This is a genomic window from Streptomyces sp. NPDC005266, from assembly GCF_040607655.1.
Lineage (GTDB): Bacteria > Actinomycetota > Actinomycetes > Streptomycetales > Streptomycetaceae > Streptomyces.
Genome location: NZ_JBEXHC010000003.1, coordinates 221,653 through 275,749, shown reverse-complemented (window position 1 = coordinate 275,749; position 54,097 = coordinate 221,653). Strand labels below are relative to the sequence as shown.

Genomic DNA, 54,097 nt, shown 5'->3' with positions numbered 1-54,097 from the left:
TCCGGCCCACAAGTGGAGGCTCCGCGCTCCCACCTCCCGACCCCCGGTCGGCAGGTCATCGGTCAGGCTGCGCCCCGCGGTGATATCGCGGCGGTGCTCCCGGTCAGTGAGTGGAGCCCCGCCTGTGTACCGCGCGGGGCGTTTTTGCGTTCCGGTGCGGTGGTCTCAACACTTAAGAGACGTTACGCGGCAGTCCGCCAGGCGGTCGCGTGATGCAACCGAGGAGGATCCATCAGCGCCGAGCCCCGCATCAACGACCGGATTCGCGTCCCCGAGGTGCGACTCGTCGGTCCCAGTGGCGAGCAGGTCGGCATCGTGCCGCTTGCCAAGGCCCTGGAGCTTGCGCAGGAGTACGACCTCGACCTGGTCGAGGTGGCGGCGAACGCCCGTCCGCCGGTCTGCAAGCTCATGGACTACGGAAAGTTCAAGTACGAGTCGGCCATGAAGGCCCGTGAGGCGCGCAAGAACCAGGCGCACACGGTCATCAAGGAGATGAAGCTCCGGCCGAAGATCGACCCGCACGACTATGACACCAAGAAGGGTCACGTCGTCCGGTTCCTCAAGCAGGGCGACAAGGTCAAGATCACGATCATGTTCCGTGGCCGTGAGCAGTCCCGGCCCGAGCTCGGTTTCCGGCTGTTGCAGCGGCTCGCCGAGGACGTCCAGGACCTGGGCTTCGTGGAGTCCAACCCGAAGCAGGACGGCCGAAACATGATCATGGTTCTCGGTCCGCACAAGAAGAAGACCGAGGCGATGGCCGAAGCCCGTGAGGCGCAGGCCGCCCGCAAGGCGGAGCGCCAGCACGGCACCAGCCCCGCGGAGGAGCCTGCCGAGGAGCCCGCCGAGGCGTGATTGAGAGGCGCGAGCCTCGACCGCCCACCCCGGGGCCGAACGGCTCCGGACACCAACAGAAATACATGACGCTTCCGAACGCCGGATGGCGGCCACGCCGCGCCCGGTCGCCGGAAGCGCCCCGACGAGGAGAGACGGCGACATGCCGAAGAACAAGACGCACAGCGGTGCCAGCAAGCGATTCAAGCTCACCGGCTCCGGCAAGGTGATGCGCCAGCGCGCCGGTCGCCGCCACCTTCTCGAGCACAAGCCGTCCACGCTGACGCGCCGCCTGGCCGGTAAGACCGAGGTGGCCCCCGCCGACGCCAAGAAGATCAAGAAGCTTCTCGGCAAGTGACGCCCCGCCCCGCTCCGGCGGGGCGTGCGCCGGGCCGACCGGGACCTATTCGTTTCCGGGCCGCGTGAGTCAGCCGCGGCCCCGTACAAGGAGTTAAACAAGTGGCACGCGTCAAGCGGGCAGTCAACGCCCACAAGAAGCGCCGGGCGATCCTCGAGCAGGCCAGCGGATACCGGGGCCAGCGCTCCCGCCTGTACCGCAAGGCCAAGGAGCAGGTCACCCACTCTCTGGTCTACAACTACAACGACCGCAAGAAGCGCAAGGGCGACTTCCGCCAGCTGTGGATCCAGCGCATCAACGCCGCTGCCCGCGCCAACGGAATGACGTACAACCGCTTCATCCAGGGTCTGAAGGCCGCCAACATCGAGGTGGACCGCAAGATCCTGGCCGACCTCGCGGTCAACGACGCCAACGCGTTCGCCGCGCTGGTCGAGGCGGCCCAGAAGGCGCTGCCGAGCGACGTCAACGCCCCGAAGGCCGCCTGACCACGGCGACAGCCTTCACCGGCTCATGGACCCGCAGGTGAGCGATCACCTGCGGGTCCGTGCGTGTGCAGCCCGCCCCGACACGAGAAAGCCCACCTCATGGCGACCCCCGAGCTGACGTCCCTGCGATCGCCGCGCGTCACGGCGGCCAGACGGCTCGCCAAGCGCAGCTTCCGCGGGAAGGAGAGGCGGTTCATCGTCGAGGGGCCGCAGGCCGTACGGGAGGCGATCGAGCATCTCGTCGAGGTGTACGCCACCCCCGAGGCCGCCGAGCGCCACGCGGAGATCGTCGCCGCCGCCGGCGCCGCCGGGATTCCCGTCCTCACCGCGTCCGACGAGGTCGTCGCGGAGATGTCCGACACCGTCACCCCGCAGGGCATCGTCGGGCTGTGCCGCTTCCTGGACTCGCCCTTCGAGGAGATCCTGCGCGCCCGTCCCCGGCTCGTCGCCGTCCTCGCCCATGTCCGCGACCCCGGGAACGCGGGGACGGTCCTGAGGTGTGCGGACGCCGCCGGGGCGGACGCCGTCGTCCTCACCGACGCCTCCGTTGACCTCTACAACCCCAAGGCCGTGCGCGCCTCCGTCGGCTCGCTGTTCCATCTCCCGGTGGCCGTGGGGGTGCCCGTCGAGCGCGCGGTGAGCGGGCTGCGGGGGGTCGGGGCGCGGGTACTGGCCGCGGACGGGGCGGGGGAGCGGGACCTGGACTCCGAGCTCGACGACGGGGTGCTCGGCGCACCCACCGCCTGGATCTTCGGCAATGAGGCATGGGGGCTGCCGGAGGCTACCCGCGCACTCGCGGACGAGGTGGTGCGCGTTCCGATTCACGGCAGGGCCGAGAGCCTCAACCTCGCCACGGCCGCCGCCGTGTGCCTCTATGCCTCCGCTCGTGCGCAGCGTGCTCCCGCAGGGTGCCGCTCCGTCACATCGACCTAGTAGGGTTGCTCCCTCCGGGGGACTGAAGAGGGGGTGTGGGGATGGACGTCAGGACCTCCGGCGCCAGGGCGGCCGATGCCCATGCGTCCGGTGGGGGGCTGCCCGGCGCGGCCGGCGAGGTGATGGCCGCGCTCGGTCTGCGCCCCGACGATCTGCCCGACGGGCTGGTGGTGGCCGATGAGACCGGCCGCGTCACCTGCTTCAACGCCGCGGCGGGCCGCATCACCGCCACCGACCCCTTGGACGCGATCGGCCGCCGGCTCGAGGTGGCCCTCCCGTTAGAAGACCTGGACGGGCGGCGCTGGTGGGCGCTGACCGATCCCTACGGCGGGCTGGCCACCCGGGTCGGCCAGCCCGAGCGGAATCTGCTGCTGCCCGGCGGCCGTGAGGTGCTGGTCTCGGCCCGCTACGTACGCGAGCGGCCCACCGGGCCGGTGTGCCGGCTGGTGGTCTCGCTGCGCGGCACAGAGGCCCGCCGCCGCACCGAGCGCAGCCACGCCGAGCTGATCGCGACCGTGGCGCATGAGCTGCGCTCCCCGCTGACGTCCGTCAAGGGCTTCACGGCAACCCTGCTCGCGAAATGGGAGCGGTTCACCGACGATCAGAAGCGGCTGATGCTGGAGACCGTCGACGCCGACGCCAACCGGGTCACCCGGCTGATCGCCGAGCTGCTGGACATCTCCCGGATCGACTCCGGCCGCCTCGAGGTGCGCCGCCAGCCGGTCGACATCGCCGCCGCCGTCCGCCGCCATGTGCAGGCGCTCACCGCCGCCGGGCACACCGCCGAGCGCTTCCTGATCAGGGTCAGGGGGCCGCTGCCCGGGCTGTGGGCCGATCCGGACAAGATCGATCAGGTGCTGGGCAACCTCCTGGAAAACGCGGTGCGCCACGGCGAGGGAACGGTCACCATTGAGGTGGCACCCGCGGTGGCCAGGCCCGCCGCGGACGGCCCCGTAGTCGAAAGGACCGCCATCACCGTGAGCGATGAGGGCCCCGGTATCCCGGAGGAGTCGATGAGCCGCGTCTTCACCCGATTCTGGCGGGGCAGCAAGCGCGGCGGCACCGGCCTGGGCCTGTACATCGTCAAGGGCATCGTCGAGGCACACGGCGGGACGATCACCGTCGGCCGGGCCCGCGGCGGCGGCGCCGAGTTCCGATTTAGCCTGCCCGTGGGCACCCCGGCCTATCTGGTCTGAGCGCCCCACGGGCTTCCCGCGGAACAGCAGACCCCCCGCGCCCCTTAGACTCGGGCTTTGGCACCTTTGGCGTCCCTTGTGGTCCCCAGTGGTCGCAGAGTCGAGCGGGGTCGCGCAGCCAGCGGTACCTCCCAGCGGTAGCTGGGGGACAATCGGAAGCACGGGAAGAGATGTCGGCACCCAATAAGTCGTACGACCCTGTCGAGGTCGAGGCACTGAAACCGGCGGAGATCGCCCGGATGCGGGACGAGGCGCTGGACGCCATCGCCGCCGCGGGTGACCTCGAGGCGCTGCGCGAGGTGAAGGTCGCCCACACCGGCGACCGCTCGCCGCTGGCGCTCGCCAACCGCGAGATCGGCGCCCTGCCGCCGCACGCCAAGGCGGACGCGGGCAAGCGCGTCGGCCAGGCCCGAGGCCAGGTCAACCAGGCGCTGAAGGTCCGGCAGGAGGAGCTCGAGGCCGAGCGCGACGCCCGGGTCCTGGTCGAGGAGGCGGAGGACGTCACCCTGCCCTACGACCGCACCCCGGCCGGCGCCCGCCACCCCATCACCACGCTCTCCGAGCGCATCGAGGACGTCTTCGTCGCCATGGGCTACGAGGTCGCCGAGGGCCCGGAGGTCGAGGCCGAGTGGTTCAACTTCGACGCGCTGAACTTCCCGCCCGACCACCCCGCCCGCGAGATGCAGGACACCTTCTTCGTCCAGGGCGCGAAGGGTGACAAGGACGACGAGCCCTCCGGAGTGGTGCTGCGCACCCACACCTCGCCGGTGCAGGTCCGGTCGATGATCGACCGGAAGCCGCCCATCTATGTGATCTGCCCGGGCCGCACCTTCCGCACCGATGAGCTGGACGCCACCCACACCCCCGTCTTCCACCAGGTCGAGCTGCTGGCCATTGACGAGGGCCTGACCATGGCCGACCTCAAGGGCACGCTCGACCACATGGTGCGGGCGCTCTTCGGCGAGGGGATGTCCACCCGGCTGCGGCCGAACTTCTTCCCGTTCACCGAGCCGTCCGCCGAGATGGACATGCAGTGCTACGTGTGCCGCGGCGAGTCCGTCGGCAACCCGGACCGGCCCTGCCGCACCTGCTCCAGCGAGGGCTGGATCGAGCTGGGCGGCTGCGGCATGGTCAACCCGCGGGTGCTGGTCGCCGCCGGCATCGACCCGGAGAAGTACAGCGGGTTCGCCTTCGGCTTCGGCATCGAGCGGATGCTGATGTTCCGGCACAACGTGGAAGACATGCGAGACATGGTCGAGGGTGACGTGCGCTTCACCCGGCCCTTCGGGATGGAGATCTGATGCGGGTCCCGCTTTCTTGGCTGCGGGAGTACGTCGACCTGCCCGCCGGTGAGACCGGCCGTGACGTACAGGCCAAACTCGTCGACGCCGGGCTCGAGGTCGAGACCGTCGAGCAGCTCGGCGCCGATCTCAAGGGCCCTTTGGTCGTCGGCCAGGTGCTGGCCATCGAGGAGCTGGAGGGGTTCAAGAAGCCCATCCGCTACTGCCAGGTGGACGTCGGTCAGGCCAACGGCACGGGCGAGCCGCAGAACATCGTCTGCGGCGCCCGGAACTTCCAGGTGGGCGACAAGGTCGTCGTCGTGCTGCCCGGCGCCGAGCTGCCCGGCGGCTTCGCGATCTCCGCGCGCAAGACGTACGGCAAGACCTCCGAGGGCATGATCTGCTCCGCGAGCGAGCTGGGCATGTCCGACGACCACGACGGCATCATCGTGCTGCCGCCGGAGTACGAGCCGGGCACCGACGCCATCGAGCTGCTCGAACTCGTGGACGAGGTCCTCGACATCGCCGTCACCCCCGACCGGGGCTACTGCCTGTCGATGCGCGGCATCGCCCGAGAGACCGCCATCGCCTACGAGCTGCCGCTGCGCGACCCGGCCCTGATCGACGTGCCCGCGCCCAACAGCCACGGCTACCCGGTCAAGGTCGCCGACCCGACCGGCTGCGACCGCTTCACCGCCCGTACGGTCACCGGTCTCGACCCCGAGGCTCACTCCCCGATCTGGCTGCGGCGCCGGCTCCAGAAGGCCGGGATGCGCCCGGTCTCGCTCGCCGTCGACATCACCAACTATGTGATGCTCGAACTCGGCCAGCCGCTGCACGCCTACGACCGCACGCGGGTCAACGGCGCGATCGGCGTGCGCCGCGCCGAGCCGGGCGAGAAGCTCACCACCCTCGACGGCACCCAGCGCGTCCTCGACGCCGAGGACCTCGTCATCACCGACGAGAGCGGGCCGATCGGCCTCGCCGGCGTCATGGGCGGCGCCAACACCGAGATCGCGGACGCCACGGCCGACCCCGAGACCGGCCAGGTCCAGGGCACCACCGAGGTCGTCATCGAGGCCGCCCACTTCTCGCCCGTCTCGATCGCCCGTACCGCCCGGCGCCACAAGCTGTCCTCCGAGGCGTCCCGGCGGTTCGAGCGCGGCGTCGACCCGGAGGCCACCTCGGCCGCCGCGCAGCGCACCGTCGACCTGCTGGTGCTGCTCGCCGGCGGCACCGCCGAGGCGGGCGTCACCGAGGTGGTCTCGCCCAGCGCACCGCACACCATCACGCTGCCCGCCGACCACCCCGACAAGGTCGCGGGTGTCACCTACGGCCGCGAGACCGTGGTGCGGCGGCTCCAGCAGATCGGCTGCGACGTCTACGGCGCCGACGACCTCACCGTCACCGTGCCCAGCTGGCGGCCCGACCTCACCGACCCCAACGACCTCGCCGAGGAGGTCATCCGGCTCGAAGGGTACGAGAACCTCCCCTCGACCCTGCCGCACCCGCCCGCCGGACGCGGGCTGACCGAGCGTCAGCGGCTGCACCGGCGGGTCGGCCGCGCGCTGGCCGGCGCCGGCTATGTCGAGGCGCTCAACTACCCGTTCATCGGCGAGGAGGTCCTCGACCAGTTCGGCCTGGCCGCCGACGACGGGCGGCGCGACCTGGTCCGCCTCGTCAACCCGCTCTCCGACACCGAGCCCGCGCTCCGCACGACGATGCTGCCCGGACTGCTCGCCGCGCTGCGCCGCAACGTCGGCCGCGGCGAGCACGACATCGCCCTCTACGAGACCGGCCTGGTCTTCCGCGCCACCGGCGACGAGCCCCCGGCCGCACTCCTCCCCGTCGACCACCGGCCGTCGGACGAGGAGATCGCCGCGCTCAACGCCTCCCTCCCGCGCCAGCCGCGCCGCGCCGCCGTCGTCCTCGCCGGCGACCGCGAGCAGGCCGGCTGGTGGGGCAAGGGCACCCCGGTGAGCTGGGCCGACGCCGTCGAGGCGGGCCGCACCGTGGCCCGCGAGGCGGGCGTCGAACTCATCGTCCGCCAGGACCAGCAGGCCCCCTGGCACCCCGGCCGCTGCGCCGCGCTGCTGGCCGTCGTCGACGGCGAGGAAATCCTCGTCGGCAACGCCGGTGAACTCCACCCGCGCGTCACCAAGGCCCTCGGCCTCCCCGAGCGCACCTGCGCCATGGAGATCGAGCTCGACCATCTCGAGCGCGCGGGCACCGGCGTCGTCCAGGCCCCCCACGTCTCCACCTTCCCGGTGGCCACCCAGGACGTGGCCCTCGTCGTCGACACCTCGGTCGCCGCGGCCGACGTCGAGGCGGCACTGCGGGAGGGCGCCGGCGCGCTGCTGGAGTCCCTCCGCCTGTTCGACGTCTTCACCGGACAACAGCTCGGTGAGGGCAAGAAGTCGCTGGCCTACGCGCTGCGCTTCCGCGCCCCCGACCGCACCCTGACCGCCGAGGAGATCGCGGCCTCCCGCGACGCCGCGGTGGCGGTGGCGGCCGAGCGCACGGGCGCGGTGCTCCGCGGAGCCTGACGGCGACCGACTCGCGTCGGTCGCCGTAACGAGCCGATGGGCGCACCCCGGTCCCGGGGTGCGCCCATCGGCGCTTCCGCGCCCCGCAGCGGAGCGCAAAAGCGCCGAGCGCGCCCCCGCCGCATCGCCGGGTCCTGGTCTCAGCGATGTGCCCGCCGCTCGGCCGGACGGCCCCCGGGCGCCCGCGCTGGCCCGCGTCGTGGCGGCTCTGCCGTGGGGCGCGCGGTCGGCCGGTTCTGGTCTCAGTGATGTGCCCGCCGCTCGGCCGGACGGCCCCCGGGCGCCCGCGCTGGCCCGCGTCGTGGCGGCTCTGCCGTGGCGCGCGCGGTCGGCCGGTTCTGGTTCCAGTGATGTGCCCGCCGCTCGGCCGGACGGCCCCCGGGCGCCCCGCGCCCGCCCGCGTCGCGGCGGGCTGGCCCGTGCGGCCGCCCGGGCCGCGTGGGACGCGGGCGGGTGCGACCGTCCGCGTCGGCTCCCTCGCCGTTCTGGGGAGTATCCGTCGGTGGGGTTCCCGGGCGGCCCGGGGGTGCGCGCCGAGCGGCGCGTACCCCCGGGGGTCGGCGCGGCCCCACGATGGTGCGCCCCGGGCTCACCATCCCGGGCACCGGTGAGCGGCACACAGCCGATACCGCGTCCGGCCCGCGGCGTGGTGTTCGGGGGCCGGGCAGGGGGTGGTCACACGATCAGGTGAGATCCGGAAGGCGACTGGTCCTTTTGGCAGCCGCTGTCGCGAGAATCGTCACGGTCGCACGGCTCAGGTCAGGACCGACACCGGGCCTCGCCGGCCGCCTCATTGGGCTGCGAATGGGGGCGACGCATGATCGGGACCAGGGCGGTGGGCGGTGCACCGGCAGGGGTGGCGGATTGGCCGTGCGGGGGGCGGCGGCGGTTTGTGCTCGTTCGCACGGCTCAGGTCAGGACCGACACCGGGCCTCGCCGGCCGCCTCATTGGGCTGCGAGTGGGGGCGACGCATGATCGGGACCAGGGTGGTGGGCGGTGCACCGGCAGGGGTGGCGGATTCGCCGTGCGGGCGGCGGCGGCGGCGGTTTGTGCTCGTGTTTGCCTGTCTGTGGGTGGCCGGTGTCGTTGTGTGGGAGCTGTACTGCCCGCATGGGCCCCGGCTGGTGCAGGTTCTGGCCGCCGTTCCCGCCTTCGCGTACGCCATCAGCGGCCGCAGGCTCTGCATGCTGCTGGGCGGGGTGAGCGCGCTGTTCGCGCTCGTACCGTTGAGCCTCCTGGCCCCGGCGAGCCCGTCGGACGCCCTGTCCACCCGGCTCGGGGCGTGCGGGGCCATCCTCAGCGTCGTCGCGGCGGGGTATCTGACGACGGGCCGGCGGTCCCGGCTGGTGCGCGAGCTGAGGCGGGCCCAGGAGGTGGCCGCCGCCGCGCAGGACGCGGTGTTGCGGCCGCTGCCGTCCCGGCTGGCCGGTATCGAGCTGGCGGGCGGCCATCTGTCGGCGAGCCGGGGCGCCGCGGTGGGCGGCGATCTGTACGAGGCGCTGGCCACCGCCCACGGCGTCCGGGTGATCATCGGGGACGCGCGCGGGCACGGGCTCGCCGCGATCGGCACCGTCGCCACCGTGCTGGGCAGCTTCCGCGAGGCGGCTCATGAGGAGGCCGAACTCGCCGATGTGCTGCGGCGGTTGGACCGGGCCCTGCAGCGCCGTCTGCGGGAGCGCGCCGGGGGCGAGTATCCGGTGGAGAGCCCGGAGGCCGAGGAGTTCGTGACGGTGCTGCTGCTGGAGGTGGGCCGGGACGGCGAGGTCACGGCGCTCAACTGCGGTCACCCGTGGCCGTATCGGCTGTCCGAGCAGCCCGTGGGCCCGGCCATGGCCCGGCAGACGGCGCCCGGCGAGGTGCTGCCGCCGCTCGGCCTCTTCCCGCTCCCGGCCGAGCTGCCCATCGCCCGCTGCCGCGACCTGCGGGCCGGGGACGCGCTGGTGCTGCACACCGATGGCGCCGAGGACGCGCGCGACGCGCGCGGCACGTTCTTTCCGCTGCGCCGCGCCCTCGGTGAGGCCGCGGGCCCCGGCCCGATCGTGCCGGCGGCGGTGGTCGAGGGGGTGCGCACGGCGGTGCTGCGGCACACCGGCGGCCGGCTCGCGGACGACATCGCCCTGGTCGCGCTCCGCAATGACCGCAGCCTGTTGTCCGCCCACGCGGCCCTCGGCGTCCGGGCCGGCGATGCCCGCCCCTGCTGAGCCAGGACGAGGGGCGCCCCGCACGCGTCCGCTTCGCACCCCGTGCGAATTCCCCTCCACTACGCTGAGCGCACCGAGGGCATCGGGAGGGCGTCATGGAGCCCAACACACTGCTCGATTCCGTGCTCGACGAGGCCGGGATCTCCCACGCGGGGCTGGCCGCGCACATCAACGAGGCGGGCCGGGCTCGCGGGATGAAGCTGCGGTACGAACACACGGCGGTGGCCCGCTGGCTGAAGGGCCAGCGGCCGCGCGGCCAGGTGCCGGATCTCATCTGCGAGGTGCTCGGCGAGCGGCTGCATCGCGCGCTCACCCTGGACGACATCGGTCTGGGCACCCCCGGCAGCCCCCGCGCGCCCGCCACCCCCCTCTCCGGCTTCGTCGAGCGCGCGACCGCACTGTGGCGCTCCGACGAACAGCAGCGCCCGCATGTCGTCGGCGCCCCGGCGGTCACCGGCACGCCCGCTGTCATCCCGGTGTGGGAGTGGGAGAACCCGCCGGAGGACTCCGATGTCTCACGCCATGGCCTGACCCGCGTGAGCATGACCGACATCGAGATGCTGCGCGCCGCCCGCGCCCACTACGAGCAGATGTACCGCAAGGCCGGCGGCATCGCGACCAGAGCCCGGGTCGTCGGCTTCCTCAACGCCGAGACCGCGCCGCTGCTGCGCGGCAGTTACGCCGACGACACCGGCCGTCAGCTGCACCGGGCGATCGGCGGCCTGGTGGCGATCGCCGGGATCTGCGCGTACGACTCGAACGCGCACGGTCTGGCCCAGCGCTACTTCCACCAGGCGCTGCGCCTCGCCAAGGCCAGCGGCGACCGGGGCCTGGGGGCTTATGTCATAGCGCTGCTCGTCACCCAGTCGCTGTTCCTGAAGGAATGCCGGCAGGCGGTGGCCTTCGCCGAGTCGGCACTGCGCGCCGCGGGCGCCCAGATCACCCCCGCGCTCGCCGCCGATCTGTACGCCATGCAGGCCAAGGCCTACGCCCGGCTCGGCGACGGGACCGGGGCGCTGTCCTGCATCCGGCGCGCGGAGACCGCGGCCGAGCGGATCCAGCCGGGTCAGGAGCCCGACGAGACGGGTTACGTCCAGCCGGGGCTGGTGAACATCCAGGTGGCCGAGGCGCTGCTGAGCCTCGGCGACCTCGGCGGCGCCCGGGAGCACGCCACCGCCGCCGTCGGCACACCCGCGCACGACCGGGGCCGGGTGCACCGGCTCGCCATGCTGACCCATATCGAACTGCGCCAGGGGGACGCGGACAGGGCGGGTGCCACCGCGGTGGAGATGACCGAGCGGGCCCGCGGCATGGAGTCCCAGCGGTTACGCGATCGGTTGCGCGCGGTACGGGAGCACCTGGCGACCAGCGGATCCGCGGCGACATCCGCGGCCGCCGAGCTCATCGACGGGGCACTGCGCGTTCCTCTCTGAGCGCGGTCCGCACCCTCGTCAGCGGTTGGCCGAGGATTGCCATCTGTCCGACGGAAGGTGGCTGACCAGTGCGATGGAAGAACCTCAGGGAGCAGACCGTGTACGAGAACCGATGGTTCCGGGTCAATCTCGCGGATGTCAGACTCCCGGACGGCCGTCATCTGGACCACTATCTGATACGGCTCCGTCCGGTGGCCGTGGCCACGGTCGTCAACGCGGCGAACGAGGTGCTCCTGTTGTGGCGGCACCGCTTCATCACCGACAACTGGGGCTGGGAGCTGGCGGCGGGCGTCGTCGAGGACGGTGAGGACATCGCGCAGGCCGCGGCGCGTGAGATGGAGGAGGAGACCGGCTGGCGCCCGGGCCCGCTGCGCCATCTGCTCTCGGTCGAGCCGTCCAACGGGCTGACGGACGCGCGGCACCACATCTACTGGGCCGAGGAGGCCGATTACGTCGGGCCCCCGGAGGACGACTTCGAATCGGACCGCCGCGAATGGGTTCCGCTCAAGCTGGTGCCCGACTTGGTGGCCCGCGGTGAGGTGCCCGCGGCGAACATGGCGGCCGCGCTGCTTCTGCTCCACCACATACGTCTCGGCTGAGCCGCGAGGAGCGCGAGGACCGCGCGGTCACGCGAGAGAGCGGCCGCGCGGCCCTCACGGCCCTCCTGGGCCCGGCGCTGAGCGGTTACGGCGAAGTCAAGTGCTGATCCTTCTCGGCGTCCAAGCCCTCGGCCAGGCCGAACGGCGAGGGATCAGCGGCGAACTTCACCGCATCCGCTTAGCGCCCCGCCGCCTGCCACACCGCGAGCACCAGCGCGGAGATGCCCGTCAGGGCGGCGATGGAGGGCAGCGGCCAGCGTCCGTGCTCCAGGACGCGTATCCGGCCCGCCAGTTGGCCGGCCTCCTCCTCCGACTGTTCCCCCCGGTGGTCGAGCAGGGCGAGCCGGCCGTCGACGCGGGCGAAGCCCACATCGACGGTCCGGCGGAGTTCCGCGAGCTCCACGGCTAACGCGGCTTGCTCGGGCTCGGTGGTCACGGGTTGATCCCCTTCCGGATGTACGTCCGTGCATTGGTCACGGATCGAGTCAACCGCGTCCGGGGGCGGCGCGGGAGAGTGTGTGGGGATGGTGTGTGAGTCACCGGCGCACACCCCGTGCGAAGGGCTACGCGCACCGGTGGTCACCGTTCCGTTTCCCGTTCCGCTTCCCGCGGGTTCGAACCGATGCCGGGCACTGAGGGGACGCATGGGGGTGGGAGACCGTCCCACCGGGCACTGGCACTGAGGCGACGCATGGGGGTGGGAGACCGTCCCGCCGGTCACTGAGGGGACGCATGGGGGTGGGAGACCGTCCCGCCGGTCACTGGGTGGTGGTCACAGGCAGCCGGTCGCCGGGCGCGCGGGCCCGCAGGCGGCGCAGCATCCGCGCGTCGTCGAACCCCACGTCGCGGGCCGCGGCCTCCACCGTCGCGCCATGGCTGATCAGATGCTCGGCGCGTTCCAGGCGGAGCGTCTGCTGGTAGCGCAGCGGGGTGAGTCCGCTGGTGGCACGGGTGAACAGCCGGGTGAGGGTGCGTTCGCTGACGCCCGCGCCGGCGGCCAGGTACGCCAGCGACAGCGGCTCGGCGAACCGTGCGTCGATGAGGTCCTGGACGCGGTGGACGCTGTCGTCCAGATGCGAACGATGCCGCAACATGGCGCTGGCCTGCGGCTCATGGCCGTTGCGGCGGGCGTAGACGACCATGTTCCGGGCCACCTGGGCGGCGAGCGCCGGGCCGTGCCGGACGGCCAGCAGATGCAGTGCCAGATCGATCCCACTGGCGATGCCCGCCGAGGTCACCACTCCGTCGTCGGTCGTGAACAGCACATCCCGTACCACTGTCGCCCGGGGATATCGGGTCGCCAGTTCGTCCTGGAGCTCATGGTGGGTGGTGCACCGGCGCCCGTCCAACAGCCCGGCCAGGCCCAGCGTCCGCGCCCCGGAGCACACGCTGGCGACGGTGCCCCCGGCCGCGTGATGCGCGCGCAGCCGCTCCAGCCCCTCGGGGCCCAGCTCCGGCCCGCCGTCCAGCGTGGGCTCCGGCCCGCCGTCCAGCGTGGACGTCCGCCGGCCCGGCACCACGATCAGGTCCTCGGGGCCCGTGTCGGGCCATCGGGTCTGCGCGGTCAGCGTCACCCCCTGGGCGCTGGGGATGTGCTCCCGCTCGCCGACATAGCCGAGCCGGTACGGCTGCCCGAGGTCCGCCGCGGTGCTGAAGACCTGGGCCGGTCCGGCCAGATCGAGCAGGTGGACCCCGGGCAGCAGGACGAAGACGACTCGGCTCACGCCGCGGACGCTCCCGCTTCCGCCTCCAGCTCGGCCACCGTCGCGATCCGGGCGAACCGGTCGCGCAGGACCGCCTCCGTACGCTCGATGATCGCCTCGGCGCTGAGCTCGCCGATCGCGCTCGTCGTGGTGGCGTCGGTGGCGAAGACGACCCGGTACCCGAGGTCGCTGCCGACCCGGGTGGTGGTCTCCACGCACTGCTCGGTGCGGATGCCGCAGACCACCAGCTCGCGCACGCCCGCCGCGGTCAGGAGCTGGTGGAGAGAGGTGGTGGTGAAGGCGTTGTGAGAGGTCTTGTGCAGTACCGGCTCACCGGCCGTCGGCTGCTCCAGCTCCTCCAGCAGCCGCACGTGCCCCTGAGCCGGATCGAAGACGCTCCCACTGCCGGGCTCGGTGTGCAGCACCCAGATCACCCGGTCGCCCTCGGCACGGGCGAGGCGGACCAGCCGATTGACCGCGTCCGCGATCTTGGGATTGGCGATCTGGTCCCACGAGGGGCGGGCGCGGAAGGATTCCTGGACATCGACGACGATCAGTGCTCGATTCATGTGACCCAGTCTGACCTGGGCCGGCATCAAGCGGACAGGCACGATCGGGGCTGGTACCGGAACGATCCGGTCAGCTGCTGAGGGATCAGTACTGGTAGAAGCCGGAGCCCGTCTTACGGCCCAGCCGGCCCGCGTCCACCATGCGCAGCAGCAGCGGCGGAGCGGCGTACAGCGGCTCCTTGTACTCGGAGTACATCGAGTCGGCGATCGCCGCGATCGTGTCCAGACCGATCAGGTCGGACAGCTTGAGCGGGCCCATCGGGTGGGCGCAGCCCAGCTCCATGCCGTTGTCGATGTCCTCGCGGCTGGCGATGCCGGATTCGAACATCCGGATCGCGGAGAGCAGATACGGGATCAGCAGCGCGTTGACCACGAACCCGGAGCGGTCCTGGGCGCGGATGGCGTGCTTGCCGAGGACGTCATGGACCAGCGCCTCGGTGCGCTTGATGGTCTCGTCGCTGGTGGTGAGGGCCGGGATCAGCTCGGCCAGCGCCTGCACCGGGGCCGGGTTGAAGAAGTGGATGCCGATCACATGGTCGGGGCGCGAGGTGGCGACGGCCAGCTTGACCAGGGGGATGGAGGAGGTGTTGGAGGCGAGGATCGCGTCCGGACGGGTCACCACCTGGTCGAGCACCTGGAAGATCTCGGTCTTGACCTGCTCGTTCTCGACCACCGCCTCGATCACGAGGTCGCGGTCGGCGAATTCCCCCAGGTCGGTGGTGAAGCTCAGCCGCTCCAGCGTCTCGTCCCGCTCCTTCTCGGTGATCTTGCCGCGTTCGGCGGCCTTCCCGAGGGAGTTGGTCAGGCGGGTACGTCCTATCTCCAGGGCCTCGCCCGTGGTCTCCGCGACCATGACGTCCAGGCCGGCGCGGGCGCACACCTCCGCGATGCCCGCGCCCATCTGGCCGCAGCCCACCACTCCGACGCGTTCGATGTCGGTCACATCGTGCCTTTCGCTGATCCACCAGTCGGCTGAGTCGTCCCCCTGTCGCCCCTGACGTTACCTTCCCGGTCATGGGCGGGTGGCGGGCCGGGGGGCGATTCGCCGGCCCGGCCCGCCACCATCTGTCACCACGGAATCCCGCTACGTCACGGCCGGATGGCCGCCTGAGAAGAGTGAAGTCATGGGCCGGCCATTGCCGCCCGCGCCCAAGGGCCCCATCATCGGCGTGAGTTGGCACGAGGGCGAGGAGTGGGCATGGGTCGGATCACGCGCAGAAGCCTGACGGTCGCGACCGCCGGGGTGCTGGCCGCCGCCGTCACAGCGGGCGAGGCGAGGGCGGACGGGCGGGGCGGGGAGCGCCGGCCCCGGTTCCGCGGAATGTGGCTGGCCTCCGTCGCCAACCGCGACTGGCCCTCCAGACCCGGTCTCACCGCCGCGGAGCAGCGCGCCGAGCTGCTCGCCTTCCTCGACACGGCGGTCGAGCGCCGGCTCAACGCGGTGATCTTCCAGGTGCGGCCGACCGCCGACGCGCTGTGGCCGTCACCGTACGAGCCGTGGTCGGAGTACCTCACCGGGGTCCAGGGCCGGGACCCGGGCTGGGATCCGCTGGGCACCGCCGTACGCGAGGCGCATCGGCGCGGGCTGGAACTGCACGCCTGGTTCAACCCGTACCGGATCGCCAACCACACCGACCTCTCGAGACTGCTCCCCACCCACCCCGCGCGCGTGCACCCCGAGTGGGTCGTGCCGTACGGCGGGAAGCTCTACTACAACCCCGGGCTGCCCGAGGTCCGCCGCTTCGTCCAGGACGCGATGCTGGACGCGGTCGGGCGCTATGACATCGACGCCGTCCACTGGGACGACTACTTCTACCCCTACCCGGTGGCCGGCCAGGTCTTCGACGACGACGCCGCCTACGAGCGCCACGGCGCGGGCTTCCCGGACCGGGCCGCCTGGCGGCGGGACAACATCGACCGGCTGGTGCACGAGACGGCCGGCCGCATCAAGCGGCTGAAGCGGGGCGTGCGGTTCGGCATCAGCCCCTTCGCGGTGTGGCGCAACGGGGCGACCGATCCGCTCGGCTCCGACACCCGGGCGGGGGTGCAGACCTACGACGATCTGTACGCGGACACGCGCGGCTGGGTGCGGCGGGGGTGGATCGACTACATCGTCCCGCAGGTCTACTGGAACATCGGCTTCGCCGCCGCCGACTACGCCAAGCTGGTGCCCTGGTGGGCCGAGGTGGTGCGCGGCACCGGCGTGCGCCTCTACATCGGCGAGGCCCTCTACAAGGCGGGCGACCCGGCGCAGCCCGCACCCTGGCAGGACCCGGCGGAGCTGTCCCGGCATCTCACCTTCGACCGGGACTATCCGCAGGTCCGGGGCAACGTCTACTTCTCCGCGAAGGAAGTGGCCGCCGACCGCAACGGCGCCATGGCGCGTGTGGTCGCCGACCACTACCCGTGTCGGGTGCGTCCGCCCCGCTGAGCCGGGCCTTCGGCGGCGTTACTGCCGGGGTCCGGAGGCCAGATGACGGACGACGGAATCGGGCCCGGGGGAGAACAGGCACTCATGGCCGTCGTCCTCGTAGCGGATGCGGTAGGGCGGTTCGCCGTGGTCCCCGAGCACTTCGATGATCTCTGCGATCCGGTCGTGTATGCCGACAACCCTGCCGTGCACCAGCAGCTTGTCGCCTATGGTCGCCTCCATCTGCGTGACCTCCTGTCCGCCGGAGGGCAATGCGATCCCTGAAGGCCAGTCTATGGCTGCTTATCCCGGTTTGCGCGGGCCGGAAGGCGCAAACCGGCACGCCGATTACGGAACCCGGGCCCGCTGCGTCACCCCGATGCACACCAGGACCGCGACGGCGGCGAGCGGGGCCGCGGGGGTCAGCTCCTCGCCGAGCAGCAGCACCGACCACACCAGCGTGAGCAGCGGCTGCGCCAGTTGGAGCTGGCTGGCCCTGGCCACGCCGATGGCGGCCATCCCGCGGTACCAGATCACCAGCCCCACGAACTGCGAGCCCACCGCCAGCCACAGCAGCCCGGTGACGGCCTGCGCGCCGAGGTGTACGGGCTCGGTGAGCAGCGCCAGCGCGGCGCCCGGCACCGACAGCGGCAGACAGCCCACCAGGGCCCATCCGACCACCTGCCAGCCCGGCATATGGCCGGCCAGCCGGCCGCCCTCCGTATAGCCCGCCGCGCACACCAGTAGCGCGCCGAAGAGATACAGATCGCCGGTGGTCGGCGCGCCGCCGCTCTGCTGCACCGCGAAACCGATCACGACGGCGGCCCCGGCCAGCGCCGCGGACCAGAACAGGCGAGAGGGCCGCGCCCCCGTGCGTACGGCGGAGAAGGCGGCCGTGGTGAGCGGCAGCAGGCCGACCACCACGGCCGCGTGCGAGGTGGTGGAGGTCTGCAGGGCGAGCGTGGTCAGCAGCGGAAAGCCCACGACGACCCCCGCCGCGACCACCAGCAGACCGGTCCAGTGGCGGCGCTCGGGGAGCGGTGCACGCAGTGCGGCCAGCGCGCCTCCCGCGACCAGTGCGGCGAGCACCACCCGGCACGCGGTCACCGACCAGGGGCCAAGGCCCTCCAGCGCCCAGGCGGTGGCGGGGAAGGTGAGGGAGAAAGCGGCCACGCCGAGCGCGGCGAGAACCGTCCCGATCCGGGCGGGACGCGGTGGCGGCGCGCCGGGCGGGGCGGCGCCGAGTGGCGAGGTGCGGGGCGGTGCGGCGGGACCGGGGGGTGCGGCGCCGAGTGGCGAGGTGCCGGGCGGTGCGGCGGGACCGGGCGGGGCGGCGCCGAGTGGCGAGGTGCGGGGCGGTGCGGCGGGACCGGGGGGTGCGGCGGGGCCGGGCTGGGGCTCGGTGCTCACCGCTATCGTGCCGCGTTCAGTAGCGCTATCCTCTGCTCTCATGCATGAGCGTAGCAGTGTGGCCGAGCTCGCCAATATGCTGCGGGGCGAACTGAACCGCTACTCGCCAGGAGAGAAGCTGCCGTCCAGCCGTGCCCTGATCGAGCGCTATCGGGTGAGCCCGGTGACCGTCTCCCGGGCGCTCGCCACCCTCGCCGCCGAGGGGCTCGTCGTCACCCGCCCCGGCGCCGGCGCCTTCCGCGCTGCCCGGCGGCGGGCCGAGGAGCCGCGGCCCGGCGACACCTCCTGGCAGGAGGTCGCCCTGAGCGTCGAGTCCGCCGGTGACTCGGTCCCACGCACCGTCGACGCATCCGGTGTGCTGGCCACGCTCGCCGCCCCGCCGCCCGGCGCCCTGGAGTTCAACGGCGGCTATCTCCACCCCTCGCTCCAGCCCGAGCGGGCGCTGGCCGCCGCCCTGGCCCGGGCCGGCCGTCGGCCCGGGGCGTGGGACCGCCCGCCCGTGGAGGGGCTTGCCGAGCTGCGCGCCTGGTTCGCCCGCGAGATCGGCGGCCGGGCCGGTGCCCTGGCAGCTTCCGATGTCCTGGTCACCGCCGGCGGCCAGTCCGCGCTCACCTGTGCGCTGCGCGGCCTGGCGGCGCCCGGCGCGGCCGTCCTCGTCGAGTCCCCGACCTACCCCGGCATGCTCGCCGCCGCCCGCGCCTCCGGGCTCAGGCCCGTCCCGGTCCCGGTGGACGCCGACGGGGTCCGCACCGATCTGCTTGCCGAGGCGCTGCGGGCGAGCGGCGCCCGGGTCTTCGTCTGCCAGCCGCTCTTCCAGAACCCGACCGGTGCGGTGCTCTCCGCCGAGCGGCGGCGCGAGATGATCCGGATCGCCCGCGAGGCGGGCGCGTTCGTGGTGGAGGACGACTTCGCGCGCCGGCTCGTCCACGAGGACGCGCCGCCGCTGCCCGCGACCCTCGCCGCCGACGACCCCGACGGGGTGGTCGTCCACGTCTGCTCGCTCACCAAGGCCGCCTCGCCCAGCCTGCGGGTGGGCGCGCTCGCCGCCCGCGGCCCCGCGCTGGAGCGGCTGCGCGCGATCCAGGTCGTCGACAGCTTCTTCGTGCCCCGCCCGCTGCAGGAGGCCGCGCTGGAACTCGTCGGCGCGCCCTCCTGGACCCGCCATCTGCGCACCGTCGCCGCCGAGTTGCGGACCCGCCGTGAGGCGCTCGTCACCGCGATCCGGCGAGACCTCCCCGGCCTCGCCCTGTCCCATGTCCCGCCCGGCGGCTATCAGCTGTGGCTCCGGCTGCCGCAGGGCGCCGACGAGGCAGCGCTGGCCTCCGCCGCACTGCGCGCCGGGGTCGCCGTCGCCCCCGGCCGTCCGTACTTCTGCGCCGAGCCGCCCGCGCCGCACGTCCGGCTGAGCTTCGCGTCCGTGGCGGGCACCGGCGAACTGGCCGAGGGCGTACGCCGGCTCCGTACCGCGTGCGACGACGTGCTCGGCTGAGGCGGGAGTCCCCGCCGGAAATCCCGTCGCGGTGCTCGGAGTACCACTGGTAGGAAGAGCCCATGCTCGACGGCTATGAGATCTCCACGGACCCGGCGCGGCTCGACCCGGCCCGCATCCACCACTGGCTGTCCACCGACGCCTACTGGGCACTCGGCCGCCCCCGCGAGCAGCAGGACCGCGCGATCGCCGGCTCGCTCAACTTCGGCGGGTACGACACCGCTTCGGGCGCCCAGGTGGCGTACGCGCGCGTCATCACCGACCACGCCACCTTCGCCTGGCTCTGCGATGTCTACGTGGACCGGTCCGCACGCGGCAAGGGGCTGGGCACCGCGCTGGTCACGGCCGTCCGTGACCACCTCGCGCCCCACGGACTGCGCCGCATCCTGCTGGCCACCCATGACGCCCACGGGGTCTACGACAAGGTCGGTTTCGAGCCGCTCGACGAGCCGGCGCACTGGATGCAGCTGATCTTCGCCCGGCAACAGGCCGCCGAAGCGCAGCCGTGAACCGTACGATGCGCGAATGACGTTTCGGCTGACGCTGGTCGCCGCCGCCCGAAGCTCATCCCGGCTCGGAGAGCGCTTCGGCGACGACCGGCCGCTGGATCCGGAGGGACGGCTCGCGGCAGAGCGGGCCGCGCCGATGCTGGTGCCGCTCGCCGCCGCGGAACTGCGCTACTGCTCGCCCTCGCCCCGCAGCCGCGAGACCGGGGACGCCCTCGGCTTCACTCCGCTCGTCCAACTCGCCCTGCGCGACTGCGACATGGGCCGCTGGTCGGGCCGTACGTTCGCGGATGTGATGGCCCGCGAGCCGCATGCGGTCGACGCCTGGCTCGCCGATCCCCGCTCGGCGCCGCACGGCGGCGAGTCGCTGCACATGTTCATCACCCGGGTGGGCGGCTGGCTGGACACCCGGCCGGCCGAGGACCATGGCAAGGTGGTCGCCGTCGCAGAACCCTGGGTAATCCGCGCGGCGATCATGTACGCGATCAAGGCCCCGCCGCACTGCTTCTGGAACGTCGACATCCACCCCCTCTCCACGGTCACCCTGACCGGCCGCGCGAGCCAGTGGCGGCTGCGGGTGGAGGGTGCCTACTAAGCGGTTACGGCGAAGTCAGGTGCTGATCCTTCTCGGCGTCCAAGCCCTCGGCCAGGCCGAACGGCGAGGGATCAGCGGCGAACTTCACCGCATCCGCTTAGCAGTCCTCGGTCAGCTCGTCGGCCAGCAGATCCATCAGCAGGCTGTCGTGCCAGGTGCCGTCCGGCCCGCGCTCGTAGGACCGCATGATTCCCACGGGCCGGAAGCCGACCTTGCGGTAGCAGCGGATGGCGGCGGCGTTGTCGGCGGCCGGGTCGATCACGACGCGGTGGTAGCCGTGGTCGTGGATCAGATGCCGGGCCAGGGTGCGGACGGCGTCCGTGCCCAGCCCCCGGCCGTGCAGCTCCGCGTCCAGATAGATATCGATACCGCAGTGCCGGTAGTCCGGGTCCGCCTCGGCCGACCACTGGATCATCCCGGCCACAGCGCCCTCGTGCACGATGGTCAGCTTCTCGGAGTCGGGCTCCGCCAGGTCCTCGGTCACCGCCGCCACCAGGTCGTGACCGCCCCGCCGCCGCGCGTACACCTCGGGCTTCTTGCGGATGGCGGCCAGGGCCGGGATGTCGGAGGGGTCGGTGGGGCGCAGCACCACGTACCGGCCCCGCAATGTCGTCCGCATGAACGGGCACGATCCCAGGAAAGCGGGGCCGGATACCAGGACTTTTCGGGGCGGCGCGGGACGGCGGACCGGCGCCGGGGCCCGAGCCCGCGGTGTGACGCAGATGCGGCGGGTTTCTTCCGAGGCCCCTTTCGAGAGGGGCCCGAATACGAGATATCTTGATGTCGAGCAATGTTGCAGACGTGGAGCGGAGCACCCGGTGACTGACTCGACCATCATCTATACGCACACCGACGAGGCCCCGGCCCTCGCGACGTATTCCTTCCTGCCTGTGGTCGAGGCGTACGCCTCGACGGCCGGGGTCACCGTGGAGAGCCGTGACATCTCGCTGGCGGGGCGGATCATCGCGAGCTTCCCCGAGCGCCTCGAGGAGGGCCAGCGGATCGATGACGCGCTCGCCGAGCTCGGTGAGCTGGCCAGGACCCCCGAGGCCAACATCATCAAGCTGCCGAACATCTCGGCGTCGATTCCGCAGCTGAAGGCCGCGATCGCCGAGCTCCAGCAGCAGGGCTACGCGCTGCCGGACTACCCGGACGACCCGAAGACCGACGAGGAGCGGGACATCCGCGCCCGTTACGACAAGGTCAAGGGCTCCGCCGTCAACCCGGTGCTGCGCGAGGGCAACTCCGACCGCCGCGCCCCCGCCTCGGTGAAGAACTACGCCAAGGCCCACCCGCACCGCATGGGCGCCTGGTCGTCCGACTCGAAGACCAATGTCACGCACATGGACACCGACGACTTCCGCTCCACCGAGAAGTCCGTGGTGATCCCCGAGGCCGGTTCGCTCCGTATCGAGCTGGCGGGCGACGACGGCTCCACCACCGTGCTGCGCGAGTCGGTGCCGGTGCTCGCGGGCGAGGTCGTGGACGCGTCCGTGATGCGGGTCGCGGCGCTGCGCGAGTTCCTCTCGGCGCAGGTCGCCCGCGCCAAGGCCGAGGGCGTGCTGTTCTCGCTGCACCTGAAGGCCACGATGATGAAGGTCTCCGACCCGATCGTCTTCGGCCACGCGGTACGCGCCTTCTTCCCCAAGACCTTCGCCGAGCACGGCGAGACGCTGGCCGCCGCCGGTCTGACCCCGAACGACGGTCTCGGCGGCATCCTCAAGGGCCTGGAGTCGCTGCCCGAGGGCCCGGCGATCAAGGCGTCCTTCGAGGCCGAGCTGGCCGAGGGCCCGGAGCTGGCGATGGTCGACTCCGACCGGGGCATCACCAATCTGCACGTCCCGAGCGATGTCATCGTCGACGCCTCCATGCCGGCCATGATCCGCACCTCCGGCCACATGTGGGGCCCGGACGGCGAGGAGGCCGACACCCTCGCGGTCATCCCGGACAGCAGCTACGCCGGCATCTACCAGGTCGTGATCGACGACTGCCGCGCCAACGGCGCCTTCGACCCGGCCACCATGGGCTCGGTGCCCAACGTGGGCCTGATGGCACAGAAGGCCGAGGAGTACGGCAGCCACGACAAGACCTTCGAGATCCCCACCACCGGCACCGTCCGCGTCGTGGACGAGGCCGGCGACGCGGTGCTGGAGCAGGTCGTCGGCGCCGGTGACATCTTCCGGATGTGCCAGACCAAGGACGTGCCGATCCGCGACTGGGTCAAGCTCGCCGTCACCCGCGCCCGCGCGACCGGCGACCCGGCCGTGTTCTGGCTCGACGAGGGCCGTGCGCACGACGCCAACCTGATCGAGAAGGTCAAGGCATACCTGCCCGAGCACGACACCGAGGGCCTGGACATCAGGATCATGTCGCCGGTCGAGGCGATCGCGTTCTCCCTGGAGCGGATCCGCCGCGGCGAGGACACGATCTCGGTCACCGGCAACGTCCTGCGTGACTACCTGACCGACCTCTTCCCGATCCTGGAGCTGGGCACCAGCGCCAAGATGCTCTCGGTGGTCCCGCTGATCAACGGCGGCGGCCTGTTCGAGACCGGCGCCGGCGGCTCCGCGCCCAAGCACGTCCAGCAGCTGGTCAAGGAGAACTACCTGCGCTGGGACAGCCTGGGCGAGTTCCTCGCGCTCGCGGTCAGCTTCGAGCACCTCGCCCAGAAGACGGGCAACGCCCGGGCCCAGGTGCTCGCCGACACCCTCGACCGCGCGACCGGCACCTTCCTCAACGAGAACAAGTCGCCGAGCCGTCGCGTCGGTGGCATCGACAACCGCGGCAGCCACTTCTACCTGGCCCTCTACTGGGCCCAGGAGCTGGCCAAGCAGACCGACGACGCGGACCTGGCCAAGGCCTTCGCCCCGCTCGCCGAGACGCTCACCGCCCAGGAGCAGAAGATCGTCGACGAGCTGATCGCCGTCCAGGGCAAGCCGGCCGACATCGGCGGCTACTACCAGCCCGACCCGGTCAAGGCCGCCGCCGTCATGCGCCCGTCCGCGACCCTCAACCAGGCCCTCGCGACGCTCGGCTGACGCGTCCGCCACAGCGCCCGTTCCGCCCCGGCCGGTTCCCACCGGCCGGGGCGGTGCCGTATCAGCAAGGCGTGGGATCGGCAGCCGCTCTTGCATCTCCCGCCACGGGAGGTTCCAGCATTGCCGCCGTGATCAGGAAAGACCACACCGGACGCCGGTCGGGCATCGGCGAGCCGGTGCGGCACGTGCAGGACGACACCCCCGTCGACGACCCGAGGGTGCGTGCCCTCGTCGGCCGCTGGGACGCACTGGGCGACCGCTTCCACGCCGCCGGCGCCGGCGCCGACGGCGAGCGGACCAGGGCCGCCGCCCGGGTGATGTGGCAGGAGACCAGCGAGGAGATCAGCCGAAGCCTGCCGTGGCCGGCGGACCGGATGCGCGAGCTGGTCGGCTACCTGGAGCGGGCCCGGCAGGCCGGGTAGGAAACGGTTGCATCAACCAATTCTATTTAGCGTGCAACCATTGACCCCCCTCACAAGTCCTTCACATGCAACACATCTTCTGTGCACTGTGAGGGGAATCTCTTGCGCAACCGCTCCGTCATCGCCGCCGGCGCCGTCGCGGCCGGCCTTCTGGCCGTCCTCGCCAACTCCGCGGCGCAGGCCGCCGAGTACCACTCGGCCCTGAAGATCCGTGGAGTCCAGTACGACGCGCCCGGCCGCGACTCCAACAGCTGCTCCTCCGGCAACACCAAGCAGGAGTACGTGACGATCAAGAACTACTCGTCCTCGGCGACCGTCAACCTCAAGGGCTACGTCGTCAAGGACGCCACGGGCAACCGCTTCGCGTTCACCGCGAACCACTACCTCCAGCCCGGTGACTACGTGAAGCTCCGCGGCGGCCACGGCACCGACTCGGACAGTGGCAACGTCGTCTACCGCGACAACTGCAACTTCCTGTGGAACAACGACCGCGACACGATTTACCTGTACAAGCCCTCCGGCAGCCGCTCGGACGTCCACGCCTACACCAAGAGCGCGAACGACCGCGACGGCGACGGCTACATCCGCTTCCACAGCTGATCGCCGCTACAAGCCCTCCAGCAGCCGCTCGGACGTCCACGCCTACACCAAGAGCGCGAACGACCGCGACGGCGGCGGCTACATCCGCTTCTACAGCCGATCGCCGCTGACCGCTGCTGACCCGGGCGCGCGGCCCCCACCTCCCGAGCGGAGGTGGGGGCCTTCTGCCGACGTCTGTGCAGAGAACAACACGGCAGTCGCCACCCTGGAGCCGGACCCCGAGCGCAGGAATGTGGGGAGGCGGACCGGCGCCCCATGGCGCAAGCTGCTGAGAGCGGTTGGCACCTGCCGACCACGTGTGTCAGCCGGCCGGACCCGGGAGGGCGAGCATGAGCGTGAGCGATGCGGCGCCGCTGTCAGGGTGCGCGGGGCTGGTGACCGGCGCCTCCAGCGGCATCGGGGCCGCCACTGCCCTCGCGCTGGCCCGGCAGGGCGCCGCTGTGGCGCTGGTGGCCCGCCGAACCCAGCGGTTGGAGGAACTGGCCACCGCGATCCGGGACCGGCGCGGCTCCTGCGTCGCCCTCACGGCCGACCTGCGTGACGCCGCGCAGGCCCGCCAGGCCGTCGAGGACGCCGCGAACCACTTCGCACGGCTGGACGTGCTGGTGAACAACGCCGGTTACGTGGCGATGGGCGAGTTCGCACGGATCGCCCCCGAGGACCTGGAACGGACGGTCGGCCTCAATCTCACGGCGGTCCTGCACATGACGCAGGCGGCGCTGCCGCACCTGCTGCGCGCGGCAGCGGAGGGCCCGCGCGGAATCGCCGACCTGGTGAACGTCAGCTCACTTGCGGGCCGGGTGGCGCGCCGGAACAACAGCGTGTACTCGGCGACGAAGCACGCCCTGGGCGCCTTCAGCGAAGCCCTGCGCCAGGAGGTCACCCGGCAGGGCATCCGGGTGGGGCTGGTGGAGCCGGGCATGACCACGACTGAGATGGCGACCGGGGCCGGTTCCGCCGCCGCCCGTGGCCTGCCGGAGGACATCTGGCTGCGCGCGGAGGACATCGCCCGCACGATCACCTTCATGGTCACTCAGCCCCGGCATGCTGCGATCAACGAGATAATGGTGCGCCCGACGGCCCAGGAGCACTGAGTCGATGTGGCCGGGTAGCCGGAGACCATCCGGCCAGCAGTAGCCCTGCCGCCGTATGCCATGCTGTGGCGGTTTCCGGAAGGGGAGGGTGAGATGACCGAGAAGTCGCTGACGCACAAGCAGGCGCTCGCCAAGGTGATCCAGGCACTGGGAGGCACCTGGGACACCGAACGTGCCGTACTGGCCCTACGAGTTGCCGGGTACCGACCGGCGGACGACGATGCCGCGGGCAAGGAGGCCCGCCGTAACCTCCGCGAGCTCGCCCAGGACGGTGTGATCGTGAGGCCGGATCCGGATCAGGCCGTGTACCGGCCGACGTAGTCGCCACCGCAGGACTCCGGCACTGACCCGTCAAGGGACGGCGGGCTCCTGGAAGCCGTTCGTGTGATGTGGGCGATGGCTGACGGGTGGCTGGTCAGCCACTCGCCGCAGACCCGCCTGCGGGGTGTGGTGCCGTCGCTGAACTCGGGGCGCACCTCCGCGACGAGCCTGTGGTCGCAGTCGCCGCGCGAGGCCATGGAACAGATCGCGTCGCCCTGTTGCTCAATGGCCGGTACGTACGGGTGGATCGACAGGATCGGAGAGCGCATCTCCCGCGCTGCTGCATGAGGCATGGCGCGGAGAGTGACAACGCGGCTTCGCCGACTTCTCACGTGCCGTGAGATGCCCGGTCGGCGGTCACGATTCGTCCTCGTCTTCCAGCTCGTTGACGAGCGGTACGAGGAGCGGGTGGACGGAGAAGCCGGACGCGGGGCCGGGGCCAGCGTCGTATTCGGCTTTCAGGACCTGGACGGCCGACTCCGGGATCTTTCCCAGGCTCCGGAGCAGGCCGGTAATGCGTGTGACCGGTTTGGTGAAGCCTCTCAGGGAGCGGCCTTCGGGGTACTGGCAGATGTCGTAGACGCTCTTCGCGTCCGCGACACCGTCCATCTCGGCGGCGTACTTGATGACGGCGACCCTGTCCTCGTAGTTCTCGTAGGTCAGCCGGTCGAAGAGTTCCTGGAGCGCGTCGTACATGAACTCGTGAACAGTACGGGATCTTGCCGCCACGCGGGGTGATCGGAAGTCGCATGACGCGTCGTCGCCGCCGAGTTGCGGGCGGCGGCCCGGCTGACCGAGGCACTTGGAGACCCGTTGCCGCGTCGGCGCCGTTAGCCTGTGGGTATGTCAGAGCGTGTCATGCCCGGTCGCACGGACGGCCTGATCACCCTGGGTGCCGCGGACGCTCTGTGGGTCGATCTGACGGCCGACAGTGCTGTGCCGACGGCTTCTGGGGCATTCACCTGCTCTCCTGCCCATGCCCGGCTGGGGTACGTCCTGCTCGGCGGCCATGTGGTGGCGACGGTGAGGGCGAGCGGCGGTCAGTGGAGTGTCCCGGAGGGTGAGGTGCGCCGGGCGGCCGCGGAACTGAACGCGGTGGGGATGGACCGGCAGGACCTGGTCCGCATCGGTCCGTTTCGTGGGGCGCCGAGGCAGGAGCGCGACGAGGAGACGCCGCTGCGTTGGCGCCGGCGCATCACGGGGGAACTGCAGGAGCTGGGCGGCCCCGAGCGGGCAGCACGACGTGACCTCGGCCGGCCGTACCATCTGGCGGGGATCGACTGGCGACAGATGCTCGTGGAGCAGACCCGCGACGGGACGCAGCGGACATGGTGGCTGCCGCGCGCCGTGGTCAGGCTGCTCGACGCGGCCGAGCACACCGAAGCGCAGTGGGTGCGAGCCGCGCGGACCCGCCGGGCAAGCGCAGCCGCCACCGAGCCGCCCTCCCACCCCCGGCGGGCCCGAGACGCCGACGGTCGGCAGACGACGAGCCCCGAGGGCCCCACCGCCTCACCGCGCCCGTACAACGCAGAGCTGGAAGGCCAGCTGTACTCGGTGCTCAGCAGGAAGCCGGGTACCTCCCGCAGGGTGGCCGGGTGGGCGTGCGCCGTCTGCCGCACTGCGCCCGCCGCAGTCCTCGACCACTGCCACGAACACGGCTACGTCCGCGCCCCCGTCTGCCAGTCCTGCAACACACTGGAACGTCCCGACCACCTGTACAGCAACGACATCCGGGTGGCGAACCGCTACACACGCCTCTTCCACACCGACACCGACGACTGGCTCCGCCACTGGCACCGCTGCCCCGGCTGCCGCGCACGCACCACCCTGCCCCTGCCGCACCTCGCCGCATGGACCGCCCACATAGCCTGCCGATCGTTGCGCCCGACCCACCGAGCCCCCCGCGGGCGCAAGCCCTGCGGTGTCCTGCGCGTGTCCTGGACGGGCAGTCAGAACGCCCCCCGTTCCTGCCTGCTCACTGTCGCCGTCGACTGCTGCCCCTCCGGCGAGCACCGTGTCCTGGCGCGAGTCCCCTACCGCGAAGCCGCCGAGCGGTTTCGCATCTGGTTGGCCGAGACGGCCCCTGCCGTGGCCGCCGCGGCCGGTCCTGACCGCTTGGACGGCCTCCCCGCCCAGTCCCGGCCAGTCATCGCGGACACCAGCGGCGAGGGCCTGGCACTGTTCTGAGCGGGCACCGGGAGACCTGACACCCCAACGTCACCCCGCAGCCGCAGGCCCCCGACACGGTCGCCCCGCACGCCCGGCGAAACGCGCGGCAGAATTCTTACCGGGACTCCTGCAGAAGACCCCAGCGTTCACACCAGGGGTGAACGCTCGATCCTCGCCAATGTCGGCCGGCTCAACTCCGCGCGCACGGCCAACTCCCGCTGGCTCAGCACCGCCCGCGCCCGCTCCCGTGCGACCCTTTCGCCGATCTCCTTCAGATGCATGCCCCCACACCTCCCCGTCCTGAACCAACGATGCCTCCTTGATTCAGGAAGGTGGTGCGCGCGCAGCCGCTTCATCCGAGGGTGGCGGAGTCGTCATCGATGTGAAGTTCGTTCACCCACTCTTGGGCTGCCGCGAGGTTCGGCGCGGTGCCGACCACCTGGTATACGAAATCGTCCCACTCCTCCAGCACCCGCGGCTCGTCCGGCCGGAGGTGACCGGCCCCGCCGTGGAAGGGCCGGTGGCGCCGGAAGATGTCCATCGGCGGGCGGCGCCGCTTGCTGTACGCGGACAGAGGGTCGTCGGCATCCATGCGTGGGACCGCGCGGGATGGCTGGTTTGGGGGTCCGGGTCGGCGGTGCTTGCCCATGCGCTCGATGGTCTCAGGCCGCGATCGTGGTCGGCCGGGCGGCCGCCAGATCCCGCGCCCGCGTCCGTACGTCCTCGACCTCAGCGGTCTCGTACGGCCGGGCGGCGTCCAGCAGCGTGTTGAGCCGGGAGCCGACGAGCGTGGAGTCGATGCGGGCGGCGTCGTCGAGCGCCTGGTGAGCTGCGGCGGCCCCCCGCTCGACTTCGCCCTCGCCGAACAGAGCCGCGGCCAAGCCGACGCGGTCCATGACCTTCACCCGCTCGAACCCGGGCCTCCTGAGCCTCAGCGCGTCCTCGAAGTGGACGCTCGCCACGCGGGGCCCCCGGTCGATCCCGGCGAGGTCGCGGGCAGAAACCGCGCGGGCGCCGGCGTGCTCGGCGGCGTCGAAGTAGTGCACCCACGTCGGAACGTCGTCGCCGAGGCCGTCCGCCAGGAGTTCGTCCGCCTGGCCTAGGTACTGCTCGGCCAGGCGCTCCTCGCCGAGGGCCGCGTGTACCCGGCCGGTCTGGGAGGCGCAGTCGAACCACTGACACGATCATTCCGGATGACTGATCGAGTGCCGGCACCCAGCCGCGTTCACCGATTAGCGGCCAGCACTGCCGCGAGGCCCTCTTGTAGGTCTTTGACGAAATACTCGGGGACCTCCAGCGACGGGAAATGTCCCCCGGTTTCGGGTGACCTCCAGCGGACGATCTGGCGGTACCGCTCCTGTGCCCAGGTGCGCGGGCTCTTCTCGATATCGCGGGGGTACATAGTGATCGCTGACGGGACGTCGACCCTGAGTTCGGGGTCAAGTGAGTTGTGGCTTTCGTAGTAAATGCGGGCCGACGATGCGCCGGTCCGCGTCAGCCAATACAGGGTGATGTCGTCAAGAATGCGGTCCCTGGAAATCGTCTCGAACGGGCTGTCTTCGGTGTCTGACCACTCGGCGAACTTGTCGAGGATCCAGGCAAGAAGCCCGACCGGTGAGTCGACGAGTGAGTAGCCGATGGTCTGCGGCCGGGTCGCCTGCTGCTTCGCGTACGCCGCGCGGTGGTGCCAGAAATCGTGGGTTTCCTCGGTCCACTGGTGCTCGACCACCGTCAGCCCGTCCGTCGTCAATCCGGGCGGCGCCTCCGCGAACGTGGTGTGGATGCCGAGAACGTGCGCCGGGAACCTGCCGCCGAGGACCGTGGTGATGTTGCCTCCCCAGTCGCCGCCGTGGGCTACGAACTTGCTGTAGCCGAGCCTTCCCATCAGTTCGACCCATGCGGCCGCGATCTTTTCGGTTCCCCACCCGGTGGTGGCCGGCTTGTCGCTGTATCCGAAGCCCGGCAGCGACGGGACCACGACGTGGAACGCCGGCGCGTCCGCATCCTTCGGATCCGCCAACTCCTCCACTACATCGGTGAACTCAGCAATGCTGCCCGGCCAGCCGTGCGTCAAGATCAGAGGAGTGGCATCCGCGCGCGCGGATCGGCGGTGCAGGAAGTGGATTCCCAGACCATCAATGGTCGTGCGGAACTGGCCGATCCGGTCAAGGCGCTCTTCGAAAGACCGCCAGTCATACCCGGTGCGCCAGTAGTTCACGACATCGACGAGGTCGGCGAGAGGAACGCCCTGCTCCCACCGGCGAGAGCCGGGCGCGGCGCCATGAACCGTCTCAGCCTCCGGCAGTCGCGCCGCGGCCAGTCGCACGCGCAGATCGTCGAGGTCGGCGTCAGTTGCGTGGGCTTCAAATGCTTGCACGTCGCTGGTCGGACGGGGCATGAGACCTCCTGGCTTCGTGGAACCGGCTAAGACGGTTCTAACAGTTCTCCGAGCCATGCCGCAACCAGCTAAGGTGGTTCCATGCGTGCTGGCTTCCCTGACTTCCGCCTCGGTTCGGTGCTGGCGACCAGCTTCACGGGGACTCTGTCGGAGCGTCATGGCGACGCCGTGGAGCGCATTCCCACGCCGCAGCGACTCGTCGACTGGCTGGCCGCGTATGGCCTCGCCGTGGACTCCTGCACCACCACCCAGCTCGACCTCGCCCGGGAACTGAGGGAGTCGATTCACGCCGCCGCGACAGCAGCCGCGATCCAGGACGCTCTCCCCGCACCTGCCGTCCACGTCATCAATAACCGAAGTGCTCAGGGTCGGGCCGCGCCCATCCTGACGCCCGAGGGCAAGCGGCAATGGCGGCTCAGCTCGGCTTCCTGCGTGGAAGACGCCCTCAGCGTGATCGCCGCCGACGCGATCAGCATCATCTCGGGCGAACGAGACGGAAAACTGGCCCTGTGCGCCTCACCGACCTGCCAAGCCGCCTTCTTCGACACCAGCCAAAGTCGCACCCGCAAATGGTGTGACATGAACACGTGCGGCAATCGTCAGAAGAAAGCGCGCTTCAATGCCAACCAGCGCAAAAAACCCAGATCAGCGGAGTGATCGTTACTGGACGGTGAAGGGCAGGAACCCGAAACGTCTGTGGGTCCTGGACGCGGACCTGTCGGCGGCGTTCGACCGCATCGACCATGACCACCTCATGACCATGCTCGGCAAGTTCCCCGCCAGGGGCCTGATCCGCGGCTGGCTGAAGGCGGGCGTGATCGACCGCGAGATGGCGGCACGGATGAGCGGAACAACCTTCGCCTCGTGCACTCCGAATGCCACCGCCGGCATCACGCTGGCGACGGCAAAAGGACCAGATAACCCTGCTGACCTGCGAAGCCCATGGGGCTTGCTTGAGCCGGATGCGGGGAAAGCTCGCACGTCCGGTTCTGAGGGGGCCGGGGATCAGCAATGGTCTCCGGCTACCCGACCACACCTGACCATCGAGCGAATCATGCCCTCCTTTGCATAAAACTGCCGTGCATCGTATAGTCATGCCATACCCAAGGAGGATGGCGATGGCAGTACGTGCCGCGGTGGCAGGAGCGAGCGGATACGCGGGCGGCGAGCTGCTGCGTCTGCTGCTCGCGCATCCCGAGGTGGAGATCGGCAGGCTGACCGGCAACTCCAACGCCGGACAGTCCCTGGGGGCCCTGCAGCCCCACCTCCTCCCGCTGGCCGACCGGGTGCTGGAGCCGACCGGCGCCGAGGCGCTGGCCGGGCATGATGTGGTCTTCCTCGCGCTGCCGCACGGGCAGTCCGCCGCCGTCGCCGAGCAGCTCGGCGACGGGGTGCTGGTGGTCGACTGCGGCGCCGACTTCCGGCTGGCGGACCCGGCGGACTGGGAGAAGTTCTACGGTTCGCCGCACGCGGGCACCTGGCCCTACGGCCTCCCCGAGCTGCCCGGGGCCCGCGCCACGCTGGCGGGGGCGCGCCGCGTCGCGGTCCCGGGCTGCTATCCCACCGCCGTCTCGCTCGCGCTCTTCCCGGCGTACGCCGCGGGGCTGGTCGAGCCCGAGGCCGTGATCGTCGCCGCCTCCGGGACCTCCGGCGCGGGCAAAGCGCCCAAGCCGCATCTGCTCGGCAGCGAGGTCATGGGCTCCATGAGCCCGTACGGCGTGGGCGGTGGCCACCGGCACACCCCGGAGATGATCCAGAACCTGTCGGCCGCGGCGGGGGAGCGGGTCTCGGTCTCCTTCACCCCGACGCTGGCCCCGATGCCCCGCGGCATCCTGGCCACCTGCAGCGCCAAGGCAAGGCCCGGGGTGACGTATGAGACCCTGCGGGCCGCCTACGACAAGGCGCTCCGGGACGAGCCCTTCGTACGGCTGCTCCCCGAGGGGCAGTGGCCCTCCACCGCCGCCGTGTACGGATCCAACGCCGCGCTGCTCCAGGTCGCCCATGACGAGGCGGCCGGCCGCGCCATCGTGATCAGCGCCATCGACAACCTCACCAAGGGCACCGCGGGCGGCGCGGTGCAGAGCATGAACATCGCCCTCGGTCTCCCCGAGGAGCTGGGACTTTTCACGATCGGAGTCGCTCCATGAGCGTTACGGCAGCCCAGGGCTTCACGGCCTCCGGCGTCGCGGCAGGGATCAAGGAGAACGGGAACCCCGATCTCGCACTCGTCGTCAACAACGGCCCCCGCCTGGCAGCCGCGGGCGTCTTCACCTCCAACCGCGTCAAGGCCGCTCCCGTCCTCTGGTCCGAGCAGGTGCTGAAGGGCGGTCAGGTCTCCGCCGTCGTCCTCAACTCCGGTGGCGCCAATGCCTGTACGGGCGCCCTCGGCTTCCAGGACACCCACGCGACCGCCGAGAAGGTCGCCGACGTCCTCGGGCACAGCGCGGGCGAGGTCGCCGTCGCCTCCACCGGGCTCATCGGCCTCCGGCTGCCCATGGACGCCGTGCTGTCCGGTGTGGACAAGGCCGCCGCCGCACTCTCCCCGCACGGCGGCGAGAAGGCCGCCGTCGCCATCAAGACCACCGACACCGTACACAAGACGGCCGTCGCGACCGGCCCCGACGGCTCCTGGACCGTCGGCGGTATGGCCAAGGGCGCGGGCATGCTGGCCCCGGGCCTGGCCACCATGCTCGTCGTCCTCACCACCGACGCCGAGGTGGATGCCCCGGAGCTGGACGCCGCGCTGCGCGCCGCCACCCGGACCACCTTCGACCGGGTCGACTCCGATGGCTGCATGTCCACCAACGACACCGTGCTGCTGCTCGCCTCCGGCGCCTCCGGGGTCGCCCCCGCCCACGCCGAGTTCGCCGAGGCGGTGCGCACCGTCTGCGCCGACCTCGCGCGCCAGCTGATCGGGGACGCCGAGGGCGCCTCCAAGGACATCCGGATCGAGGTCATCGGCGCGGCCACCGAGGACGACGCCGTCGAGGTCGGCCGCTCCATCGCCCGTAACAACCTGCTCAAGTGCGCCATCCACGGCGAGGACCCCAACTGGGGCCGGGTGCTCTCCGCGATCGGCACCACCTCCGCCGCCTTCGAGCCGGACCAGCTCAATGTGGCGATCAATGACGTGTGGGTGTGCAAAAGCGGTTCCGTCGGCGAGGACCGCGAGCTCGTCGACATGCGCTACCGGGAGGTGCGGATCACCGCCGACCTCTCCGCGGGCAGCGAGTCGGCCGTCATCTGGGCCAACGACCTGACCGCCGACTACGTCCACGAGAACAGCGCGTACTCCTCATGAGCCTGCCGACCGCCCGTAAACACACCGCCCTGCCCAAGGCCCGCACCCTCATCGAGGCGCTGCCCTGGCTCACTCGTCACCACGGCAAGACCGTCGTGATCAAGTTCGGCGGCAACGCCATGGTCGACGAGGACCTGAAGGCCGCCTTCGCCCAGGACGTGGTCTTCCTGCGCCACGCCGGGCTGCGCCCCGTCGTCGTGCACGGCGGCGGCCCGCAGATCAGCGCGCAGCTCGACCGGCTCGGGCTGGTCTCGGAGTTCAAGGCCGGGCTGCGGGTCACCTCGCCCGAGGCGATGGACGTCGTACGGATGGTGCTGGCCGGCCAGGTCCAGCGCGAACTCGTCGGCCTGCTCAACCAGCACGGCCCGCTGGCCGTCGGCATGACCGGCGAGGACGCGCACACCATGACCGCCACCAAGCGCTACGCCGACATCGACGGCGCCCGCGTGGACATCGGCCGGGTCGGCGAGATCACCGAGATCGACCCCGGCGCCGTTCAGGCGCTGCTGGACGACGGCCGGATCCCGGTCGTCTCCTCCATCGCGCGCAGCGCCGACGACGGCCACGTCTACAACATCAACGCGGATACGGCGGCCGCCGCGCTCGCGGCCGCGCTGAAGGCCGAGACGCTGATGGTCCTCACCGATGTCGAGGGCCTCTACGCGGACTGGCCCAACAGCGACGAGGTGATCAGCCAGCTCACCGCGAGCGAGCTGGAGAAGCTGCTGCCCGATCTGGCCAGCGGCATGGTCCCCAAGATGGAGGGTTGTTTGTACGCCGTACGCAACGGCGTCACCACCGCCCGCGTGCTCGACGGGCGGGTGCAGCACTCCATCCTGCTGGAGATCTTCACCGACGAGGGCATCGGCACGATGGTCCTGCCGGACAAGGACAAGGACAAGGACAAGGATCAGAACGGCACGACGGACGAGGGGGCGGAGCGGTGAGCAACACCGAGCTGACGACGCGCTGGCAGGGCGCGCTCATGGACAACTACGGCACCCCCCGGCTGCCGCTCACCCACGGGGAGGGCGCCAGGGTCTGGGACGCGGACGGCAAGCGGTACCTCGACTTCGTCAGCGGCATCGCCGTCAACTCCCTCGGCCACGCCCACCCCGCCGTCGTACGGGCCGTGTCCGACCAGATCGCCACCCTCGGGCATGTCTCCAACCTGTTCCTCGCCGAGCCCCCGGTCGCCCTCGCCGAGCGGCTGCTCCAGCTCTTCGGCCGCACCGGACGCGTCTACTTCTCCAACTCCGGCGCGGAGGCGGTCGAGGCCGCCTTCAAGATCGGCCGGCGGACAGGCCGCACCCATATGGTGGCCACCACCGGCGGCTTCCACGGCCGCACCATGGGCGCCCTCGCGTTGACCGGCCAGCCCGCCAAGCAGGATCCCTTCCGGCCGCTGCCCGGCGAAGTCACCCACGTCCCGTACGGCGACGCCGAGGCGCTGCGCGCGGCCGTCACCACCGACACCGCCCTCCTCATCCTGGAGCCGGTCCAGGGCGAGAACGGGGTCATCGTGCCCCCGGCCGGCTATCTGGCGGAGGCCCGCGAGATCACCCGGGCCACCGGAACCCTGCTGGTCCTCGACGAGATCCAGACCGGCATCGGCCGTACCGGCCACTGGTTCGAGCACCAGGCCCAGGGCGTCGAACCCGATGTCGTCACCCTCGCCAAGGGGCTCGGCGGCGGGCTGCCCATCGGCGCCACCGTCGCCTTCGGCCCCGCCGCCGAACTGCTCACCCCAGGTCAGCACGGTTCCACCTTCGGCGGAAACCCCGTCGCGTGCGCCGCCGCCCTGGCCGTTCTCGACACCATCGCCGCCGACGGCATCCTCGACCGGGTCAAGCGGTCGGGGGAGCGGTTGCGTGAGGGAATCGAGTCGCTCGGCCACGCGTTGATCTCCCGGGTCCGCGGTGCCGGGCTGCTGCTCGGTATCGTGCTGGCAGAGTCCCTCGCGCCGCAGGTGCAGCAGGCGGCTCAGGACGCGGGACTCCTGGTGAACGCGGTCGCTCCGGATGTCATCCGGCTCGCCCCGCCGCTCATCATCGGCGACGACGAGGTGGACACCTTCCTCGGGGCGCTCCCCGCGGTCCTGGACGCCGTTCATGAGGGCCACGGGGAACGACGATCCGGAGACTGACGACACCGATGACCGAGGCGCAGCACACCGAGGCCACGCAGGACGCCGAAGCGCACCACGGCGGACCGGCCGTGCCGCAGACCCGCACCGCCCGCCACCGCCGGATCGTGGACATCCTCAACCGGCAACCGGTCCGCTCCCAGAGCCAGCTCGCGAAGCTCCTCGCCGACGACGGACTCTCCGTCACCCAGGCGACGCTCTCCCGCGACCTCGACGAACTGGGCGCGGTGAAGATCCGTAACACAGGCGGCGAGCTGATCTACGCGGTGCCCAGCGAGGGCGGCGACCGCACCCCCCGCGCCCCGCTCGGCGAATCGGCGAGCGAGGCGCGGATGGGGCGGCTGGCGGGCGAACTCCTGATCTCGGCCGAGGCATCGGCCAACCTCGTGGTGCTGCGCACCCCGCCGGGCGCAGCCCAGTTCCTCGCCTCGGCCATCGACTCGGCCGAGCTGCACGACATCCTCGGCACCATCGCGGGCGACGACACGCTGCTGCTGATCAGCCGCGACCCGGCGGGCGGCCAGGCTCTCGCCGACCACCTCCTGCGCCTGGCCCAGAAGGCCCGCTGACGCCTCGGCGGCGGGCGACGGCCCCGCTCTCGCCCGGCCCCCGGCCCAGGCTCCTGGGCTCCGAGGGGCGCCCGGGGGTGGGGCAGCCGCGGGGCAGCCGCGGGGCAGCCGCGGGGCTGGAGCCCGTCGTCGTGTGCTGCGAGCCCCGGGTTCCGTAGGACGGCCGCTACACCGAAGACATCGGACTAGGTGCTGAGCGGCGGCAGCGGCAGCGGAAGCCCCGGGAGACCGTCGATGCTGCTGGCGATGTGCTCCTTCTTGTGGAAGTAGCGGTCCAGCGTCTCGTCGTCCTCCCGCCGGAAGCGATCGCCGTGCAGGGTGCGCTCCTCGCGGTAGTCCATGAACGGGACCGCGTAACCGCAGGTGTCCCGGATCAGCTCGGCCGTCACCACGATGACCGCCCGCAGCCCGTGCGCGTCGATGTCGACGTCGGGGAAGTGCTTCAGCAGCTCCGCGAACCGCGGATCGTCACGGAACACCGGCTCGCCCCGGCCATGGACGCGCACGATGTTCGGCGGGCCGTCGAAGGCGCACCACATCAGAGTGATCCTTCCGTTCTCCCGCAGATGGGCGATGGTCTCCGCGTTGCTCCCGGCGAAGTCCAGGTATGCCATGGTCAGTTCGTCGAGTACGGCGAAGGAACCGGCCAGCCCCTTCGGGGAGAGATTCACGGTGCCGTCCCCGGCCAGCGGGGCGGTGGCCGTGAAGAAGATCTTCTGCTGTTCGATGAAGCCACGCAGCCTGCCGTCGATACGTTCGTACACCTTTCCCATGTGGCGGATTATCCGCCGGGGTGGCAGTGGAAGCGATGTTTCCATGGGGATATGGCCGACAGGAAAGATCGCGCGAAGGGTCCCGGCATCCGGGTCCGCCGGGTGTACGAGGCACCGGAACCGGACGACGGCACCCGTGTCCTCGTGGACCGGGTCTGGCCGCGCGGCCTCGCGAAAGCCGACGCCCACCTGGACGAATGGCTCAAGGCCGCGGCCCCCTCGACCGAGCTGCGGCGCTGGTACGGGCATGATCCTGAGCGCTTCGCCGAGTTCGCCCGGCGCTACCGCGCGGAACTGGCCGAACCGGAACGCCGCGAGGCCGTCGACCACCTGCGGGAGCTCGCCGCGGCCGGTCCGCTCACCCTGCTCACGGCGGTGAAGGAGCTCGACTACGGCCACGCGGGCCTGCTCGCGGACGCGGTCCGCGGCCACCGGTAGCCCCGGCGAGACCGTGCGCGGCTGTTGGCGGGGCCCGGGGGGCGGGTGTATGCGGCCGTCGGTGAGCCGGTGAGCCGGTGAGTCGGTGCGCGCGGTATCGGCGTCGGCGGAATCGTGGGCGGCAACGGGCACGCCCAGGCATCCGTACGGGGCCACCGGTACGTATCGCCACAGCCCGGTGCCGCTTGCCATCGCCGTACCGCGCCGCAGGCTACACGCACAGCTCCGCCGAATAGCGTGCGAAACCGCTGGTGTGCCAGGTGTCCCCCTCGGCGGTGACGACGAACGCCTCCGCCCCCGCCAGCCGCTGCAGCCACGGCCGGGCCCGCGCGGCGCCCATCGCACAGGCCGCCGTGGCCCACGCGTCCGCCTCCACCAGGCTCGTGGCGATCACCGTGACCGAGGCCAGGCCATCCGCCGGGGGCAGTCCGGTGCGCGGGTCCAGGATGTGGCAGCCCCGCTCGGCCGGGCCCGAGGTGGCCACCGCCAGCTCGCCGTGCGCCTCCACCACCGCGGCCAGCTCATCGGGGCGCAGGGGATCGGCGATCCCCACCCGCCATGGGCCGCCGTGCACCTGGACATCGCCGCCGCCGTTCACACACACCGACCCGGCGCCCGCCGAGACCAGCATCCGCGCGGCGCGCTCCACCGCCCATCCCTTGACCAGGCCGGTCGGATCCGGCGCCGCGCCGGCGTAGCGCGCGGTGAACCAGCCGCCACTGCGGTACTCGGCCTCCTCGCACAGCCGCAGCACATCCCGGACCTCCGGATCGCACCCCGACAGCGTCAGCTCACCGCGCCCCAGCCGACTGATCTGGCTGTCCGGGCGGTACGTGGAGAACAGCTCGTCCACCCGGTGCAGCCCGACCACGGCCCCGTCCAGCGCGGCCAGCACCCGGAGCCGGCCCGCGGCGGGCACCTCGCGCACATCGAAGGAGAAGACCGTGCCCATGACGTGCTCGACATGGCGCAGCGGCTCGGGCTCGGGCTCGGGCTTGTAGGACGTCATTTGACACCCGCCTTGTCGAGAGCGCTCTGCAGGGACTTGGCGTAGCCCTCACTGGTGTAGGTGGCGCCGGAGACGGTGTCGACCTTCGCGGCCGTTACCGCCTGCTGGTTGAGCTTGGGAACGGCGTCCTTGGCGATCTGCACGCTCTGTGGGCCGGAGTCAGGGGTCTTGACGGCCTGCGCGGCGGTGACCTTCCCGCCCGCGACGGTGAGGCTCACCTGGACCGGGCCGTACTGCGTCTGGGCGGTGTCACCGACGACGGTCTGTGCGCCCGCGTTGGCGCCCGCACCGCCCGCACCGCCCGCACCGCCCGCACCGCCCGCACCACCCGCATCACCCCGACCACCGGCCGCCGGTGGTGCCGTGGCCGCGACGGGCGGCGCCTGCCCCGGCTGGTTCTGTGCGACCGCCTGGCCGCCGCCCGAGCCGGGCTGTTTCAACGCGAGCAGCAGTACCACACCGGATACGGTCGCGGCCGTGCCCAGGATGATGCGGCGCAGCGGATGGGTCCTCTTCATGGCTCACCTCGGTCACAGCTCGAAGGATTCGTGGTGGATACGGCGGTCCGGGACCCCCGCCTCGCTCAGTGCCTCGTAGGCGTGCTCGGTCAGGCCCGGCGGCCCGCACAGATACACGTCGTGCTCGTCGATATCGGGCAGGAGCTGGCGCAGCCGCTCCGCGGTGATCTCCGGCCGGGCGCCGTCGGGGCCGTTCACGGCGTACAGCAGCCGGGCCTCACGCTCGTTCGCGATCTGCTTCAGCTCCTCCCACAGCGCCAGGTCCTCGACGCTGCGGGCGCGATACAGCAAGGTGAGATCGCCGCCCTTGCCGGGCAGCGTCTCGAACAGGGCCCGGATCGGGGTGATTCCGGCGCCACCGGCGATCATCAGCACCTTCCCCTGGCTGCGCCGCGCCGCGGTCATCGCCCCGTACGGCCCCTCCGCCCACACCCGCGTTCCCGGCTTCAGCGACGCGAGCCCCGAACTGTGGCCGCCCACCGCCTTCACCGTGATCCGCAGCAGCTCGGGCCGGGGCGGCGCGGACAGCGAGTACGGATGGGAACCCCACCGCAGCCCCGGCGCCAGGAACCGCCACCGGAAGAACTGCCCCGCCTCGGCTCCGATACGGTGCAGCCGTCGCCCCTTGATCAGCACCGACACCATCCCGGGCGCCTCTTGAACGACGGCCTCCACCCGCATCCGGTGCCGCAGATTCATCCGCAGCGGCACCAGCAGCCGGTACCAGACCGCCAGCGCGGTGACCGTGCCGTAGAGCACGTACCAGGCCGTCTGCGCCGTCTTGTCGCCCACGAACTCCGCGCCGGTGGACAGCTGATGCCAGAACGTCAGGAAGACCGCGAGGTAGGTGAGCAGATGCAGGTAGTACCACACCTCGTACGAGATCCGGCGGCGCACCATCCCGGCGGAGATCAGCCCGATCACCACCAGCGCCCCGGTGCCGATCGCCGCGTCGACCATGTCCGGGTAGTCCATCACCACGGACACCAACTGGTCGATGAAGCCGGCGCCGGCCTGCTCCGCGTACCCCGCGATGATCAGGGCCACATGCGCCACGATCAGACACAGCGCGTACCGCCCGCTCATCGCGTGCCACCGCGCCACCCGATCCGACCCCACCCGCCGCTCCAGCGCGGGCACCCGCGCCATCTGCAGCACGACCAGCGCCAGCACATACCCACCGAGCAGCCCACTGAGCCGCCCGGCCCCGGTGAGCCACTGGGTGGTGCCCTCCACGTTCGGGGTGTTCTGCCACCACAACGACATCACTGCCGCGGCCCCCGCCCAGCTCAGCACGATCAGCGGCACGGCGGGCGAACGGCGCGGCTGTATGTCGCGCATGGCCTGCCGCCGTCCGGCCCGGCTGTTGAGTAGCGTCGTCACGGCCCTGTCCCCTTGTCCCCTTCGCGTACGAGCTCCGGCGCACAGGGGTACGGCTGGGACCGCGACGCGACTCAACGGCCGTCGGCATTCACAGGCTTCACAGGTTCGGGCCCCGCCGCCGGTATGGTGAACTGACGAGTAGTGATCGCGGCGCGTAGAGGGGGGCCTCGTGTCGGCGTCGAAGGGGAAGCCGGACTGGGACATCGATCCCACCGGTGTGCGGAGCGTGGTCCTCAGGTCGGGGGAGGACGCCCGAGCCTTCCAGGAGAAGCTCAGGCAGTTCAGCGACCACTTGGCGGGCGCCGCGCAGTCCGCGGGCTCGCTGACCTCGGGCGACGAAGTGCCCGAGCTGGGTCTGGTGGGCGCCGCGCTCGCACAGTTCGCCAAGGCGAACGAGAAGAAGATCAAGTACATCGCTGCACGGGCCGGACGGTCGATGGACGGCGCGGTGAAGGCGACCGCCGAGTATCTGGAGGGAGATCTCCAGATGGCCGCGCAGGCGCAGCGCGAGGCGCTGAAGGCGCCAGATGTGGACCCCCAGCCCCGCGGACGGCGGGACACGTCGAAATGAAGATGATTCAGCCGCAGAACATTCCCCAGTTCACGGGCGACTTACCCCGGTTGGAAACGGAGGCGGAGTCCCTGGGCATGGACGCGTCCCATCTCCGCGCCGCGGGCCAGGGGATGCACGACCGCTTCCAGGGGTTATCGGCGTACTACCACGCCCCGGAGGCCGACCAGCTGTTCGCGACCACCCTGCCGGTGCGCGACACCGCCGATGAGGCCGCGAGCGATGTGGAGTCGATCGGGCGGACCCTGGAGTCGTACGCGGCGGAGGTCCGCCCGATCGCGGCCAAACTCGCCCGGCTGAAGCGGCAGGCCACCCAGTTCGTCGAGGACGTGGGCGACGATGACGACTGGGCGTACGACCGGGACAAGGTCAGCGAGCACCAGGACCTGCTGCACGACGTCAACGCGGCGGTGAGCGCCTTCTGGGAGGCCGAGCGGCGTGCGGCCAACCAGATCACGGCTCTGTTCGGCGGCCCGCACTACGTGGTCAACGACGGTTCCAAGAAGCCGAACGCGTACGGCTACGGCTACAAGGGCTCGGACCTCGACCACGCCAAGAAGACCCCATGGGGCTCCCCGGTCGAGCTGAAGTACCACCCGTACGACATCGGCCACTACTTCAAGAGCTTCGTCTGGGACGGCTTCATCGTCGACGGCGTCTGGGGCACCCTCAAGGGCCTCGGCACGCTGGCCGGCTTCAACGGCTGGGACGAGGCCAAGGCGGCCTGGAAGAACCTGGGCAGCCTCGGGGTCGGCGCGGGCGTCTATATGAGCCCAACCCTGCGCAACAAGCCGGAATCGGAGCTACCGCCCTTCCTGAGGGAGAGCAAGCACACCGCCAAGGAGGCCGGCAAGAGCCTGGTCGCCTGGGACGAATGGGGCAAGAACCCGGCCCGCGCGGCCGGCGCGGTCTCCTTCAACGTGGTGACGGGCATAGGCACGGGCGGCGCGGGCACGGCGGCCAAATCCGGCGCGCTCTCGAAGGCCATCAGCACGGCGGGCAAGATCGGCCGGCTGGCGGACCCGATGACCTATGTCTTCAAGGGCGTGGGCCTGGCCAAGGTCAAGGTCGCGGATGTCCTGTCCGGTCTGAAGAACGCCTACTCAGGCCGTCTTCTCGAACTGGCCGACGGCTCCGTGAAGTTACCGAACAATGCCGTCTTCCACCCGGACGGCTCGGTCAAGCTGCCGAGTGGCCACTACTTGGACGAGTACGGCACGCTCTACAAGGCCGACGGCACCGTCCTCGACAGGGCGAGGGTGGAACTGTCGGCCGCCGACCGCCAGGCGTTGGACGACATCCAACGTGCCCGGCAGACGGTACCCGCCCACCCGGGCGGCGAAGACGCAACCGACGTTGCCCGCGCGGAGACCGAACGCAGGCCGCAGGCCAATCACGAGCCCGCAGTCTCGCCACGGTCTGACCCGCCGGGAACGGGCGCCCGGGGTGCCCCAGCGCAGGACGGCCATGGTTCGCCGACCCAAGGCACTCATGACGCACCGGGGGCCGCGCCTCATCAGCCGCTGCCATCCGACGGCAGCCATCCACCCGGCGGCGATCTTCCGGACGGCTCGGCGGACCTGCCGGTGCATTCAGGACATGAGACGCCTCACTCTGGCGATTCAACTGACCGGGTCGCCGGCAGCAGCCCTGGCGGTGCGGAACACGGGCATACGGGCAACGACGATGTGGCCAGGAGTTCGACGGGCGGAATGCATCCCCAGCAAGAGGGGGGTGTCGCGACAGAACTGACTCGTATGAAACTGGCTCCGGCCGATCAGGAGCGGCTTCTTACTCAATTGCGGAAGTCGCCATACGGGTCGGGGGTGGCGGATCTTGTATCCCGCGGGCATCTTTCCGATGTGGCGAACTACGACGAGGTCCTCAAGATGTGCAAGCAGAAGGACATGATCCCTGCCGCGCACATGGCCCTGGAGCATGCGACAGATCTTCAGAGTCGTGGGCTCAGGGCGAACGAATTGGCCTTCGAAATAAAGAATGACGCCACCGGCCTAGATCTCGATGTGGCAACGCTCAAGCCGGATGGTGTGCCGGATTATGGATACCAGCTCAAGGATGTTCAGAACGTGGAGGGAATAAACTCTGCGGCTCGCAAGGCCGCAAAGCAACTCGCTGGAGAAGGTGCGGTCCACAAGGTTGCTATATTGGATATCCATCAGCCTATGGCTGCGTTTGACGCGGAGTTAGCTAAGAAGGTAGAGTTCTTGGCGGGTAAATCTAGTGCCACATATTACTTGCGTTTCGATGATGGTTCCGTCATTATTCCAGATAATGGGCGGGTCTTTCCGTGAGGAAAACAATGTCTCTTTTGAAGCGTGCTCCACGAGAGTGTGGCTCGTGGGTATGGGAGCTTGACGAGGTGGCGCCTCCGGGGTTGGTCTCGGCGCTGGACGTCGCGGCTCGGATGGCAACGATTTTGACCGGACACAAGCTCCTCGAACCGGCCATGCTCGAATATGGTTGGTACATCCCTGGGGTTGGGGCACTTGGTATCACCACGACCGTGGGGCTCACGTCCCCACTGGGCACTCGCGAGCTGATGGAACGCGTGATCGAGACTCGTCCCGTCGGCTTCCTGGACGCGGAGATGGACGACTTTCTGGTGCTCGGTAGTGGCGTGTGGATTGATGCCGATGGTCAGTCACACCGTGAACCTCGGCTGGTCGAGCTGTCGGTGTCACCCGCAGCGATTGGTCTGTCGGCTGAAGTCGCCGTGTACCACGATATTTGGGGCTACTACGACTTCGAGGGACGCCCTCATCCTGAGATCCAGCGACAGAACGGCCGTCGGCTTGCCGCGGCCTTGCGGGATCTGGATTCCTCACTCGGCGTGGCTGCAATTCCCGGCGAACCAACATATTTCGGCAGCGCCGTCGGATACGGAATTCATACGCCAGACCCGACAGATGATGGGTTGGGCCCGAATCTGACGGACAAGCTCTGAGTCATCACAGCGATGGCATGACCTGTTGATTCCAGCATGAGGAAGTACATGACCGCGCCGTTCCCGCCTGAGGGAAACCCCTACACTGCCCAGCCCCAGGCGCCCTATGCGCAGCCGCAGCCGCTGCCCACCTACCCGAGCTATCCCGGCTCCTACGGTCAGCCCGTGGCTGGGGCCACCGCTGGGCTGCCTCATGCCGCGCCGCAGCAGCTCACATGCCGAGTGTGTGCGGCGTATCCGGCGGAGGATGTCACCATCCGGAGCCACCAGGGAATGCTCGTGCTGATGCGATTCCAGAGGTGGGAAGGTCCGTTCTGCCGGACCTGCGGCACGGCAATGTTCCGGCAGATGACCACCAAGACGCTGTGGCAGGGATGGTGGAGCCCCCTCTCTGCCGTCCTCTTCAACCCCTTCACGGTCATCAGCAACCTGGTGGTCCGCAGGAAGATCAACAAGCTCTCGGAGCCGGGGTTCGACCAGTCCGGGACCCGTCCCGACCCCGGCAAGTCCGTTCTTCAGCGCCCGGCCGCGTATATCGCGCTGCTGCCCATCCTGTGGTTCCTGTACTTGGTCGTGGTGAGGCCATAGCCGGCCAGCGAGTCGTCGCGTCGGGCAGGACGTCAAACCTCCGGCCGCGGACGAAGACTAAGGTGCCATCGAAGCTCTGCGAGCTCTTCTTCAGAGAGGTCGTCGGTCAGGTCCAGCGCCATGGTGAACTTATAGATGTCGCTCACGGGGCGCACGCTACAAGGGCCCGTGGATACGCGCTCTGAGGCATCACCAGTGTGACGGCGGGGCAGTCTGGGCCCATGGTCGCCATTCCGCAGGACGTACATGCCAGGATCGACGGGCCGCACATCTGGTACGTCGCCACGGTCAACGCTGACGGGTCGCCGCATGTGAGCCCGATGTGGGTCGGGCGAGACGGGGACTTGCTGTTCTTCAACACCGCCATCGGGCGGATCAAGGAGCGCAACCTCCGCCGTGATCCGCGGGTGTCCCTGTCCCACGCGGACTCGGTCGATCCCTACGACCGGGTGCAGGTCCGCGGCCGGGCCGTCCGGTTCATCGAAGGCCCGGAAGCGGACGAGAACATGGACCGCCTGGCCCGCACCTACCTGGGCACCGAGCGGTTCGAGTGGCGGGTCCCCGGTGAGCGGCGCGTCGTCGTAGTGGTCGAGCCGTCACGCGTACGTCGTGTGGTCGGCGTCGAGCCCTTCCCGCCCGGGGCGCCCGGGAGCACGGGGCCGGGTTAGCGGCTTGCCGCGTACGTGACGAATGACGTCCAGGCAGCGGAGGAGAAGGCGAGTTGGGGGCCCCGCGTGTCCTTGGAGTCGCGGACGTGGACGGTGTGGGGGCAGGTGGCGACCTCGACGCATTCGTCGCCGTCGCCTCCGCTGTAGCTGGACTTGTGCCAGGAGAGGGCGACTTCGACGCAGCTGTCGCCGTCGCCTCCGCTGTAGCTGGACTTGAACCAGGACAGCTCGGTGGTGGTCATAGCGCTCCTTGGATCTGCTTCAGCAGGCTCGCGGAGTCCTCGGCGGTGAGAGCCTGTGAACGCAGTTTGGCATACCGCATCTGGAGCACACTGACCTCTTTCCGGTCAGAGATCAACTGGCCACTGCGTTGGACTTCGCAGTAGCCCAGCCATCGATGGTCTGGGCTCTCCAGCAGTTGCATGGACCCTTCCAGCCCTGCGTGATGCTCTTGTTCGAGTGGCAAAATCTGCAGCTCGACGTTGTCGGTTACGCGTACCGTCCACCCTCCGCGCCCGTACGCTCACATCGCGTACGAGCCGCTGACCTGGTCCGCTCCACCCGGTGGCCGGAACGGTGGCCGCATGTCAGCCCAAGCACGGCCGCAAGCGCCCGTCACCGTACGTATGTTCACCCGTCGGCTCAGCTCCACCCGCAGGGGAGCCAGGCTCGCCCGGCTTCTCGTCGTCCGGCAGCTCGACGCGTGGGGGTACCGCGGCGAGCCGTCCGACGTGGCCGCCGCGATCGTCGCCGAGCTGGCGGCGAACGCCGTCACGCATGGCCTGGTGCCCGGCCGGGATTTCGAGGTGGGGCTCGTCCTCGCCGGGGGCACGCTACGGATCGAGGTCGCCGACACGCGCACCGAGAGCCGCCCGCCGGCCGCCGAGGCCGGGCTGATCGTGCCCGGCCCCGACCGCGAGACCGGCCGGGGCCTCCTCCTGGTCGCGGCCCTCGCCACCCGCTGGGGCGTCGCCGACCGGCAGGGGCCGGGCAAGACCGTCTGGGCCGAGATCGGCACCTGACCCCCACCCGGCGCCCCGGGGGATCGGGGCACTGGGTGGGGGCGCCGGGCGGCGTGGTGTCACCGGTGCGACGAGTCCACGGTCACTGGTGCCGCTGCCGGTTCGTCCGCTCCGCCGGTGGGGACGTCGCGCAGGTCCTGGTGGCGACCTTCGCGCAGGGCGAGAGCCGATACGAGGGTGATGGCGCACAGAGCGGCGACGTACCAAGGGAAAGCCCCGGACACGTCACGGGCGTTGAGCCATTCGATCGTGAACGGGGCCGTGCCGCCGAAGACCGCCACGGACAGCGCGTACCGCAAACCGAGACCGGCCGCGCGGACCTCGGTGGGCAATTGCTCGGCCATGGTCGATCCGACGGCCGACCCGCAGACGGCGAAGATCACCAGCCCGGCGCTCTGCACCAGCACCAGCGACCCGAAGGTGGGCCGAAGCATGGTGAACAGAGGGACCGCGGCGAGGACGGCGATGATCGCGAACGTCACCAGGTGCAGCCGGTGTCCCACCCGGTCCGACAGCGTCCCCAGGAGTGGGAGGGCACAGATGAGAACGGCCTGGGAGATGACGCTCGCGGTCAGGGCGGAGCCGTGTTCCAGCCCGCGGTGGGGTCGCGTAGGCCGACACCGCGTCCTCGGCGAGGTGAGAATGCACCCACAGGCCGACCGTGTGGGCCAGCAGCACGTCCACGGTCGCCGAGACGTGGCCGAGGCTCCCGAAGAGGCCGCGACGCCCGTTCGGCGCTGCTTCGGCGAGGTAGGTATAGCTGGCACCGGCCTCGCCGCCGGTCGAGATGCCGGTCGCCTTTCTGGCCGGCCGCCGTGCCGCGTGGATCACCGGAGTGGTGCTGCCGGTCGACGCGGGCGCCACGGCGGGCCGCCGTGAGTTCTCGCCGAACCTGACGTCCCCGACAGGACGCTGACTCCCGCCCGATCTCCGGCCGCCCGGATGGCATACTGACCTCGCCATGAGCGAATCCACCGCGGCGGCCGGGCGCCGTCCGACCAGGCGTGATGACCAGCGGGAGGCCTCCCGGCGCAAGCTTTTGGACGCGGCGCTAAAGATCCTCGCGGAAGAGGGTTACCGGGGGCTCACGGTCAAGGAGGTGGGGGACCGCGCCGGCGTCAGCCGAGGGATGGTCAACTATCACTTCACCTCCAAGGCCGGGCTCGTGGAAGCCGTGGTCACCGACATCCGCGAGGGATTCATCGACCGGCTCCGGGCGCTGCCCGGCTACGACCGGATGAGCGGGCTCGAAGCCGTGCTGGCCAAAGTCGACCAGTTCTTCGTACGCCTGGCGGAGCCCGCCCCGGGGGTACGGGCGCGGGCTCTGCTGGTACTCCTCGTCGAGGCGCTCGGCAGCCCCGGCGATTCCGGCGGAATGCAGAGCAGGATGGCGGGACATCTCAACCTCGTCCGCACCGCCGTCGAGGACGACATCCGCCGGGGCATCGCGGACGGAAGCGTCCGCCCGGATGTCGATGTCGTCGCGCAGGCGTTCCTCGTGGAGAGCATCGCTCGCGGGGTACTGCTCCAGTACCAACTGGACCCGGCGCGAACCCTTCTGGCGGAGATCGGGCGTGCCGCCCACCGGACGCTCGTACTCGGGCTGGCGGCGGAGCCGGACGCCGGCTGAGCGGGCGCGGCGGGCCCGCACCGCGGCAGGGGGCGGGCCCGTACCGCGGCTTGGTGCGGGCCCGTACCGCGTGACGGGGCGGCGCGTGACGGGGCGGGCCGACCGGGCATCGGTGGCCCGGTACCGCCGGTCAGACCGCGTTGAGCCCGCCGTCCACCACCAGGCTCTGGCCCGTGATGTAGGAAGCGCGATCGGAGAGCAGGAACGTCACGGCCTCCGCCACCTCCCACGCCGTGCCCTGACGCCCGAGCGGGATCCGTTCGAACGTGGCTGTCCGAGAGGCCCGCCTGGCCGACGCCTGGCGGCCCATCGGTGTGTCGATCAGCCCGGGGACGACGAGGTTGGCGCGTATCCCACGGACCGCCCCCTCCTTCGCGACATGGCGGACGAGGCCGAACAGTCCGGCCTTGGAACTGTCGTAGGCGGGGGAGTTGGTGGCGGCACGCAGCCCGGCCGTCGACCCGATGAAGACGACCGAGCCTCCGTCGGCCAGCGCCGGAAGCGCGTACTTGGCGGCCAGAAACGGCGCTCGCAGATTGAGGGAGAGCACTCGGTCCCAGTCCTCGGGGGAAGTCCCCTCCAAGCCGGCGCCGAGGCCGACCCCGACGTTGACCACGAGCGCGTCGAGCCCGCCCAGCGCGTGGGCCGCTTCGTCGACCACCGTGGCCGACTGCTCCGCGTCCGTGGCATCACCCGTCACCGCCTTGCCTTTGACGCCTTCGGCGGAGACCAGTTCAGCCGTCACACCGGCAGCCTGGGTCGCCATATCGGCGCAGGCGACGCTCGCGCCCTCGCGAGCGGCGAGAACGGCGATGGCGCGGCCGTTTCCCACCGGCGACTCGGGGTCGTCGTCGGGGCGGGTTCCCGCGCCGATCACCAGTACTTTACGGCCGTTCAGCCGCCGGGCCGCGGAGTCGGCCCCCCGCTTCTCAGCCATGCTTCGGAGTTCCTTTCGCGAACCCGGTGGCGTCGAAGCCCGGGTCCAGTTCCACGCCGACGCTGTTCAGGAAGAACGCCACCATGTGGTACTGCCCCACCAGCATGGTGATCTCGATCAGGTCCGCTTCGCCGAAGTGCTCGGCGAGAGCCTCCCAGGTGGTGTCGGACAGCCGGGCGTCGGCGTGCAGTTCGTCGGCCGCCCGGATCAGATGCCGGTCGACGTCCGTCCACCCGGGGGCGTCCGGGCCCTGGGGGACGCGTTCGATGTCGGCGTCCGTGAGGCCCGCGGCCTTGGCCAGCGGGAGGTGGCGTCCCCACTCGTACGAGGCGCCGGTGTTGTGCGAGGTGCGCAGGATCAGCAGCTCGCGGACCTTTCCCGGCAGCCGACCTTTCCGGAGCAGCTGGAGTCCGAAGGGCATGAACGCCTTATAGAGCTCGGGATGGCGGGCCAGGGTGGTGAAGACGTTGCCCACCCGCCCCCCGGGGTCGCGCGGAGCGTCGGCGAGCAGCTCGCCTGTCCTCGCATCCCAGTCGTCCTCGGACAGCGGCTGGAGCCGGGGGCGGCCGCCGCTGGTGTCGCTGTGCGGTACCTGGTCGTTCTCGGGCATGAAGACCTCCTGACGCCACGATAGGAACTGGCTGAACGCTCGGCAAGTGAATGGGGGAGGCAATTCTTCATGAACGTCACTCACGGACCGCACGTCGAAGGCCCGTTGGACCCGGGGCGGTCTCGGGGAGAAGCCGCCTTATAGCTTCCTCGCATGACTCCTCGCCGCCGTCCCGCGTTACGCGCCGCGCCGCTCACCGCTCTCCTGCTCCTCGCCGTCACGGCTTGCTCCTCTTCCGGCGACGCGGGGGAGGTGGTACCTCCCACGCCGGATGCGGCGGCGGCCCGCATCTGTGATGCGTTGCTCGACGCGGTTCCCGACTCCGTGGCCGGTCTCGAACGTCGAGAGACGGAGCCCGCCTCGCGCTTCACCACGGCCTGGGGAGATCCCGCCGTCGTGCTCCGCTGCGGCGTGGTGCGGCCCGAGGAGATGAACAACCCCAGGGCGCCAGGGGCGCGGCTCGGCGGGGTGGACTGGATGCTGGAGGATCCGCGGGACGGGCGCTACCGATGCACCACCGCGCTCCGGAAGGTCTACGTCGAGGTGGCCATTCCGGGGAAGTACGGCGATGTCCAGGCCCTTGAGGACCTGGCCCCCGCGATCAGGAAGACGGTGCCCGCCGGGGTGTGAGGCCCGTGTCACCTGCGGCGTTGACGAAACATACGGTGCAGTGCATACTTATACCAGTCAGTGCATGGACCGTAAGGAGAAACCCGTGACCGAGCGCGTCGTACTCGCCTACTCGGGCGGCCTGGACACCTCCGTCGCGATCGGCTGGATCGCGGAGGAGACGGGCGCCGAGGTCATCGCCGTTGCCGTGGATGTCGGCCAGGGTGGCGAGGACCTGGACGTGATTCGCAAGCGCGCGCTCGCCTGCGGGGCCGTGGAGGCGGAGGTCGCGGACGCGAAGGACGAGTTCGCGGACGAGTACTGCCTTCCGGCCATCAAGGCCAACGCACTGTACATGGACCGCTACCCGCTGGTGTCGGCGCTCTCCCGGCCGACGATCGTGAAGCACCTGGTGGCCGCCGCCCGGAAGCACGGTGCCACCACCGTCGCCCACGGGTGCACCGGCAAGGGGAACGACCAGGTGCGGTTCGAGGCGGGTATCTCCTCCCTCGCGCCCGACCTGAAGTGCATCGCCCCGGTCCGGGATTACGCGATGACGCGGGACAAGGCCATCGCGTTCTGCGAGGCCAAGAGCCTGCCGATCGCAACCACCAAGAAGTCGCCGTACTCGATCGACCAGAACGTCTTCGGGCGCGCCGTCGAGACCGGCTTCCTGGAGGACATCTGGAACGGGCCGATCGAGGACGTGTACGAGTACACCTCCGACCCGGCCACCCCCCGTGAGGCCGACGAGGTGATCATCACCTTCGCGAAGGGCGTGCCGGTGGCCATCGACGGCCGGCCCGTCACCGTGCTGCAGGCCATCCAGCAGCTCAACGAGCGGGCGGGAGCCCAGGGCATCGGCCGGATCGACATGGTCGAGGACCGGCTCGTGGGGATCAAGTCCCGGGAGATCTACGAGGCACCGGGCGCCATCGCGCTGATCACCGCCCACCAGGAGCTGGAGAGCGTCACGGTCGAGCGCGAGCTGGCCCGCTACAAGCGGCAGGTCGAGCAGCGCTGGGGCGAGCTGGTCTACGACGGTCTGTGGTTCTCGCCGCTCAAGCGCGCGCTGGACGGCTTCATCGCCGAGGCGAACGAGCAGGTCTCCGGTGAGATCCGGATGACGCTGCACGGCGGCCGGGCCGTCGTCACCGGGCGGAAGTCGGAGCAGTCGCTCTACGACTTCAACCTGGCGACCTACGACACCGGCGACACCTTCGACCAGTCGCTGTCGAAGGGCTTCATCGAGATCTTCGGTATGTCCAGCAAGATCGCCGCCAAGCGGGACCTTCAGCAGTAGCCTGCGCAGCAGACGTAAAGAGCAGACGTAACCAAGCCGCCTCCCCGCCCCGCGGCGGGGAGGCGGTCGCACACCCACAGCCTTGAGGAGCAGCAGCGTGAGCAACGGCAACAGCGGCGACGTCCGGCTCTGGGGCGGCCGCTTCGCCGACGGGCCGTCCGAGGCACTGGAGAAGCTGAGCGCCTCCGTGCACTTCGACTGGCGGCTGGCGCCATACGACATCGCCGGGTCGCGCGCCCACGCCCGGGTGCTCCACACCGCCGGGCTGCTCACGGCCGATGAGCTGGAGCGGATGCTGGAGGGGCTGGACCGGCTCGAGGCCGATGTCGCCTCCGGCGCGTTCACCGGCACCATCGCCGACGAGGACGTGCACACCGCCCTGGAGCGCGGGCTGCTGGAGCGGCTCGGTCCGGACCTGGGCGGCAAGCTGCGGGCCGGCCGGTCCCGGAACGACCAGATCGCCACCCTCTTCCGGATGTATCTGCGCGACCACGCCCGGATCATCGGCGGGCTGATCGCCGACCTCCAGCAGGCCCTCGTGGGGCTCGCGGAGGCGCATCCGGATGTCGCGATGCCGGGCCGTACGCACCTCCAGCACGCTCAGCCGGTGCTCTTCGCGCACCATGTCCTCGCTCATGTCCAGGCGCTGTCCCGGGACGCGGAGCGGCTGCGGCAGTGGGACGAGCGGACAGCCGTCTCGCCGTACGGCTCGGGCGCGCTGGCCGGGTCCTCGCTGGGGCTCGACCCGCAGGCGGTCGCCGCCGACCTCGGCTTCGAGCGGGGTTCATCCGCCAACTCCCTCGACGGCACGGCCTCCCGCGACTTCGTCGCCGAGTTCGCGTTCATCACCGCGATGATCGGCATCGATCTCTCGCGCATCGCGGAGGAGGTCATCATCTGGAACACGAAGGAGTTCTCCTTCGTGACCCTCCACGACGCCTTCTCCACCGGGTCGTCGATCATGCCGCAGAAGAAGAACCCGGACATCGCCGAGCTCGCGCGCGGCAAGTCCGGCCGGCTGATCGGCAACCTCACCGGGCTGCTGGCCACCCTCAAGGCCCTGCCGCTCGCGTACAACCGCGACCTCCAGGAGGACAAGGAGCCGGTCTTCGACTCCTGCGACCAGCTGGAGGTGCTGCTTCCGGCCTTCACCGGGATGATGGCGACGCTGACCGTCAACCGCGAGCGCATGGAGGAGCTGGCCCCGGCCGGGTTCTCGCTCGCTACCGACATCGCGGAGTGGCTGGTGCGGCAGGGCGTGCCGTTCCGGGTGGCGCACGAGGTGGCGGGCGAGTGCGTCAAGGAGTGCGAGCGGACGGGCATCGAGCTGGACCAGCTGACCGACGAACAGTTCGCGAAGATCTCCCCGCATCTGACCCCGGAGGTCCGCGGCGTCCTCAATGTGCCGGGCGCGCTCGCCTCGCGCAGCGGCCGCGGCGGCACCGCCCCGTCGGCGGTGGCCGCCCAGCTCGCCGAGGTCAAGGCCGATCTGGCCGCCCAGTACGAGTGGGCCAACGCCAAGAAGAGCTGAGAGCAGGTACGACGTCATGGGTTTCGCGCGCCTCGCGGAGAACTCCACGCCCGCGGCCAGGATCGGGCTCGGCCTGGCCGCGGTCGGCCGCCCCGGTTACATCAACCTCGGCCGGGACCAGGACCTCCCCGCCGAGCGCACCGTCGACGCGATGCGGCAGCGCAGCCATGAGCTGCTGGACACCGCGTATGCGAACGGCGTGCGCTATCTGGACGCGGCCCGGTCGTACGGCCGGGCGGAGGAGTTCCTGGCCGACTGGCTGCGACAGCGGCCGGACGCCCGGGATGCGGTGGTCGGCTCCAAATGGGGCTACACCTATGTCGCCGACTGGCGCACGGACGCCGAGACGCACGAGGTCAAGGACCACGGCGTCACGACGTACGAGCGGCAGCGCGGGCTGACCGACGCGCTGCTCGGCGACCGGCTGGATCTGTACCAGATCCACTCGGTGACCCCGGACAGCCCGGCCCTCACCGACCGCGCGCTCCATGAGCGGCTGGCGCGGCTCGCGGCCGAGGGCGTGACGGTCGGCATCTCCACCAGCGGGCCCCGCCAGGCCGACGCGATCCGTGCCGCGCTCGTCGTCGAGGTCGACGGCCGGCCGCTGTTCCGGACCGTCCAGAGCACCTACAACCTGCTGGAACCGTCGGCCGGGGCGGCGCTGGCCGAGGCCCATGCGGCGGGACGGGCGGTCATCGTCAAGGAAGGCGTGGCCAACGGACGGCTCACCGCGGCGGCTGCGGAGCCTCCGTCCGCGCTGCGCCGGGTCGCCGAGGAGACGGGCGCCACCCTGGACGCCGTCGCTCTCGCCGCCGTCCTCGATCGGCCGTGGGTGAGCGTCGTGCTCTCGGGCGCGGCGACCACCGATCAGCTGCGCTCCAATCTCGCCGCCGCCGAGCTGCGTCTGAACGAGCGTCAGTCGGAGCTGTTGGAGGACCT

Annotated in this window: 60 protein-coding genes and 2 pseudogenes; 40 read left to right on the top strand and 22 right to left on the bottom strand. The window is 70.8% G+C overall.

From position 1 onward, the window contains the following. The first annotated feature begins 231 nt into the window (after nt 1-231). The 10 genes from infC (at nt 232) to ABZU99_RS07645 (ending at nt 11,863) form a co-directional block, all read left to right on the top strand. On the top strand, nt 232-852 hold the full coding sequence (infC, locus tag ABZU99_RS07690) for a translation initiation factor IF-3 (protein ID WP_355941533.1): 621 nt from the start codon (nt 232-234) through the stop codon (nt 850-852). Between the two features lie 142 nt (nt 853-994). Then, on the top strand, nt 995-1,189 hold the full coding sequence (gene rpmI / locus ABZU99_RS07685) for a 50S ribosomal protein L35 (protein WP_355940878.1): 195 nt from the start codon (nt 995-997) through the stop codon (nt 1,187-1,189). A 101-nt stretch (nt 1,190-1,290) separates the two neighbouring features. Continuing rightward, the gene (gene rplT, locus ABZU99_RS07680) at nt 1,291-1,674 is read left to right on the top strand and encodes a 50S ribosomal protein L20 (protein ID WP_009713826.1); all 384 of its coding nucleotides are present in this window, start codon (nt 1,291-1,293) and stop codon (nt 1,672-1,674) included. A 99-nt stretch (nt 1,675-1,773) separates the two neighbouring features. Next, nucleotides 1,774-2,607, top strand: coding sequence for an RNA methyltransferase (locus ABZU99_RS07675; RefSeq protein WP_355940881.1), 834 nt, complete (start codon nt 1,774-1,776; stop codon nt 2,605-2,607). A gap of 41 nt (nt 2,608-2,648) precedes the next feature. Next, on the top strand, nt 2,649-3,803 hold the full coding sequence (locus ABZU99_RS07670; RefSeq protein WP_356043762.1) for an ATP-binding protein: 1,155 nt from the start codon (nt 2,649-2,651) through the stop codon (nt 3,801-3,803). 170 nt (nt 3,804-3,973) lie between these two features. After that, nucleotides 3,974-5,104, top strand: coding sequence for a phenylalanine--tRNA ligase subunit alpha (gene pheS, locus ABZU99_RS07665; RefSeq protein WP_355940887.1), 1,131 nt, complete (start codon nt 3,974-3,976; stop codon nt 5,102-5,104). Next, nucleotides 5,104-7,629 carry a phenylalanine--tRNA ligase subunit beta gene (gene pheT / locus ABZU99_RS07660; protein WP_356043759.1) on the top strand — a complete coding sequence of 842 codons (2,526 nt, stop codon included), beginning with the start codon at nt 5,104-5,106 and terminating at the stop codon, nt 7,627-7,629. Before pheS ends, pheT begins: the two co-directional genes overlap by 1 nt. A 972-nt stretch (nt 7,630-8,601) precedes the next feature. Beyond that, nucleotides 8,602-9,831 carry a PP2C family protein-serine/threonine phosphatase gene (locus ABZU99_RS07655; protein ID WP_356043756.1) on the top strand — a complete coding sequence of 410 codons (1,230 nt, stop codon included), beginning with the start codon at nt 8,602-8,604 and terminating at the stop codon, nt 9,829-9,831. 95 nt (nt 9,832-9,926) lie between these two features. Then, nucleotides 9,927-11,264, top strand: a complete 1,338-nt coding sequence (locus tag ABZU99_RS07650) for a transcriptional regulator (protein ID WP_355940895.1) — start codon at nt 9,927-9,929, stop codon at nt 11,262-11,264. Between the two features lie 68 nt (nt 11,265-11,332). Then, a complete protein-coding gene (locus ABZU99_RS07645) occupies nt 11,333-11,863 on the top strand; it encodes an NUDIX hydrolase (RefSeq protein ID WP_355940898.1) in 531 nt (176 codons plus the stop codon). Between the two features lie 178 nt (nt 11,864-12,041). Here ABZU99_RS07645 and ABZU99_RS07640 read toward each other — a convergent pair whose 3' ends face one another. The 4 genes from ABZU99_RS07640 to ABZU99_RS07625 form a co-directional block, all read right to left on the bottom strand. Continuing rightward, nucleotides 12,042-12,299 (bottom strand): hypothetical protein, encoded by a 258-nt coding sequence (locus tag ABZU99_RS07640; RefSeq protein WP_356043753.1) that lies wholly within the window; start codon nt 12,297-12,299, stop codon nt 12,042-12,044. Between the two features lie 322 nt (nt 12,300-12,621). Continuing rightward, nucleotides 12,622-13,587: a DJ-1/PfpI family protein gene (locus ABZU99_RS07635; RefSeq protein ID WP_356043751.1), complete on the bottom strand. Its 966-nt coding sequence runs from the start codon at nt 13,585-13,587 to the stop codon at nt 12,622-12,624. Next, nucleotides 13,584-14,135 (bottom strand): isochorismatase family protein, encoded by a 552-nt coding sequence (locus ABZU99_RS07630; protein WP_355940906.1) that lies wholly within the window; start codon nt 14,133-14,135, stop codon nt 13,584-13,586. Before ABZU99_RS07630 ends, ABZU99_RS07635 begins: the two co-directional genes overlap by 4 nt. Before the next feature lie 85 nt (nt 14,136-14,220). Next, nucleotides 14,221-15,078 (bottom strand): 3-hydroxybutyryl-CoA dehydrogenase, encoded by an 858-nt coding sequence (locus tag ABZU99_RS07625; protein ID WP_355940908.1) that lies wholly within the window; start codon nt 15,076-15,078, stop codon nt 14,221-14,223. A gap of 255 nt (nt 15,079-15,333) precedes the next feature. On the opposite strand from ABZU99_RS07625, the gene ABZU99_RS07620 reads away from it, so the two are divergent. After that, nucleotides 15,334-16,566 (top strand): family 10 glycosylhydrolase, encoded by a 1,233-nt coding sequence (locus ABZU99_RS07620; RefSeq protein ID WP_356043748.1) that lies wholly within the window; start codon nt 15,334-15,336, stop codon nt 16,564-16,566. An 18-nt stretch (nt 16,567-16,584) separates the two neighbouring features. Here ABZU99_RS07620 and ABZU99_RS07615 read toward each other — a convergent pair whose 3' ends face one another. Both ABZU99_RS07615 and ABZU99_RS07610 read right to left on the bottom strand, forming a co-directional pair. Next, nucleotides 16,585-16,788, bottom strand: a complete 204-nt coding sequence (locus ABZU99_RS07615) for a DUF1918 domain-containing protein (RefSeq protein WP_355940914.1) — start codon at nt 16,786-16,788, stop codon at nt 16,585-16,587. A 105-nt stretch (nt 16,789-16,893) separates the two neighbouring features. Then, entirely contained in the window at nt 16,894-17,997 is a 1,104-nt protein-coding gene (locus ABZU99_RS07610) for a DMT family transporter (protein WP_356227749.1), read from the bottom strand. Here ABZU99_RS07610 and ABZU99_RS07605 point away from each other — a divergent pair. The 3 genes from ABZU99_RS07605 (at nt 17,996) to ABZU99_RS07595 (ending at nt 20,545) form a co-directional block, all read left to right on the top strand. Next, nucleotides 17,996-19,444 carry a PLP-dependent aminotransferase family protein gene (locus tag ABZU99_RS07605; RefSeq protein WP_356043743.1) on the top strand — a complete coding sequence of 483 codons (1,449 nt, stop codon included), beginning with the start codon at nt 17,996-17,998 and terminating at the stop codon, nt 19,442-19,444. The genes ABZU99_RS07610 and ABZU99_RS07605 overlap by 2 nt on opposite strands. A 62-nt stretch (nt 19,445-19,506) precedes the next feature. Beyond that, the gene (locus ABZU99_RS07600) at nt 19,507-19,953 is read left to right on the top strand and encodes a GNAT family N-acetyltransferase (RefSeq protein WP_355940923.1); all 447 of its coding nucleotides are present in this window, start codon (nt 19,507-19,509) and stop codon (nt 19,951-19,953) included. A gap of 16 nt (nt 19,954-19,969) precedes the next feature. Then, the gene (locus ABZU99_RS07595) at nt 19,970-20,545 is read left to right on the top strand and encodes a histidine phosphatase family protein (protein ID WP_355940926.1); all 576 of its coding nucleotides are present in this window, start codon (nt 19,970-19,972) and stop codon (nt 20,543-20,545) included. Between the two features lie 97 nt (nt 20,546-20,642). On the opposite strand, the gene ABZU99_RS07590 is transcribed toward ABZU99_RS07595, so the two are convergent. Beyond that, on the bottom strand, nt 20,643-21,164 hold the full coding sequence (locus tag ABZU99_RS07590; RefSeq protein ID WP_356043739.1) for a GNAT family protein: 522 nt from the start codon (nt 21,162-21,164) through the stop codon (nt 20,643-20,645). A gap of 199 nt (nt 21,165-21,363) precedes the next feature. Between ABZU99_RS07590 and ABZU99_RS07585 the strand changes: the two genes are divergently transcribed. The 6 genes and pseudogenes from ABZU99_RS07585 to ABZU99_RS07560 all read left to right on the top strand — a co-directional run bounded on the left by ABZU99_RS07585 (nt 21,364) and on the right by ABZU99_RS07560 (nt 26,020). Beyond that, nucleotides 21,364-23,583 carry an NADP-dependent isocitrate dehydrogenase gene (locus ABZU99_RS07585; protein WP_355940933.1) on the top strand — a complete coding sequence of 740 codons (2,220 nt, stop codon included), beginning with the start codon at nt 21,364-21,366 and terminating at the stop codon, nt 23,581-23,583. A 128-nt stretch (nt 23,584-23,711) separates the two neighbouring features. Beyond that, a complete protein-coding gene (locus ABZU99_RS07580; RefSeq protein WP_356043736.1) occupies nt 23,712-24,005 on the top strand; it encodes a hypothetical protein in 294 nt (97 codons plus the stop codon). A gap of 102 nt (nt 24,006-24,107) precedes the next feature. Next, nucleotides 24,108-24,605: a lamin tail domain-containing protein gene (locus ABZU99_RS07575; RefSeq protein ID WP_356043733.1), complete on the top strand. Its 498-nt coding sequence runs from the start codon at nt 24,108-24,110 to the stop codon at nt 24,603-24,605. Nucleotides 24,606-24,612: 7 nt separating this feature from the next. After that, nucleotides 24,613-24,699, top strand: a pseudogene (locus ABZU99_RS07570) (lamin tail domain-containing protein); the annotation flags it as partial. 235 nt (nt 24,700-24,934) lie between these two features. Further along, on the top strand, nt 24,935-25,699 hold the full coding sequence (locus ABZU99_RS07565) for an SDR family oxidoreductase (protein ID WP_355940941.1): 765 nt from the start codon (nt 24,935-24,937) through the stop codon (nt 25,697-25,699). Nucleotides 25,700-25,792: 93 nt separating this feature from the next. Beyond that, nucleotides 25,793-26,020: a hypothetical protein gene (locus tag ABZU99_RS07560; RefSeq protein WP_355854312.1), complete on the top strand. Its 228-nt coding sequence runs from the start codon at nt 25,793-25,795 to the stop codon at nt 26,018-26,020. Here the strand turns inward: ABZU99_RS07560 and ABZU99_RS07555 are convergent. After that, nucleotides 25,996-26,313, bottom strand: a complete 318-nt coding sequence (locus tag ABZU99_RS07555; RefSeq protein ID WP_356043729.1) for a hypothetical protein — start codon at nt 26,311-26,313, stop codon at nt 25,996-25,998. The two genes, ABZU99_RS07560 and ABZU99_RS07555, sit on opposite strands and share 25 nt — an antisense overlap. Nucleotides 26,314-26,377: 64 nt before the next feature. Then, complete coding sequence (locus tag ABZU99_RS07550) at nt 26,378-26,716, bottom strand: hypothetical protein (RefSeq protein ID WP_356043726.1); 339 nt, start codon at nt 26,714-26,716, stop codon at nt 26,378-26,380. Nucleotides 26,717-26,863: 147 nt separating this feature from the next. Between ABZU99_RS07550 and ABZU99_RS07545 the strand changes: the two genes are divergently transcribed. Next, a complete protein-coding gene (locus ABZU99_RS07545) occupies nt 26,864-28,207 on the top strand; it encodes an endonuclease domain-containing protein (RefSeq protein WP_356043723.1) in 1,344 nt (447 codons plus the stop codon). Between the two features lie 128 nt (nt 28,208-28,335). Here the strand turns inward: ABZU99_RS07545 and ABZU99_RS07540 are convergent, their stop codons facing one another. From ABZU99_RS07540 to ABZU99_RS07525, 4 genes are all read right to left on the bottom strand, one after another. Continuing rightward, nucleotides 28,336-28,470 carry a helix-turn-helix domain-containing protein gene (locus ABZU99_RS07540; RefSeq protein ID WP_355940952.1) on the bottom strand — a complete coding sequence of 45 codons (135 nt, stop codon included), beginning with the start codon at nt 28,468-28,470 and terminating at the stop codon, nt 28,336-28,338. Between the two features lie 71 nt (nt 28,471-28,541). Further along, nucleotides 28,542-28,781 (bottom strand): DUF6087 family protein, encoded by a 240-nt coding sequence (locus tag ABZU99_RS07535; RefSeq protein WP_356043720.1) that lies wholly within the window; start codon nt 28,779-28,781, stop codon nt 28,542-28,544. A 70-nt stretch (nt 28,782-28,851) separates the two neighbouring features. Next, the gene (locus ABZU99_RS07530; protein WP_356043718.1) at nt 28,852-29,235 is read right to left on the bottom strand and encodes a hypothetical protein; all 384 of its coding nucleotides are present in this window, start codon (nt 29,233-29,235) and stop codon (nt 28,852-28,854) included. Between the two features lie 179 nt (nt 29,236-29,414). Then, the gene (locus tag ABZU99_RS07525; RefSeq protein ID WP_356043715.1) at nt 29,415-30,587 is read right to left on the bottom strand and encodes an epoxide hydrolase; all 1,173 of its coding nucleotides are present in this window, start codon (nt 30,585-30,587) and stop codon (nt 29,415-29,417) included. A gap of 81 nt (nt 30,588-30,668) precedes the next feature. Between ABZU99_RS07525 and ABZU99_RS07520 the strand changes: the two genes are divergently transcribed. From ABZU99_RS07520 to ABZU99_RS07490, 7 genes are all read left to right on the top strand, one after another. Then, nucleotides 30,669-31,244, top strand: coding sequence for a CGNR zinc finger domain-containing protein (locus ABZU99_RS07520; protein ID WP_356043712.1), 576 nt, complete (start codon nt 30,669-30,671; stop codon nt 31,242-31,244). Nucleotides 31,245-31,385: 141 nt separating this feature from the next. Then, the gene (locus ABZU99_RS07515) at nt 31,386-31,508 is read left to right on the top strand and encodes an HNH endonuclease (protein WP_356043892.1); all 123 of its coding nucleotides are present in this window, start codon (nt 31,386-31,388) and stop codon (nt 31,506-31,508) included. Between the two features lie 197 nt (nt 31,509-31,705). Next, the gene (gene argC / locus ABZU99_RS07510) at nt 31,706-32,734 is read left to right on the top strand and encodes an N-acetyl-gamma-glutamyl-phosphate reductase (protein ID WP_356043709.1); all 1,029 of its coding nucleotides are present in this window, start codon (nt 31,706-31,708) and stop codon (nt 32,732-32,734) included. After that, entirely contained in the window at nt 32,731-33,888 is a 1,158-nt protein-coding gene (gene argJ, locus ABZU99_RS07505; protein ID WP_355940968.1) for a bifunctional glutamate N-acetyltransferase/amino-acid acetyltransferase ArgJ, read from the top strand. Before argC ends, argJ begins: the two co-directional genes overlap by 4 nt. Then, entirely contained in the window at nt 33,885-34,835 is a 951-nt protein-coding gene (gene argB, locus ABZU99_RS07500; protein ID WP_356043707.1) for an acetylglutamate kinase, read from the top strand. Before argJ ends, argB begins: the two co-directional genes overlap by 4 nt. Beyond that, complete coding sequence (locus tag ABZU99_RS07495) at nt 34,832-36,034, top strand: acetylornithine transaminase (RefSeq protein ID WP_356043704.1); 1,203 nt, start codon at nt 34,832-34,834, stop codon at nt 36,032-36,034. Before argB ends, ABZU99_RS07495 begins: the two co-directional genes overlap by 4 nt. An 8-nt stretch (nt 36,035-36,042) precedes the next feature. Beyond that, nucleotides 36,043-36,603: an arginine repressor gene (locus ABZU99_RS07490; RefSeq protein WP_355940977.1), complete on the top strand. Its 561-nt coding sequence runs from the start codon at nt 36,043-36,045 to the stop codon at nt 36,601-36,603. Between the two features lie 185 nt (nt 36,604-36,788). Here the strand turns inward: ABZU99_RS07490 and ABZU99_RS07485 are convergent, their stop codons facing one another. Beyond that, nucleotides 36,789-37,376 (bottom strand): pyridoxamine 5'-phosphate oxidase family protein, encoded by a 588-nt coding sequence (locus ABZU99_RS07485; protein ID WP_356043701.1) that lies wholly within the window; start codon nt 37,374-37,376, stop codon nt 36,789-36,791. Nucleotides 37,377-37,427: 51 nt separating this feature from the next. Between ABZU99_RS07485 and ABZU99_RS07480 the strand changes: the two genes are divergently transcribed. Continuing rightward, on the top strand, nt 37,428-37,814 hold the full coding sequence (locus ABZU99_RS07480; protein WP_355940983.1) for a DUF488 family protein: 387 nt from the start codon (nt 37,428-37,430) through the stop codon (nt 37,812-37,814). Nucleotides 37,815-38,025: 211 nt separating this feature from the next. Here the strand turns inward: ABZU99_RS07480 and ABZU99_RS07475 are convergent, their stop codons facing one another. Genes ABZU99_RS07475 through ABZU99_RS07465 form a run of 3 tightly spaced genes read right to left on the bottom strand, consistent with a single transcriptional unit; the run spans nt 38,026 to nt 40,682 of the window. After that, on the bottom strand, nt 38,026-38,823 hold the full coding sequence (locus ABZU99_RS07475; RefSeq protein ID WP_356043698.1) for an FAD:protein FMN transferase: 798 nt from the start codon (nt 38,821-38,823) through the stop codon (nt 38,026-38,028). After that, on the bottom strand, nt 38,820-39,341 hold the full coding sequence (locus ABZU99_RS07470) for an FMN-binding protein (protein WP_356043695.1): 522 nt from the start codon (nt 39,339-39,341) through the stop codon (nt 38,820-38,822). The genes ABZU99_RS07475 and ABZU99_RS07470 overlap by 4 nt, the downstream gene beginning before the upstream one ends. A gap of 12 nt (nt 39,342-39,353) precedes the next feature. Continuing rightward, complete coding sequence (locus ABZU99_RS07465; RefSeq protein ID WP_355941536.1) at nt 39,354-40,682, bottom strand: ferredoxin reductase family protein; 1,329 nt, start codon at nt 40,680-40,682, stop codon at nt 39,354-39,356. Nucleotides 40,683-40,893: 211 nt separating this feature from the next. Between ABZU99_RS07465 and ABZU99_RS07460 the strand changes: the two genes are divergently transcribed. The 5 genes from ABZU99_RS07460 to ABZU99_RS07440 all read left to right on the top strand — a co-directional run bounded on the left by ABZU99_RS07460 (nt 40,894) and on the right by ABZU99_RS07440 (nt 45,516). Beyond that, complete coding sequence (locus ABZU99_RS07460) at nt 40,894-41,295, top strand: DUF6507 family protein (RefSeq protein ID WP_356043692.1); 402 nt, start codon at nt 40,894-40,896, stop codon at nt 41,293-41,295. After that, entirely contained in the window at nt 41,292-43,607 is a 2,316-nt protein-coding gene (locus ABZU99_RS07455) for a hypothetical protein (RefSeq protein WP_356043690.1), read from the top strand. The genes ABZU99_RS07460 and ABZU99_RS07455 overlap by 4 nt, the downstream gene beginning before the upstream one ends. Before the next feature lie 83 nt (nt 43,608-43,690). Next, nucleotides 43,691-44,260 carry a hypothetical protein gene (locus ABZU99_RS07450; protein WP_356043687.1) on the top strand — a complete coding sequence of 190 codons (570 nt, stop codon included), beginning with the start codon at nt 43,691-43,693 and terminating at the stop codon, nt 44,258-44,260. 348 nt (nt 44,261-44,608) lie between these two features. Continuing rightward, complete coding sequence (locus ABZU99_RS07445) at nt 44,609-44,848, top strand: hypothetical protein (protein WP_356043684.1); 240 nt, start codon at nt 44,609-44,611, stop codon at nt 44,846-44,848. 221 nt (nt 44,849-45,069) lie between these two features. Beyond that, complete coding sequence (locus ABZU99_RS07440) at nt 45,070-45,516, top strand: TIGR03618 family F420-dependent PPOX class oxidoreductase (RefSeq protein WP_355941006.1); 447 nt, start codon at nt 45,070-45,072, stop codon at nt 45,514-45,516. Here ABZU99_RS07440 and ABZU99_RS07435 read toward each other — a convergent pair. Beyond that, a complete protein-coding gene (locus ABZU99_RS07435; protein WP_355941009.1) occupies nt 45,513-45,758 on the bottom strand; it encodes a DUF397 domain-containing protein in 246 nt (81 codons plus the stop codon). The two genes, ABZU99_RS07440 and ABZU99_RS07435, sit on opposite strands and share 4 nt — an antisense overlap. Beyond that, nucleotides 45,755-46,000 (bottom strand): annotated as a pseudogene (locus ABZU99_RS07430) (Scr1 family TA system antitoxin-like transcriptional regulator); the annotation flags it as partial. The gene ABZU99_RS07435 and the pseudogene ABZU99_RS07430, both read right to left, overlap by 4 nt. Before the next feature lie 100 nt (nt 46,001-46,100). Here ABZU99_RS07430 and ABZU99_RS07425 point away from each other — a divergent pair. Next, nucleotides 46,101-46,538 carry an ATP-binding protein gene (locus ABZU99_RS07425; RefSeq protein WP_355941015.1) on the top strand — a complete coding sequence of 146 codons (438 nt, stop codon included), beginning with the start codon at nt 46,101-46,103 and terminating at the stop codon, nt 46,536-46,538. Nucleotides 46,539-46,597: 59 nt separating this feature from the next. Here the strand turns inward: ABZU99_RS07425 and ABZU99_RS07420 are convergent, their stop codons facing one another. Further along, entirely contained in the window at nt 46,598-47,020 is a 423-nt protein-coding gene (locus tag ABZU99_RS07420) for a hypothetical protein (protein ID WP_355941018.1), read from the bottom strand. 479 nt (nt 47,021-47,499) lie between these two features. On the opposite strand from ABZU99_RS07420, the gene ABZU99_RS07415 reads away from it, so the two are divergent. Continuing rightward, a complete protein-coding gene (locus tag ABZU99_RS07415; RefSeq protein ID WP_356043679.1) occupies nt 47,500-48,168 on the top strand; it encodes a TetR/AcrR family transcriptional regulator in 669 nt (222 codons plus the stop codon). 130 nt (nt 48,169-48,298) lie between these two features. Here the strand turns inward: ABZU99_RS07415 and ABZU99_RS07410 are convergent, their stop codons facing one another. Then, entirely contained in the window at nt 48,299-49,105 is an 807-nt protein-coding gene (locus ABZU99_RS07410; protein ID WP_356043677.1) for an SDR family oxidoreductase, read from the bottom strand. Continuing rightward, entirely contained in the window at nt 49,098-49,715 is a 618-nt protein-coding gene (locus ABZU99_RS07405) for a carboxymuconolactone decarboxylase family protein (protein ID WP_356043674.1), read from the bottom strand. The genes ABZU99_RS07410 and ABZU99_RS07405 overlap by 8 nt, the downstream gene beginning before the upstream one ends. A gap of 153 nt (nt 49,716-49,868) precedes the next feature. On the opposite strand from ABZU99_RS07405, the gene ABZU99_RS07400 reads away from it, so the two are divergent. From ABZU99_RS07400 to ABZU99_RS07385, 4 genes are all read left to right on the top strand, one after another. Beyond that, entirely contained in the window at nt 49,869-50,345 is a 477-nt protein-coding gene (locus tag ABZU99_RS07400; protein WP_355941030.1) for a DUF3515 domain-containing protein, read from the top strand. An 85-nt stretch (nt 50,346-50,430) separates the two neighbouring features. Continuing rightward, nucleotides 50,431-51,627 carry an argininosuccinate synthase gene (locus ABZU99_RS07395; protein WP_355941033.1) on the top strand — a complete coding sequence of 399 codons (1,197 nt, stop codon included), beginning with the start codon at nt 50,431-50,433 and terminating at the stop codon, nt 51,625-51,627. 97 nt (nt 51,628-51,724) lie between these two features. Then, complete coding sequence (gene argH / locus ABZU99_RS07390) at nt 51,725-53,158, top strand: argininosuccinate lyase (protein ID WP_356043670.1); 1,434 nt, start codon at nt 51,725-51,727, stop codon at nt 53,156-53,158. Nucleotides 53,159-53,174: 16 nt separating this feature from the next. Continuing rightward, nucleotides 53,175-54,097 (top strand): aldo/keto reductase (locus tag ABZU99_RS07385; RefSeq protein ID WP_356043667.1); only part of this gene is annotated, 923 nt, incomplete at its 3' end.

Bases quoted from the DNA above. Each gene is read 5' to 3' on its own strand.
- ABZU99_RS07435 (WP_355941009.1), bottom strand. From the start codon at position 45,758: ATGACCACCACCGAGCTGTCCTGGTTCAAGTCCAGCTACAGCGGAGGC.
- ABZU99_RS07440 (WP_355941006.1), top strand. From the start codon at position 45,070: ATGGTCGCCATTCCGCAGGACGTACATGCCAGGATCGACGGGCCGCAC.
- ABZU99_RS07525 (WP_356043715.1), bottom strand. From the start codon at position 30,587: ATGCCCCGTCCGACCAGCGACGTGCAAGCATTTGAAGCCCACGCAACT.
- ABZU99_RS07655 (WP_356043756.1), top strand. From the start codon at position 8,602: ATGATCGGGACCAGGGTGGTGGGCGGTGCACCGGCAGGGGTGGCGGAT.
- rpmI (WP_355940878.1), top strand. From the start codon at position 995: ATGCCGAAGAACAAGACGCACAGCGGTGCCAGCAAGCGATTCAAGCTC.
- ABZU99_RS07565 (WP_355940941.1), top strand. From the start codon at position 24,935: ATGAGCGTGAGCGATGCGGCGCCGCTGTCAGGGTGCGCGGGGCTGGTG.
- ABZU99_RS07475 (WP_356043698.1), bottom strand. From the start codon at position 38,823: ATGACGTCCTACAAGCCCGAGCCCGAGCCCGAGCCGCTGCGCCATGTC.
- ABZU99_RS07535 (WP_356043720.1), bottom strand. From the start codon at position 28,781: ATGGATGCCGACGACCCTCTGTCCGCGTACAGCAAGCGGCGCCGCCCG.
- ABZU99_RS07560 (WP_355854312.1), top strand. From the start codon at position 25,793: ATGACCGAGAAGTCGCTGACGCACAAGCAGGCGCTCGCCAAGGTGATC.
- ABZU99_RS07405 (WP_356043674.1), bottom strand. From the start codon at position 49,715: ATGCCCGAGAACGACCAGGTACCGCACAGCGACACCAGCGGCGGCCGC.
- ABZU99_RS07620 (WP_356043748.1), top strand. From the start codon at position 15,334: ATGGGTCGGATCACGCGCAGAAGCCTGACGGTCGCGACCGCCGGGGTG.
- ABZU99_RS07455 (WP_356043690.1), top strand. From the start codon at position 41,292: ATGAAGATGATTCAGCCGCAGAACATTCCCCAGTTCACGGGCGACTTA.
- ABZU99_RS07630 (WP_355940906.1), bottom strand. From the start codon at position 14,135: ATGAATCGAGCACTGATCGTCGTCGATGTCCAGGAATCCTTCCGCGCC.
- ABZU99_RS07470 (WP_356043695.1), bottom strand. From the start codon at position 39,341: ATGAAGAGGACCCATCCGCTGCGCCGCATCATCCTGGGCACGGCCGCG.
- ABZU99_RS07650 (WP_355940895.1), top strand. From the start codon at position 9,927: ATGGAGCCCAACACACTGCTCGATTCCGTGCTCGACGAGGCCGGGATC.
- pheS (WP_355940887.1), top strand. From the start codon at position 3,974: ATGTCGGCACCCAATAAGTCGTACGACCCTGTCGAGGTCGAGGCACTG.
- ABZU99_RS07670 (WP_356043762.1), top strand. From the start codon at position 2,649: ATGGACGTCAGGACCTCCGGCGCCAGGGCGGCCGATGCCCATGCGTCC.
- ABZU99_RS07465 (WP_355941536.1), bottom strand. From the start codon at position 40,682: ATGCGCGACATACAGCCGCGCCGTTCGCCCGCCGTGCCGCTGATCGTG.
- ABZU99_RS07590 (WP_356043739.1), bottom strand. From the start codon at position 21,164: ATGCGGACGACATTGCGGGGCCGGTACGTGGTGCTGCGCCCCACCGAC.
- ABZU99_RS07415 (WP_356043679.1), top strand. From the start codon at position 47,500: ATGAGCGAATCCACCGCGGCGGCCGGGCGCCGTCCGACCAGGCGTGAT.
- ABZU99_RS07600 (WP_355940923.1), top strand. From the start codon at position 19,507: ATGCTCGACGGCTATGAGATCTCCACGGACCCGGCGCGGCTCGACCCG.
- ABZU99_RS07445 (WP_356043684.1), top strand. From the start codon at position 44,609: ATGACCACCAAGACGCTGTGGCAGGGATGGTGGAGCCCCCTCTCTGCC.
- ABZU99_RS07480 (WP_355940983.1), top strand. From the start codon at position 37,428: ATGGCCGACAGGAAAGATCGCGCGAAGGGTCCCGGCATCCGGGTCCGC.
- ABZU99_RS07520 (WP_356043712.1), top strand. From the start codon at position 30,669: ATGCGTGCTGGCTTCCCTGACTTCCGCCTCGGTTCGGTGCTGGCGACC.
- ABZU99_RS07410 (WP_356043677.1), bottom strand. From the start codon at position 49,105: ATGGCTGAGAAGCGGGGGGCCGACTCCGCGGCCCGGCGGCTGAACGGC.
- pheT (WP_356043759.1), top strand. From the start codon at position 5,104: ATGCGGGTCCCGCTTTCTTGGCTGCGGGAGTACGTCGACCTGCCCGCC.
- ABZU99_RS07610 (WP_356227749.1), bottom strand. From the start codon at position 17,997: ATGAGAGCAGAGGATAGCGCTACTGAACGCGGCACGATAGCGGTGAGC.
- ABZU99_RS07615 (WP_355940914.1), bottom strand. From the start codon at position 16,788: ATGGAGGCGACCATAGGCGACAAGCTGCTGGTGCACGGCAGGGTTGTC.
- ABZU99_RS07400 (WP_355941030.1), top strand. From the start codon at position 49,869: ATGACTCCTCGCCGCCGTCCCGCGTTACGCGCCGCGCCGCTCACCGCT.
- ABZU99_RS07490 (WP_355940977.1), top strand. From the start codon at position 36,043: ATGACCGAGGCGCAGCACACCGAGGCCACGCAGGACGCCGAAGCGCAC.
- argB (WP_356043707.1), top strand. From the start codon at position 33,885: ATGAGCCTGCCGACCGCCCGTAAACACACCGCCCTGCCCAAGGCCCGC.
- ABZU99_RS07595 (WP_355940926.1), top strand. From the start codon at position 19,970: ATGACGTTTCGGCTGACGCTGGTCGCCGCCGCCCGAAGCTCATCCCGG.
- ABZU99_RS07545 (WP_356043723.1), top strand. From the start codon at position 26,864: ATGTCAGAGCGTGTCATGCCCGGTCGCACGGACGGCCTGATCACCCTG.
- ABZU99_RS07425 (WP_355941015.1), top strand. From the start codon at position 46,101: ATGTCAGCCCAAGCACGGCCGCAAGCGCCCGTCACCGTACGTATGTTC.
- ABZU99_RS07540 (WP_355940952.1), bottom strand. From the start codon at position 28,470: ATGCATCTGAAGGAGATCGGCGAAAGGGTCGCACGGGAGCGGGCGCGG.
- ABZU99_RS07485 (WP_356043701.1), bottom strand. From the start codon at position 37,376: ATGGGAAAGGTGTACGAACGTATCGACGGCAGGCTGCGTGGCTTCATC.
- argJ (WP_355940968.1), top strand. From the start codon at position 32,731: ATGAGCGTTACGGCAGCCCAGGGCTTCACGGCCTCCGGCGTCGCGGCA.
- ABZU99_RS07550 (WP_356043726.1), bottom strand. From the start codon at position 26,716: ATGTACGACGCGCTCCAGGAACTCTTCGACCGGCTGACCTACGAGAAC.
- argC (WP_356043709.1), top strand. From the start codon at position 31,706: ATGGCAGTACGTGCCGCGGTGGCAGGAGCGAGCGGATACGCGGGCGGC.
- ABZU99_RS07605 (WP_356043743.1), top strand. From the start codon at position 17,996: ATGCATGAGCGTAGCAGTGTGGCCGAGCTCGCCAATATGCTGCGGGGC.
- ABZU99_RS07675 (WP_355940881.1), top strand. From the start codon at position 1,774: ATGGCGACCCCCGAGCTGACGTCCCTGCGATCGCCGCGCGTCACGGCG.
- ABZU99_RS07555 (WP_356043729.1), bottom strand. From the start codon at position 26,313: ATGCCTCATGCAGCAGCGCGGGAGATGCGCTCTCCGATCCTGTCGATC.